The following is a 56862-nucleotide window of genomic DNA, read 5'->3' on the forward strand; positions in this document are numbered from 1 at the left end:
GCGCCGACGCCGGCGCCAAGCTGGTCGGCGGGAACCCCGGCCAGGGATTGTTCGCGGCGCTGGGACAGGTCGAAGGCGACGGCGTTCCGGGCCTGCCGGGCGGCCAGGGCGGACTTCAGGTCCTCCAGCTCGCGTGTTTCGTCGATGAGGGCCGCGGCGCTGGCCGGGGCGGGGATCCCGGCCAGGATCCGCGCAAGGTCCGCGACCGTTACGCTGTCCGTCGGAGCCACGTCGGGCCCTTGCTTGCCGTCCATAAAAACACGCTATCGCGCAGCTATGACAATTAAGGCGGCCGCAGCAAAGCCCAGGGCAGGGCCGCCGGGCCAGAAGGGTCATGAACCAGTCCTCCGCCCCGGCGCCGAAAGGAAGTCAGGCCCGTCGGCGGAACCCGGTGCTGAAAGCCAGAACCAGCCGACTTACCCCCGCAGGCATAGGATCTGCCGATGGACATTCAACCAATCGGCCCGGACGCGGCCATCGGCGAATACGACCGACCCGCGGAGTACCGGGTGCGCATTTGGACCCGGCCGGCGGTCGAAGGCTACTCGTGGATGGTCGACGACTGGGATGTCCGCGATGCTCCAAACGTCCTGTCAGCCATTGACTGGGCCGAAGCGGAGGCAGCCGGGCGCCCTATCGAAGTCTTCGTGAAGTGGTCTGAGCATGCCGTGCCACGCCACGGCGGCCTGGAGACCGTGCCGCGCATGACGCGCGTCTTTGGGACGCCGGGAGACGGCAACACCACCACGAAAACGATCGACTTCCACGCGGAATAGCCGCGCCCCAGCAGGTCCCGCTCCACCCCCAAAGTGGCACCGCATCCACTCCCGGGGGTAGCGTCGGACCATGACTCCAGGACGCCCCGTACCGCCGCCCCTCGCCAAACCGCTTCCCGACCTCAACGATGCCAGCGACGCCGGCACCGACCGTCCCACGCTCGCCGCCGCCTACGGCGCCACGGCCAGCGACAGCGGACTCGTTCCGCTGACCGTGGCCCGGCGCGCCCCCAAGGAGGACGACGTCGAGATCGCCATCGAGTTCTGCGGCCTCTGCCACTCGGACGTGCACGCCACCCGCGGCGAATGGGGAACCCAGACCTACCCCCTGATTCCGGGACACGAAATCGTCGGCCGGGTCACCCGGGTGGGCTCCGCCGTCGACGATTTCACCGTTGGTGAGCGCGTGGGCGTCGGTTGCATGGTCGATTCCTGCCGCGAATGCGACAGCTGCCTCGACGGCCTCGAACAGTACTGTGAAAACGGCATGACCGGAACCTACGGCGCCAAGGATGCCCGCAACGGCAACGCCATCACCCAGGGCGGCTACTCCACCGCGATCGTCGTGGACCGCAACTATGTCCTGCGGGTCCCGGAGGGCATGGATCCGGCCGCCGCGGCGCCCCTGCTCTGCGCCGGCATCACCACCTACTCCCCACTGAACCACTTCGAGGTGGAGGAGGGCGACGTCGTCGGCGTTGTCGGGCTCGGCGGCCTCGGCCACATGGCGGTCAAGATCGCCAAGGCCATGGGCGCGGAGGTGACGGTTTTCACGACGTCGGAGCAGAAGTTCACGGCGGCCCGCGAGCTGGGTGCCGACCACGTCGTCCTGTCCACGGACCTGGAGGCCATGGAGTCAGCGGACCGCAGCATCGACGTCATCATCGACACCGTCGCCGCGCCGCACGACCTCAACCCGTACTTCCGCACCCTTCGCGTGGACGGGGCGCTCTTCCAGCTGGGCCTGCCCTCGGAAGCTATGCCGCCGGTCAACCCCGGTGCGCTGATCCGGCGCCGGATCGCCTATGCCGGCTCGCTGATCGGTGGGATCGCCGAGACCCAGGAGATGCTGGATTTCTGCGCCGAGCACGGCGTGGTGTCCGACGTCGAGGTGGTCCGTGCGGACCAGCTGAACGAGGCCTATGACCGCATGGTGGCCGGCGACGTAAAGTACCGATTTGTTCTGGACACCAGCACCCTGGGGTCCCCGGCGGAAAAGGCTGACGTATGAGCACCCTGTTCACCAAGATCATCAACGGCGAGATCCCGGGCCGCTTCGTCTGGCGCGAGCCCGACGTTGTCGCATTCCTGACCGTGGGCCCGCTGGCCGACGGGCACACGCTCGTGGTTCCCACTGAAGAGGTGGACCGCTGGACGGACGCCTCACCGGAGGTGCTGGGCCGCGTCATGGAAGTTGCCCGCAAGATCGGTGCGGTCCAGGTGGACGTGTTCGACGCCGCCCGGGCGGGCCTGATCGTGGCCGGCTACGAAATCAACCACCTGCACGTGCACGTCTGGCCGTCCAACTCGATGGCGGACTTTGATTTCGGTTCGGTCGACCAGCACCCGGACCCGGCCCGGCTGGACGCCAACGCGGAGACGCTGCGCGAGGGCCTGCGGAAGGCCGGCCACGCGGAGCACGTCCCGGAGGCCTAACTTCCAGGAACTGGCGCCGGCGCAGCACTCCCCAGGGGCTCTACGCCGGCGCCAGCGCTTTGTTCAGCACTGTCCGGATCCGCTTTTCGGACACCGAATAGGCGGTGCCGAGTTCGACGGCGAAAAGGCTCACCCGCAGTTCCTCGATCATCCAGCGGACCTGGGTTAACTCCGTGCCGATCCGCCGGCCGGGCAGCAACGCGGAGACGGCGTCGTCGTAGTCGTCCTCGAGGGCCTGGATGACCGCCATGTGCTGCGCGTCGCGCTGGACGTTCCCGGGAAGCTTTTCGAGGCGCTTCTCGATGGCCGCGAGGTAGCGGGGCAGCTGGCTCAGCTGGGCGTAGCCCGTGCGTGCCACAAAACCGGGGAAGACAAGCTGCTCCAGCTGGGCCTTGACGTCGTTGAGGGCGCTGATCAGGGCCAGGCTGGTGGTTCCTTTGAGCTGCTTCTCGATGCGCCGTGTGCTGGCGAGGATCCGCTCGACGACGGCGGTCACCGTGAAGACCGTGTCGATCAGTTCCGCCCGGACCTGCTCATACAACGCCTTGAACGCCGCCTCATCCCACGGCAGCGCGGCCGGGGTGAGCTTGTCGATCGCGGCCAGGGCGCAATCCGCGATCAGGGCCGAAACGGAGCCGTGCGGGTTTTGGCTGAACGTCAGCTTCTCGGTGTTGTTCAGGTGCTCCAGGACATAGCGGTCCGGCGGCGGGACTTTCAGGGCGAGCAGCCGGATGATCCCGCCGCGCATGGCCTGTTCCTGCTCGCCGGAGGTCTGGAAGAGCCGCAGGGCCACGGAGGCGCCCTCGTCGACCAGTGCGGGGTAGCCGGTGACGGTGTGGCCCTTCACGGTGCCCTGGACCTGGCGCTGCACGGTGCCGAAGGTCCACTCCTTCAGGCCGGACAGCTCCCTGAAGCCGGCCGGAGCCGGGACGAGCTGCGTCTGTGCGGCAGGAGCCCCGGAGGATCTGCCGTTCGCCCCGCCGCCGGCGGTGCCTGCCGTTGTCGCCTTGGGCGCCGTCGTGGCCGGCGTGGCCCCGAGGGACTCGGCGATCGCGCGCCGGGTGGCCGGTGCCAGCTTTTCCTGGAGCACCGCGAGGTCTTTGCCCTCGTCGAGGACCTTGCCGCGGGAGTCGACCACGCGGAAGCTGACCCGCAGGTGCGCCGGGACGGCGTCCCAGTTCCACGACCCCGGCGGGATGACCTGGCCGCGGAGCCGGCGCAGTACGAGTTCGAGTGAGGGCTCCAGCTCATCCGCCGCGGGATCGAAATCGGCCTCTAGCGCCGCCACGGCCTGGCGGGCGACGTCCGGTGCGGGAACGAAGTTCTTCCGCACCTGCTTGGGCAGGGACTTGATCAGGGCCGTAACCAGTTCCACCCGCTGGCCGGGAATCAGCCAGCGGAACGCGGCGTCGTCCAGCTGGTTCAGGAACAATACGGGGACCTCGGCGGTGACGCCGTCGGACGGGTTCGGCGTGGAGCCGGGCGCCACCGGATGGAACTCGTAGCTCAGCGGCAGTTCGAAGCCCTTGTGCAGCCAGGTCTTCGGGTACGCCGAATCGTCGAGCGCGTCGGCGTCCTCGCTGATCAGCAGCGACTGGTCGAAGTCCAGCAGCGTGGGGTCCTGCTGGCGGGCTTCCTTCCACCACTTGTCGAAATGGCGTTCGGAAACCACGCCCTTACCGATCCGCGCGTCGTAGAACTCGAACAGGGTCTCGTCGTCGACCAGGATGTCGCGGCGCCGCATCCGTGCCTCGAGCTCTTCGACTTCCTGGAGCAGGGCACGGTTGCGGTGGAAGAACTTGTGGTGCGTCTGCCAGTCGCCCTCCACCAGGGCGTGGCGGATGAACAGCTCGCGGGAGAGCTCCGGATCCACCCGCCCGTAGTTGACCCGCCGGTTGGGGATGATCGGCACACCATAGAGGGTGACTTTCTCGTGCGCCATCACCGAGCCCATCTTCTTGGACCAGTGCGGTTCGCTGTAGCTGCGCTTCACCAGGTCCGGCGCCACCTGTTCGGCCCAGAGCGGATCGAACTTTGCGGCCACCCGCGCCCAGAGCCTGCTGGTTTCGACCAGCTCGGCGGCCATCACAAACGTGGGGGACTTCTTGAACAGCGCCGAGCCGGGGAAGATCGCAAAGCGGCTGCCGCGGGCGCCCGCGTACTCGCGCTTGCGTTCGTCGAGGATGCCGATGTGGCTCAGCAGCCCGGACAGCAGGCTGATGTGGATGCCCTCGTGGTTGCCCACCGGGTCGGTAAGCCGCTTGTTGTCCAGGCTGATGCCCAGCGGCCGGGCGAGCTGGCGCAGCTGGGCGAAAAGATCCTGCCATTCGCGGACGCGCAAATAGTTGATGAACTCGTTGCGGCACAGCCGGCGGAACGCGGTCGAAGAGAGTTCCTGCTGCTTCTCCTGGAGGTAGTTCCAGAGGTTCAGGAAGCCGGTGAAGTCCGAGTTTTCGTCCCGGAACCGCGCGTGCTTCTCCGCGGCAAGCTGCTGCTTGTCCGTTGGGCGCTCGCGCGGATCCTGGATGGTCAGCGCCGCGGCCAGGATCATGACCTCGCGGACGCAGCCGCGCTTGCCGGACTCGACGATCATCCGCCCCAGCCGTGGGTCCACCGGCAGCTGGGCAAGCTGCTGCCCGACGGCGGTGAGACCGCCGCCGCGGCCGCCGGCGGGCCGGCGACCGGCCCGGGTCCCGGCGTCGTCCGCTGCTTCCGGCTGCCGTGCGGCGCTCAGGGCGCCGAGCTCGCGGAGCAGGGTGACGCCGTCGTTGATGGCTCGGGAGTCCGGCGGCTCCACAAACGGGAAGTTCTCCACATCCTTCGGCCCGCGGGCCACACCCATGGCCGTCATCTGCAGGATGACGGCGGCAAGGTTGGTGCGCAGGATCTCCGGGTCGGTGAACAGCGGCCGGGATTCGAAGTCCTCCTCCGAGTACAGCCGGATGGCGATGCCGTCGGAGACACGGCCGCAGCGGCCGGAGCGCTGGTTGGCAGAGGCCTGCGAGACCCGCTCGATCGGCAGGCGCTGGACCTTGGTGCGGTGCGAGTAGCGCGAGATGCGTGCGGTGCCGGTGTCGATGACGTACTTGATGCCGGGCACTGTGAGCGAGGTTTCGGCAACGTTGGTGGCCAGCACGATCCGGCGCTTGCTGCCGGGGTGGAACACCTTGTGCTGCTCCTGCAGGCTCAACCGGGCGAAGAGGGGAAGGACCTCGGTGCCGGCCAGCCGCCGGTTCGCCTGGATGCGCGCGTTGAGCGCCTCGGCGGCGTCGCGGATTTCGCGTTCCCCGGAGAAGAAGATCAGGATGTCGCCCGGGGCCTCGAGGGCGAGTTCGTCGACGGCGTCGCACACCGCGTCCAGCGGGTCGCGGTCCTCTTCGAGCTCGTCGTCGGAGGAATTGTCCGCATCATCGCCAGCTGCGCCGGGGCCGCCGGCGGGCTGGGAGAGCGGCCGGTAGCGGATTTCCACCGGGAAGGTGCGGCCGGACACCTCGATGATGGGGGAGGGCTCCTCCTCGCTGCCGAAGTGCTTGGCGAAGCGCTCCGGATCGATGGTGGCCGAGGTGATGATGATCTTCAGGTCCGGGCGCTGGGGGAGGATCCGCTTGAGGTAGCCGAGGATGAAGTCGATGTTGAGGCTGCGTTCATGCGCCTCGTCGATGATGATCGCGTTGTACTTGCGCAGCAGTTTGTCGCGCTGGATCTCGGCCAGCAGGATGCCGTCGGTCATCAGCTTCACCTTGGTGGAGCGGCTGACCTCGCCGGTGAAACGGACCTGGAAGCCGACTTCCTGGCCGATCTCGACGCCGAGTTCCTCGGCGATGCGCTCCGCGACCGTGCGGGCGGCGAGCCGGCGCGGCTGGGTGTGGCCGATCAGGCCGTTTTCGCCCAGGCCAAGCTCGAGGCACATCTTGGGGATCTGGGTGGTCTTACCGGAACCGGTCTCGCCGGCGATGATGGTCACCTGGTTTGCGGCGATGGCGGCCATCAGGTCCTCGCGGCGCTCGGAGACCGGCAGCTCGGCGGGGTAGGAAATATGCAGTGTCATGGCTGAAAACAGTCTACTGGCCCAGCAGCCGGACATAGGTTTGCCCGGTCCCTGGGCGGGGCCGGGCAGCGGTTGGCGGGGGAGCGGGCTAGAAGAACCGCAGCGTGTAGCTGGTGCTGGGGAGGTCGTGGGCCATCCAGTACTCTTCCGAACGGACGGGCGGGTTGTGGCCCAGACCGTCTTTGCGGAGAGCCCGGAGGGTGGCTGCGACGGCGGCGAGGATCAGGACGATGAGGGCGATTCCGATGAGTTCCATACCTCCATGGTTCTCCGGTGGGGGATGCAAAAAAAGTGGCAGAAATGCCCAAAAGGCTATAATTTCTGCCACACTGGAGACATGATCAATTCAGTGGCGATGATCGTGGTTCCCAACTTCTCGGTCTTCGAGTTCGGCACCGCATTCGAGGTGTTCGGCGTCGACAGATCGGACCGCGGCACCGGCGTGCCGGCCTTCGACTTCCGGGTCTGCACTCCGGAGCCCGGCGACGTTCCCATGAAGTCAGGCCTGTCGATGCACGTGCCGCTCGGGCTGGAGGCCGCCGCGGACGCGGACCTGGTCATCATGACCCCGTTCGGCAAGGACTCCGATGTCCCCGAGTCCGTGCTGGAGGCGCTGCGGGCGGCGCACGCGCGGGGAGCCTGGGTCATGTCGATCTGCTCCGGCGCCTTCGCCCTGGCCCGGGCAGGGCTGCTGGACGGGCGCCGCTGCACCACGCACTGGCACTACTCGCAGGAGCTCGCCAGCCGTTACCCAGCCGCGCTGGTTGATGAAAACGTGCTCTATGTAGAGGACGGGCGGATCATCACGAGCGCCGGCACGGCCGCCGGCATCGATGCCAGCCTGCACCTGGTCCGGGTGGAGCTGGGCGCCAACGTGGCCGCGAGTATCGCCCGGGACATGGTGGTTCCGCCCCACCGCGACGGCGGCCAGGCCCAGTTCATCGACCGGCCCATGCCCAGGTGCGGCTCGCAGCCGATGGAGGAGTTGCTGCGGTGGATGGTCCGGAACCTGGACGAGGAGCACTCCGTCAACGAGCTGGCCGCCCGCGTGCACATGTCGCCGCGGACCTTTGCGCGGCGGTTCCGGGCCGAGACCGGTGCGACCCCCGCGGCTTGGCTGAATTCGCAGCGGGTGCTGCGGGCGCAGGAGCTGCTCGAGACCACGGATCTGAACATCGACGAGATCGCCCGGGAGGCCGGGTTCGGCCACTCGGTGCTGCTGCGGCACCACTTCGCCAAGGTGCTGGACACCAGCCCGCAGTCCTACCGGCGGACGTTCCGCGGGCACCTGGCGGCGGTCTAACCGGGCTGCCCGTCCGGGCGGTCCCGGGTCTCGGCACCGCCCGACGCCGGTTCCGGCTGAGCCAGCGACTCCGCGGCGGCGCGCATGCTGTCCACCAGGGTCCGCCAGGGTCCGACGAGGTCCCGCTCCGGCAGGGTGGCGCGGCGCTGGCCGGCCCGGATCCGGTAGACGAAGCGGTCCGGCTGGGGAATTCCGCCGGACTCGGCTGCTGCCGGGCCGGGCAGGTCGTCCCAGGGGCAGGCCTCGATCAAGGGCTGCCACTGGTCCCGGTCATCCGGCGTCACCGCCTGCACGCTCCAGACGCGCTCCATCCCGGCAACGCCACCGCTGCGCTGGACGGTTATCTTCACTGGCTTGACTCCACTGGGTGATCCTTAGGCAGGCGCTGGTTACAGCCTCACTTTGACAGTTTCCCATGCCCGCCGGACGGCGTCATGCTCCGCCGACTCGGCACCGTACAGCTCCTTCGCGGATGCCGCGGTGGCCTTCGCGAAAGCCCCGAAGGTCGCGGCCGCGGGCAGGGAGCCTCCGGTCAGGGTGTCGTACCAGATGCGTCCGGGAGTCTCCCACGCATTACCGCCCAGGGCCGTCGCGACCAGGTAGAAGGCCCGGTTGGGGATGCCCGAGTTCAGGTGCACTCCGCCGTTGTCCGCGCTGGTGTGGACATAGGAGTCCATCGAGTCCGGTTGCGGATCCTTGCCCAGCACATCGTCGTCGTAGGCGGTGCCCGGGGCCTTCATGGAGCGCAGCGCCGTTCCCTGCACCTGGTCGGTGAAGAGGCCTTCGCCGATCAGCCAGCTCGCCTCGGTTGCGGACTGCTGCTTCACGTACTGCTCCACGAGGGCGCCGAAGACGTCCGAGAGCGATTCGTTGAGGGCTCCCGCCTGGTTCCGGTAGGCGAGCCCGGCGGTGTACTGGGTGACGCCGTGCGCCAGCTCGTGGCCGATTACGCTCAGGGAGGCCGTGAAGCGGTTGAAGACCTGGCCGTCGCCGTCGCCGAAGACCATCTGCTTGCCGTCCCAGAACGCGTTGTCGTAGCGCTGGCCGAAGTGCACCGTGGCATCCAGCGGCAGGCCGTTGCCGTCAATCGAGTTGCGGCCGAATGCCTCGGCGTAGAGCCGGTGCGTGTGGCCCAGGCCGTCATATGCCTCGTCCGCCGCCGGGTCGCCGGTGACGGGTTCGCCTTCCTTGCGCACCAGAACACCGGGCAGGTTCTCCGAGGCTTTCGCGTCGTATACGGTCCGCTGCGGCGGCCCGGGCGTGAGCTGCCGCAGTCCCGGGGGTGCCGCGGGCACCGGCGCCGCGCGGGATGCCTGGAAGCTCTTGACGTGCTGCAGGGCTTCTTTGGCGGCACGGGCTGCGATCAGCAGCCGTGGTTCATGATGCTGCGCTGCCAGCCGGCGCAACATGTAGGGAGGGATGATGGAGCAGTACATGTGAGACCCCTTTGCTTCTGCCGATGCGAACAGCCTACGAGGGGCCACCGACATTTGGCAGGGCCGGACGCGGCGATCTTCCCCTCCGGGGTCCGCTGGATGGTCCGCGTCCGGCTGCCCGTTGGATACGGTAGGCCAATGGCGCAAACGGAGAAGAAAAAGAAACCCGGCTCGACCCTGCTGACGGTCATCATCGCCTTCGTGGCCAATATCCTTGTGGCTGCGGCGAAGTCGGTAGCCGCCGTACTCACCGGATCGGCCTCCATGACCGCCGAGGCGGCCCACTCCTGGGCGGATACCGGAAACCAGGTGTTCCTGTTCTTCGCGGAACGGCGCTCGGCCAGGCCGCGGGACAAGAGCCACCCCATGGGTTACGGACGGGAAGCCTACGTCTGGTCGATGTTTGCGGCGTTCGGGCTGTTCACTGCGGGTGCCGTGGTGTCCATCATGCACGGCATCCAGCAGATCATTGCGCCGGAGCCGGCAGCCGACTTCGCAGTGGCCTACGTGGTCCTGGCCGTCGCTTTCGTCTTCGAGGGAATCTCCTTCATCCAGGCGTTCCGGCAGACCCGGAAGGCGGCGCACGAACTGGAACGGCACACCCTCGAGCAGGTCCTGATCAGCTCCGATCCCACCCTGCGGGCCGTCTTCGCCGAGGACGCCGCAGCACTCGTCGGCCTGGTCGTGGCCTTTGCCGGCGTGTTCTTGCACCAGGTCACGGGCTCGCCGCTGCCGGACGCGATCGGTTCGATCATCGTCGGTGTGCTGCTGGCCGTCGTCGCCGTCGTGCTGATCGACCGCAACCGTCGTTTCCTGGTGGGCCAGGGCGTTACCCCGGACATCGAACAGTCCATGGCCCGCCGGGTGCTGGAGCACCGGGACATCGCCCGGCTCACGTACCTGCACCTGGAATTTGTCGGCCCGCGCCGGCTCTACCTGGTCGCGGCCGTGGACCTGCAGGGCGACCACCCGGAACACGAAGTGGCGGTGGCGCTGCGCCGGATAGAGCGCGAACTGGAGGACCACGAAACGGTGGAGGAAGCCGTGCTCACCTTGTCCACTCCGGACGAAGCCGCCCTGGACTTCGACGCCGGACAAAGCCGAGCCGGCGCCTGACCCGCGGCTAAAGCCGGACCAACTGCCCTTGTCCTGCGCGGGGCCGGCGGATACTGTGACCTCGACCGCCGGCAGCGCCGCCGGCGTTCCACCGCCGATCAGGAGGATGCCTTGAAGTTTGATCCGAACACCACCGCCCTTGTGCTCATCGAGTACCAGAACGACTTCACCTCCGACGGCGGCGGCCTGCATGACGCCGTCCGGCCGGTCATGGAAAGGACGGACATGCTCGCCAACACGGCCCGGGCTGTAGGGGCAGCCCGCTCGGCCGGCGTCACGGTCATGCATGCTCCCATCACGTTTGCCGAGGGCTATAACGAACTCGGCAAGCATCCGTACGGGATCCTCAAGGGGGTCGTGGACGGCGGCGTCTTCGTGAAGGGAACCTGGGGCGCGGCCATCATCGACGAGTTGGCGCCGGCAGAGGGCGACATCGTGATTGAAGGCAAGCGGGGCCTGGACACCTTTGCCAGCACCAACCTGGACTTCATCCTGCGCAGCAAGGGCATCACCACCATCGCCCTGGGCGGCTTCCTGACTAACTGCTGCGTCGAATCAACCATGCGCAGCGGCTACGAGAACGGGTACCAGGTCGTGACGCTGAGCGACTGCGTCGCTGCAACATCCGTTGAGGAACACGACAACGCGATCGCATACGACTACCCGATGTTCTCCACCCCGATGACGGCCGAGGAATTTTCCAGCGGGCTGTCCTGAGCTTTGCCGATGAACGCAAAAACCCCGCCGTTTCGCTGAAACGGCGGGGTTTTGTCTGTGCCCTCGATTGGAATCGAACCAACGACCTTCTGCTCCGGAGGCAGACGCTCTATCCCCTGAGCTACGAGGGCAATCAGGGATCCTGCCGTTACCGGCGGGACGTCCTAGAGCTTAGCAGGAAGGTGGGCTCCAATGGAAAATCGCCGGGCCGGGAAAGCCGGCAACCTGCCCGGGAACGCGGCAGGCCAAGATGACGGCCGCAAAATTCCGCGGGACCGCGGGCCACCGGTAGGCTGGAACTGTGACCCCAGAAGAACTCTCCCTCGCCATATCCGCCTGCCTGAAGGACGCCGTCACCGCCGGTGAAATCGCCCTTGCCGCCGCCGACATTCCGGACTCGGTGCGCGTGGAGCGGCCCAAGAACAGGGACCACGGCGACTGGGCCACCAACATCGCCCTTCAGCTGGCAAAGCCGGCCGGCACCAACCCGCGCCAGCTCGCCGGGCTGCTGAGCGCCCGGCTGGCGTCGATCGAGGGAGTCTCCGCCGTCGACATCGCCGGACCGGGGTTCCTGAACATCACCGTCGCCGCCGCCGCCGCCGGTGCCCTCGCCAAGGCCATTGTCGAGGCGGGCCCCGCGTACGGCACGAATACGGCGCTCGCGGGCCGCACGGTCAACATGGAGTTCGTCTCGGCCAACCCCACCGGCCCGCTGCACATCGGCCACACCCGCTGGGCCGCCCTGGGCGACTCGATCGCCCGCGTCCTGCGGGCCTCCGGAGCGGATGTCACCGCGGAGTACTACATCAACGACGCCGGCTCGCAGATGGACGTTTTCGCGCACTCGGTGCTGTCCCGGCTGCACGGGCGCGGCGTTCCGGAGGGCGGCTACCCGGGCGAGTACATCGCCGACCTCGGCCACGAGGTCCTGACGCAGCACCCGGACATCCGCGAACTCACCGACGTCGCCGCGCTGCCGGTGATCCGCGGCGCCGCCTACAAGGCGCAGCTGCACGACATCCAGCAGACCCTCGCGGAGTTCGGCGTCGAGTTCGACGTCTTCTTCTCCGAGCAGGAGCTGCACGACGCCGGCGCCATCGCGGACGCCGTCGCCCGCCTGCGGGAACAAGGCCACGTCTACGACGACGGCGGCGCGGTCTGGCTGCGCACTACGGACTTCGGCGACGACAAGGACCGGGTGATGATCCGCGCGAACGGCGAACCGACGTACTTCGCCGCCGACGCGGCGTACTACCTCTCCAAGAAGGACCGCGGCTTCACCGAGAAGATCTACCTGCTCGGCGCTGACCACCACGGCTACATCAACCGGCTCAAGGCGATCGCGGCCGCGGCCGGCGACGATCCCGAGGTCAACATCGAGGTGCTGATCGGCCAGCTCGTCTCCGTCAACGGCGCCAAGCTGTCCAAGCGGGCCGGCAACATCATCGAGCTCAAGGACCTGATCTCCTGGCTGGGCAAGGACGCCGTCCGATACTCCCTGGCGCGCTTCCCGGCCGATTCTCCGCTGACCCTGGACCCGGAACTGCTCAAGAAGCACAGCAACGAGAACCCGGTCTTCTACGTCCAGTACGCCCACGCCCGCTCCCGTGGCGCCGCGCGCAACGCCGTAGCCGCCGGTGTCGAGCGCCGGGTGGAGGGCGAAGACGCCTTCGACGCGTCCCTGCTGGACCATGCGACGGAAAACGAGCTGCTCTCGCACCTCGGCACCTACCCCTCGATCGTGGCCAAGGCGGCCGAGCTGCGCGAACCGCACCGCGTCGCCCGCCACCTCGAAGTCATCGCCGGGGCCTACCACCGCTGGTACGACGCCTGCCGTATCGCGCCGCTGGGCGAGGAAGCCATCACCGATTTGAACCGCACCCGGCTGTGGCTCAACGATGCCACCAGCCAGGTGCTCGCCAACGGACTGGAACTGCTGGGCGTCTCGGCGCCGGAACGGATGTGAACGCCATGACCGCGAACCAGAACAACAGCGTTTCAGCTTCCCCGCTGGCCCCGGACTGGCTGGCCGTCCCGGAGAACCTCAACGCCTTGCACAAGCCGATGTGGGCCGCCGGTGTTGAGCGCAACGAGGGTGGCGAACTGGCCATTGACGGCGTCACCGTAAGCGAACTCCAGCGGCAGTTCGGCACGCCGCTGTTCGTGATGAGCGAGACTGACTTCCGGGCCCGCGCCCGGGCTTTCCAGGATGCCTTCAACGAGGCCTTCGCGGACATCTGCGGGGGAGTGGACGTCTACTATGCCGGCAAGTCGTTCCTGTGCACCGCCGTCGTCCGCTGGGTCGAGGAGGAAGGGCTCCGGCTGGACACCGCCTCCGGCGGTGAGCTCGCCGTGGCGGCCCGCGCCGGCATCCCCGGCGCCGCCGTCGCGCTGCACGGCAACAACAAGTCCGACGGCGAGATCCACCGCGCCCTCGACATGAAGCTGGGCCGGATCGTCATCGACAGCCTCGCCGAACTGGAACGGGTCGCGGCGATCGCGGCGAACCGCGGCGAAACGGCGAAAGTCATGCTGCGGCTGACGCCGGGCGTGCACGCGCACACCCACGAATTCATCGCCACCGCGCATGAAGACCAGAAGTTCGGCCTCTCGATGGCCGGGGACTCGACCGACCAGGCCGGGCTGTCCGCCGCGGAGGAAGCAGTTGCGGCCGCCGCCGGGCACGACAGCATCGAACTGCTGGGCCTGCACTGCCACATCGGCTCGCAGATCTTCGAACCAGACGGCTTCGCCCTGGCCGCGGAAAAGCTGCTCGACTTCCTCGCCGCGATGCAGTCCAAGTATTCGATCGTGCTGCCGGAGCTGGACCTGGGCGGCGGCTACGGCATTGCCTACACCCCGGTGGACACGCCTCGTCCGCCGGCGGAAATCGCCCGGGCGATGGCCGCCGTCGTCCGCGCCAAGGTGGCCGAGCTCGGCATCGCCGCACCGCGGATCTCGATCGAGCCCGGACGGGCGATCGTGGGCACCAGCACCTTCACGCTCTACGAGGTGGGCACCCTGAAGACCGTCCGGGTGGATGCGCCGGAAAACGGCGCAGAAAACGTTACGTACCCGCGCCGCTATGTGTCGGTGGACGGCGGCATGAGCGACAACGCCCGCCCGGTGCTCTACGACGCGGATTATTCGGCGGTTCTGGCGTCCCGCAGCTCCGACGCGGCCCCGCAGCTGTCCCGAGTGGTGGGCAAACATTGCGAGAGCGGCGACATAGTTGTTAGAGATGTATATCTGCCCGAGGACGTGGCAGCCGGTGATCTGCTCGCTGTACCGGGGACCGGCGCCTACTGCTGGGCCCTGTCAAGCAACTACAACTATCTGGCCCGGCCGGGCGTTGTCGCGGTACGCGATGGATCAGTCCGGCTCATTGTCCGCGGCGAAACCGAACAAGATCTGCTGAACCGCGACATGGGAGTCTGAATGACGGAATTGCGAACCCTGAAAGTGGCCCTGCTGGGCTGTGGCAACGTCGGGGCCCAGGTTGCGCGGATTCTCATTGACGACGCCGACACGCTGGCGTCCCGCACCGGGGCCCGCCTCGAACTGAGCGGCATCGCCGTGCGCAACCTCGACGCCCGGCGCGACGTCGAACTGCCCCACCAGCTCTTCACCACCGACGCCGACGCGCTGGTCAAGGACGCCGACCTGGTAATCGAACTGATGGGCGGGATCGAGCCGGCACGGAGCCTGATCCTTACCGCGATCCGGCACGGCGCGTCCGTCGTGACCGGCAACAAGGCCCTGCTCGCCCAGGATGGCCCGACCCTCTACGAGGAGGCGGACAAGGCCGGCGTTCAGCTCTCCTACGAGGCCGCCGTCGCCGGGGCCATCCCGATCCTGCGCCCGATCCGGGACAGCCTCTCCGGCGACCGGATCACCCGGGTGCTGGGCATCGTCAACGGCACCACCAACTTCATTCTGGACCAGATGGACACCACGGGCGCGCAGTTCGCCGACGCCCTCGCCGAGGCCCAGCGGCTGGGGTACGCCGAAGCGGACCCCACCGCCGACGTCGAGGGCCTTGACGCCGCCTCGAAGGCCGCGATCCTCGCCTCGCTCTCCTTCCACACGCGGTTCGCGCTCGAGGACGTCTACTGCGAGGGCATCAGCTCCGTCACGGCCGCGGACATCGCCGCGGCCAAGGACGCCGGCTTCGTGATCAAGCTGCTGGCGATCGCAGAGAAGCTCACCGATCCCGAGGGCAAGGAGGGCGTGTCCGTCCGGGTCCACCCCACGCTGCTGCCGCGCGAGCACCCGCTGGCGGCCGTGCACGGCGCGTTCAACGCCGTCTTCATCGAGGCGGAGAACGCCGGCGAGCTGATGTTCTACGGCCAGGGCGCCGGCGGCACCCCGACGGCGTCGGCCGTGCTGGGAGACCTCGTCTCGGCGGCCCGCCGGATCGTCCTGGGCGGTCCGGGACGCACCGAAACCACCACCGGCCACGTCCCCTCGCTGCCGATCGACGCGGCCATCACCAGCTACTACATCGGCCTCGACGTGGCGGACCAGCCCGGTGTCCTGGCCCGGATCGCGCAGCTCTTCGCCGAACACGGCGTGTCCATCGAAATCATGCGTCAGACCATCCACCGCGACTCGGCCTCCAAATCGGAGTCGGCGGAGCTGCGGATCGTCACGCACCGTGCGAGCGAAGCCGCACTGGCAGCAACCGTCGAGGCCGTCAAGGGCCTGGATGTCATCAATTCCGTCACATCCGTACTGCGGGTAGAAGGGGTCTAAGTGGCTCACCAATGGCGCGGAGTCATCCGCGAATACGCCGAACGCCTGCCCGTCACCGAGGCCACCAAGGTCATCACCCTGGGTGAGGGCGGCACCCCGCTGGTGCACGCGCAGAAGCTCTCCGAGCTCACCGGCTGCACCGTCTACCTCAAGGTCGAGGGCATGAACCCGACCGGATCCTTCAAGGACCGCGGTATGACTATGGCCATGACGGCGGCGGTCGCCTCCGGTGCCAAGGCCGTAGTCTGCGCCTCCACCGGCAACACCTCCGCCTCGGCCGCGGCCTACGCGACGTCGGCCGGACTGCAGTGCGCCGTGCTGGTGCCCGAGGGCAAGATCTCGATGGGCAAGCTCAGCCAGGCGATCGCGCACGGCGCCACCCTGCTGCAGGTGGACGGCAACTTCGACGACTGCCTGGACATCGCCCGCAAGCTGGGGGAGTCCTACCCCGTGTTCCTGGTCAACTCGGTCAACCCGGCCCGGATCGAGGGCCAGAAAACCGGCGCCTTCGAGGTCGTCGACGCGCTCGGCGACGCCCCGGACATCCACGTGCTCCCGGTCGGCAACGCCGGCAACATCAGCGCCTACTGGAAGGGCTACAAGGAGTACGCAGCGCCCTACGACTCCGCCACCGCCGGCACCCTAACCGCAGTCGCCACGAAGACGCCGGTGATGTGGGGCTTCCAGGCCGCCGGTGCCGCCCCATTCGTCGCCGGCCACCCCATCACGGAGCCGGACACCATCGCCACCGCCATCCGGATCGGCAACCCCGCGTCCTGGGACACCGCCGTCGCCGCCCGGGACGAATCCGGCGGTGTGATCGAGGCCGTCACCGACGAGGAGATCCTCTCCGCGCACCGCTGGCTCTCCGCCCGCGAGGGCGTGTTCGTCGAACCCGGCTCCGCCGCCGGCGTCGCCGGCCTGATCAAGAAGCACGCCGCGGGCGAGGTTCCGGAGGGCAAGACCATCGTCATCACGGTCACCGGCCACGGCCTCAAGGACCCGCAGTGGGCCTTGCGCACCGAGGACGGCAGCGACGTGCAGCCGGTCAAGGTCGCCAACGACGTCGTCACGGTGGCCGCCGAACTGGGACTGGAAGAAAAATAGCCTTGGAAACCACCCTCACCGTCCCGGCCGAATCTCCCGCCGACATTCCGGCAGTTCCGGCCGGGCAAGTAGTCACCGTCCGGGTCCCGGCCACCAGCGCCAATCTCGGCCCGGGCTACGACAGCCTGGGCCTGGCCCTGTCGCTGCACGACACGCTGACGGTGGAGACCCTCGAGAGCGGCGAACTTGAATTCGAGCTCAGCGGCGAGGGCGCGGATACCCTGCCCCGCGATGCGAGCCATCTGGTGGCCAAGGCCCTCACGGAAGCGCTGCACCTGCTGGGCTTCCGCCACGAGGGGTTGCGGATCACCGCGGACAACGTCAACCCGCACGGCCGCGGCCTCGGATCCTCGGCCGCCGCCGTGGTTGCCGCCGCCAGCGCCGCGAACGCCCTCGTCCCGGCGGCCTCGCGGCGCAGCAAGGATTGGATCCTGCAATTCACCAGCCGACTGGAGGGCCATCCGGACAACGTCGCACCCGCCATTTTCGGCGGACTGGCGCTGTCTTGGCAGGACAGTGACCAGTACAGCAGCACCTGCGCGACGGTCGACGCCGGCATTGTCCCGGTCGTCGCAGTGCCGGACTTCGAGCTCTCCACCGAGGCCGCCCGGGCGTTGCTTCCGGCCTCCGTGGGGCACCACGCCGCCGCGATGAACTCGGGCCGCGCCGCCCTCCTGATCCACGCGCTGACGCAGAAGCCTGAATTCCTGCTGCCCGGCACCGAGGACTACCTGCACCAGAGCTACCGGGCGCAGGCCATGCGGCCCAGCGCGGAGCTGATCGCTGCGCTGCGGCGCGCCGGCCATGCCGCCGTCGTCTCCGGCGCGGGACCCACCGTGCTGGTCCTGGCCGCGGGGGAAGAGGAAGCGGCCGACGTCGTCGAGTTCATCGGAGCTTTCACCGCGGACAACACGCCGGAGGTCGCCTGGCGTGTGATGAAGCTGGCTGTAGACACTGAGGGTGCTAAAGTGGAAGTGCACCGGCGGTAATCACGCAAGCTTTTTATAAGACCGCGATGTTGGCCAAGTTGCCCTCTCTCATCTTTCACTGCGCAATATTTTCCGGTGCCACCTGCTTTCGGTCTGACGCAGGAAGCTGCAGAATTCCTCTGTACCCCTGAAGTGTCAGCCGGCCGTTCCTCAATTTCGGGGCGTGTCTTGGTGTAGCAGTAACCGGCCCTGCCGGCCGAAATCCAACCGGCAAGGCCGAAATCCCGGCTGCAGATCTGAACTGCAGCCCAGATCAAATCACCGCGTCCAGCTCCTAGCCTGGACGCCGTCGAGGGGGAAGGATCCTTCGTGACCGAAACCACTGAGCTGTCTTCAGCTGTGGAAACATCATCTTCTGCTGCCGCAACGGCAGCACCCGCCAAGAGCAGCGGCCTCGCCGGCCTGAAGCTCGCCCAGCTCCAGGCCCTGGCCAGCCAGCTGGGGATCTCCGGCGGCTCCCGGATGCGCAAGGGTGATCTGGTGACCGCCATTTCCGCCCACCGTGCCGGTACCCCGGTCAGCAAGGCACCCGAACGCGCCGCCGAAAAGGCGAGCGACAACGGCTCTGTTGCCCACGCCTCGGCCCCGGCCGTGGCTCCCGCAACTGACGGAGCCGAGGCTCCGGCCCAGGAAAACCCGCGGGCCCGGACCCGGGGCCGCAGCCGCCGCGCAGGCAGCGACGGCGTCATCACCACCCCTGCTGCTGAGGCACCCGCCGCCGCGGTAGAGGCGCAGTCCGCCGCTGCCCCGGCGCAGGCACCGTCCGCCCCGGCAGAGCAGGGCACTGAAGGCAACGACCGCACCCGCCAGCCGCGGACCCGCAACCGCCGCCGCGGCGAGGCAGCAGCCCAGGCCACCGGCCAGGGCGAAGCCCAGCCGGCAGCAGCCGTGGAAGCCCCGGCCGAGCAGGCCTCGGTCGAACAGCGCCAGGAACGCCAGGCCGAACAGGGCAGCGACGACGGCCAGCGCCGCGACAACACCCGCGGCCGTGGCAACCGTGAGGACAACACCCGCGACAACACGTCCGGCACCCGCGAAAACACCCGCGACAACACCCGCGACAACGACGATTCCGACGGCGGCAGCCGCCGCAACCGCCGTAACCGTCGTGACCGCAACGATCGCAACGACCGCTCCGGCGGCCAGGACAACCGCGACAACAACCCGCGCAACGACCGTTTCCGCGACCGCAACGAACGCCGCCGCGGCCGTTCCCAGGGACCCGACGTCGACGACGTCGAGGTCACCGAAGACGACGTCCTGCTGCCCGTCGCCGGCATCCTGGATGTGCTGGAGAACTACGCGTTCATCCGCACCTCCGGCTACTTGCCGGGTCCGAACGACGTCTACGTCTCGCTCGCCCAGGTCAAGAAGTACAACCTGCGCAAGGGCGACGCCGTCGTCGGCGCCATCCGCGCCCCGCGTGAAGGCGAAGACCGCAGCAACCAGCAGTCGGCCCGCCAGAAGTTCAACGCGCTGGTCCGCGTCACCTCGGTCAACGGCAAGACCCCCGAGGAACTCAAGGACCGCGTCGAATTCGCCAAGCTCGTCCCGCTGTACCCCTCCGAGCGCCTGCGCCTCGAGACGGACCCCAAGAAGATCGGCCCCCGCGTCATCGACCTGGTCGCCCCGATCGGCAAGGGCCAGCGTGGCCTGATCGTCTCGCCGCCGAAGGCCGGCAAGACGCTCATCCTGCAGTCCATCGCCAACGCCATCACCACCAACAATCCTGAGGTCCACCTCATGATGGTGCTCGTTGACGAACGCCCCGAAGAAGTCACCGACATGCAGCGCACGGTCAAGGGTGAGGTCATTGCCTCCACCTTCGACCGCCCCGCCGATGACCACACGACCGTGGCCGAACTTTCCATCGAGCGTGCCAAGCGCCTCGTGGAAATGGGCATGGACGTTGTGGTCCTGCTGGACTCGATGACCCGACTGGGCCGCGCCTACAACCTGGCCGCGCCCGCCTCTGGCCGCATCCTGTCCGGCGGTGTCGACTCCGCCGCGCTGTACCCGCCGAAGCGTTTCTTCGGTGCAGCCCGCAACATCGAAAACGGCGGCTCGCTCACCATCCTGGCCACCGCGCTCGTCGAGACCGGGTCCAAGATGGACGAGGTCATCTTCGAAGAGTTCAAGGGCACGGGCAACATGGAACTGCGCCTGTCCCGCCAGCTCGCGGACAAGCGCATCTTCCCGGCCGTGGACGTCAACGCGTCCGGTACCCGCCGCGAAGAGAACCTGCTGTCCCCCGAGGAAGTCAAGATCATGTGGAAGCTGCGCCGCGTCCTCTCCGGACTCGAAACGCAGCAGAGCCTTGAGCTGCTGACCAACAAGATCCGGGAGACCCAGAGCAACGTCGAGTTCCTCATGCAGGTGCAGAAGACGACGCTTGGTGCGAAGTCCGATAACGACAAGTAGCTGCATTAACCGCTAGATTCTGGCGGTCCCGCGCGCTAACGCCGCACGGATTTTCCGCCCCCGCCCCTCCGCCGGGTGGCGTTCGATCTACGATCGCACGCCACCCGGCTCCGGCAGGCCCGAAGCCACTCCCGGGGCGGAAAAATCCGTGCGGCTTCGTCGTTAAGTCGCCAGCCGCGGTCCAGTTTTGTTGTCGTAACTAGACTTGGTTCCAAGTCGAAAGAGGTTTTGAAATGTTTGAGTCCGTACAGGGGCTGTTGGATGAGCATGCTGCTATCCAGGCCCAGCTTGGGGATCCTGCTGTTTATGCTGACCAGAAGCTGGCCCGGAAGCTGGGGCGGCGGTCGGCGCAGTTGAACGGCATTGTGGAGGCCTACCACCGCTGGGAAAGCATCAGCGATGACCTGTCGGCCGCGAAGGAAATGGCCGGCGAGGATCCGGAGTTCGCCGCTGAGGTGCCCGAGCTTGAGGCTGCCCTGGAGACGGCCGCGGCCAAGCTGCGCCGCCTGCTCATCCCGCGCGACCCGGACGACGCCCGCAACGTGATCCTTGAGGTTAAGGGCGGCGAAGGCGGCGACGAGGCTGCCCTGTTCGCCGCGGACCTGCTGCGCATGTACAGCCGTTACGCGGAATCCCGTGGCTGGAAAACCGAGATTATCTCCGCCACCGAATCGGACCTGGGCGGCTACAAGGACGTCCAGATGGCAGTCAAGGGCAACTCCAACGATCCCGCCGAGGGCGTGTTCGCGCGGCTGAAGTTCGAAGGCGGCGTGCACCGGGTGCAGCGCGTGCCGGTGACCGAGTCCCAGGGGCGTATCCACACTTCGGCGGCCGGCGTCCTGGTGCTCCCCGAAGTGGACGAGCCCGAAGAGCTCGAAATCAACCAGAACGATCTCAAGATCGACGTCTACCGTTCCTCCGGCCCCGGCGGCCAGTCGGTCAACACCACCGACTCGGCCGTGCGCATCACGCACCTTCCCACCGGGATCGTGGTGGCGATGCAGAACGAGAAGTCCCAGCTGCAGAACCGTGAAGCCGGCATGCGCGTGCTGCGCGCCCGCATCCTGGCCCACCAGCAGGAGCAGATCGACGCCGAGAACTCGGCCCAGCGCAAGTCGCAGATCCGCACCATGGACCGCTCCGAGCGCATCCGGACCTACAACTACCCGGAAAACCGGATCGCCGACCACCGCACCGGCTACAAGGCGTACAACCTGGACCAGGTCATGAACGGCGACCTGGAGCCGGTGATCCAGTCCGCCATCGAGATGGACGAACAGGCCCGCCTCGACGCCATCGGCGACTAGTACGGATCGTCCGCCCCGATGACACCTGAGCCTGATGACTTCTGATGCTGCGCTGAGCCTCGCCGACGCCGTCCGCGAGGCCACGGCCGTGCTGGCCGCCGCCGGCGTGCCGAGCCCGAAGGTCGACGCCGAACTCCTTGCCGGCCACCTGCTTGGCGTCGGCCCGGGCCGGCTCCGCGCCATGGTCCTCGGTGAGACGCCGGCGCCGGCAGGCTACGCCGAGCTGGTGGCCGAGCGGGCACAGCGTATCCCGTTGCAGCACATCACCGGCGTGGCGCACTTCCGCTACCTCGAACTCGCTGTCGGGCCCGGCGTATTCATCCCGCGTCCGGAAACGGAATCCGTCGTTCAGCTGGTAATCGACTGGCTGGCGGCCCGGTCCGAAGACACGGAACGGCTGCACAGGCGGCCCAAGGTCGTCGACCTCGGAACCGGGTCGGGGGCGATTGCCGGCTCGATCGCGCATGAGGTTCCCGACGCCGAGGTCCACGCCGTGGAGTTCAGCGAGTTTGCGCACGCCTGGGCGGCCAAGAACCTGCTGCCGCTGGGCGTCCACCTGGTGCGCGGCGACCTGCGGGACGCGTTGCCCGAACACAACGGCAGCTTCGACGTCGTCGTGTCCAACCCGCCCTACATCCCGGCCGAAGCGGTACCCAACGAGCCCGAGGTGGCGCTGCATGACCCGCCCGAGGCGCTCTATGGCGGGGGAGCGGACGGCATGGAACTCCCGACGGCGGCGGCGGCCTCCGCGGCCCGGCTTCTCGTGCCAGGTGGCTACTTCGTCATGGAGCACGCCGAGGTCCAGGCCGGCTGGATCGCCGCGATGCTGGAGCGTTCCGGACACTGGTCCGGAGTGACGACGCACCTGGACCTCAACGGACGCGAACGCGCCACCAGCGCCGTCCGCAAACCCGAGGCCGTCAGTGATGAAAGGATAGGCCAGTGACGACTAGCTACGATTGCGCGGACGCGGAGCAACGCGCCGCAGGACTTGAACACGCCCAGCGGGCCATCCGGGAACACAAGTGCGTGGTCCTCCCCACCGACACCGTGTACGGCATCGGCGCCGACGCGTTCTCGCCGCAGGCCGTGACGCTGTTGCTCGCGGCCAAAGGCCGGAGCCGGCAAATGCCGCCGCCCGTACTGATCCCCAGGCTGAACGCCCTGGACGGCCTGGCCACCGATGTGCCGGCCGAGGCCCGCCGCCTGGCCGAGGCGTTCTGGCCCGGGGGGCTGACCCTGATCCTGCACGCACAGCCCTCGCTCGACTGGGACCTTGGCGAAACCAAGGGCACAGTGGCCCTCCGCCTCCCGGACGACGACGTCGCCCAGGACCTGCTTACCCTCACCGGACCGCTGGCGGTCTCCTCCGCCAACCGCACCGGCCAGGCCGCCGCACAGAGCGCCGCCGACGCCGAGGCGCAGCTCGCGGAGTCGGTGGAGGTCTACCTCGAAGGCGGGCACCGGCCGGTCGAAGGCAACGGGGCCGAGCCGTCCACGATCATTGACGCCACGGCCCTGCCGCTGCGCGTGGTCCGCCAGGGCGCCATCAGCCTTGAGCGCCTGCGTGAAGTGGTCCCGGACGTGCTCGGGGCCGGCGAACAGCCGGCCGCCGAAGCGGAGCCGGATGCCGAAGCGGGGCCGGCCGCCGTGCCGGCTGACGCCGCGACCGGGGAGGCACCCGGCCACACTGTCCCCACCGCCTCCGACGACCCTCCGAGGAACTGACATGCAGCCCAAAGTCGCCGTCGCGGCCGTAACCTTCGACCGGCACGAGGAACTTGCCCTCCTACTCAAAGGCCTTGCCGCGCAGACTGCGCCGATCCACTCGATCGCGCTCGTGGACTCCGGCACCGTTCCGGCCACCGAGGTCGTCGCCGCCGGGGGAGCGAACATCAACTACCTGCGCTCCGAGGCAAACCTCGGCGGAGCCGGCGGCTTTGCCTACGCGATCCTGGCCGCCATGGCCAGCGGCGCCGAGTGGATCTGGATGATGGATGACGACGGCCACCCCGAGGACGGCAACTGCCTCGCCGGGCTGCTGAAGACGGCCGAGGAACACCAGCTCGACATCGTCAGCCCGCTCGTCGCCGCCACCGCAGACCCGAACCGGCTGTCCTTCAACTTCCGGATCAACGGCCTGCTGACCAATGACCGCGCCAAACTGGCGCCAATGGGCTACCTGCCGGACATGGTGCACTTCTTCAACGGGGCCCTGATCCGCACCGAGGTCTTCTACAAGATCGGCATTCCGGACGTGAAGTTCTTCATCCGCGGCGACGAGGTCGACTTCCTCTCCCGGGTGAAGAAGGCCGGCTTGAAGTACGGCACGCTGGCCACCGTTGCCGTGCAGCACCCCGCCACCTGGACCGAGATGAAGCCCGTCTTCGGCGGGTTCATCACGCCCGTCATCCCGGAAGGCGAGTTCAAGCGCTACTGCTATTTCCGCAACCGGGGCTACCTGACCCGCAAGTACCGGAACCTGCGCTGGTTCGGAGCTGACATGGTCGGCTTCCCGTACTACTTCCTGAAGACCGGGGACCTGAAGGGCCTGGCGCACTGGTTCGGCGCCTATTCCACCGGGTTCCGCGGCAAGGGCTTCGGCTCTCCCGCGCAACTGATGTCCACTAACAGCTAGGCTGCCGTGGAGAACCTGTACGCCGTCGTCGTCACCTACAACCGTGCCGACTTTCTGCAGAACCTGCTCGATTCCTTCGCCCGCCTCAGCACCCCGCCGGCGCGGATCATCGTGGTGGACAACGCCAGCAGCGACCACACAGCCGAGGTCGTCTCCCGGGCCAGGGCCGCTGGCGGTCCGCCGATTGAGTACGAACGGCTGCCGGAAAACGTCGGCGGCGCGGGCGGCTTCTCCCGCGGCGTCGAGCTGGCGCTGGAAGCCGGTGCCGGGTGGCTCTGGCTGATGGACGACGACGTCGAGGTCCTCCCCGGAGCGGTGGAGGCGCTGGAGAAGTTCACCCCGGAGTATTCCTGCCTGATCGGCCGCCGCTACGACGCCAACGGCAAACCCTTCTTCTGGCAGCACCACTTCGTCGAGGCGCTCGGCGTCTTCCTCCCCGTCTCGCGCGACGTCTTCAAGCATTCCGAGGTCTTCCGCACCAACGTCGGAAACTTCGAAGGCATGCTGATCAAGGCCTCGGTGGCGCGGACCATCGGGCTGCCCGATCCACGCTTCTTCATCACCTGGGATGACCTGGTCTACGGCTGGCTCGCCGCGCAGCAGACACCGGTGGTCTACGTCAACGCCTTCGTCATCAAGAAGGTACGCGCGCAGCGCCAGGTGGACCTGGGCCTGCGCCACCTCAATGACTCCAGTGACCTCAGCCGACGCTACGTGATGCGCAACCGCGGGCACGTCGCGCAGTACCTCCGGGCCTACGGGAAGTTCAGCCGGCTCGGTTTTGGGGCCGGCACGGCACTGACCTTCCTGAAGGAAATTGCCCGCCTGGTGCTCGTCGAGCGGACCCTGAAGGGGACCGGCGCGCTCTGGCGAGGATGGCGCGAATCGCGCGCCATCCTCGCGGACCGCAGTTGGAAACCGATGTCGCCGCTTTTGCCGGCCGGGGCCGCTGACTCAGATAGCGGAGCCGAAAGAGATTAGTATCGTTTTAGGCTCCGCCGCTGTCCGACAGTTTTGCGGCGGGGTATTTTTTGAAACAGGCGCATGGCCGCCGTGGTAGTGGAAGTCGGTTGCAATCTCTGTTGAGTACGAAATCTGAAGCGCGCGGATCTGCCGCAGCACGGGAAGAGAAGCCCGCCCTCTGGATCTGGATCCAGCTGTTCCTCGACTCCATGTCCTGGATCGTGGCGGTCGTCCTGGCGCTGCTGCTGCGCTACGAGATGGGTATCCGGGCGGAACAGTTCCTGGGCGCCTTCTTCATCGCTGCCCTCGCCGTCATCGCGCAGATCGTCGCCGGCTACGCGCTGGCCCTCTACCGGGGCCGGTACCCCTTCGGCAGTTTCCAGGAGGCGCGGGCACTGGTCTTCGTCACCGTGATTGTGGCCGCCTCGATCACCGTGACGCTGCTGGTGCTGTACGGGGCCATCAACATCGGCCGCAGCGTAGGCCTGATCGCCTTCCCCTTCGCCTGCCTCTTCATGGGCGCGGCACGCTACGCCAAGCGGCTCTACGTCGAGGGCAAGACCCGGCCCGGCGACGAGGCGCAGAACACCCTGATCTACGGCGCGGGATTCCTGGGCAACTCGCTGCTGACCCGGATGCTGCAGGACCCGGATTCCCCGTACTTCCCGGTCGGCCTGATCGATGACGACCCGGCCAAGAAGCACCTGCGGCTCTCCGGAGTCCAGGTCCTTGGCAGGGGAGAGGACCTCCCGGCGATCATCCGCAGGACCCGCGCAAGGGTGCTGGTCCTGGCGTTCGCCAATGTCGAGGCCGCCGTCGTGCGCCGTATCTCGGACGCTGTGGCCGGCATGAATATCCGTGTGCTGGTGTTGCCTCCGCTGCGCGACATGCTCGGCGGCGGGGCGCCCGACGGGTTCTCGGACTTCCGCGACGTGGCGGTCGAAGACCTGATCGGCCGCCGGCCCGTCGACATCAAAGTCGACGAAATCGCCGGGTATATCAAGGGCAAGCGGGTGCTGGTGACCGGCGCGGGCGGCTCAATCGGTTCGGAACTCTGCCGCCAGATTGTCCAGTTCGCCCCCGCGGAACTCATCATGCTCGACCACGACGAGACCGGACTGCAGCAGACACAGATCTCCATCACCGGCCGGGGGCTGCTGGCCGGCCGCGACACGGTGCTGGCCAACATCCGCGACGGCGAAGCCCTGCAGGACATCTTCGAAGACCGCCGGCCCGAGGTCGTGTTCCACGCCGCCGCCCTGAAGCACGCACCGCTGCTGCAGCAGTACCCCGTCGAGGCCTGGAAGACGAACGTCTGCGGTACCCTGAACGTGCTGCGCGCCGCCCGGCACGCCGGTGTCTCACACTTTGTGAATATCTCCACCGACAAGGCAGCCAACCCCACCACCGCCCTGGGCCACTCCAAGCGCGTCGCGGAGAAGCTGACCGCCTGGATGGCCGGCCAGACCGGCAGCAAGTTCGTATCCGTCCGCTTCGGCAATGTGATGGGCAGCCGCGGCTCAATGCTCCCGCTCTTCACCGAGCAGATCCGCGTCGGGGGCCCGGTCACCGTCACCGATCCCGAGGTCACGCGGTTCTTCATGACGATTCCCGAAGCCTGCCAGCTGGTGATCCAGGCCGGTGCGATCGGCTCGGGCGGCGACGTGATGATCCTGGACATGGGCGAGCCCGTGAAGATCCTCGACGTCGCCCAGCGGATGATCGCCATGTCCGGCAAAAAGGTCGATATCATCTACACCGGCCTGCGGCCGGGAGAAAAGCTGCATGAAGAGCTCGTCGGCACCGGCGAACTGGACCAGCGTCCCCTGCACCCGAAGATTTCGCACACCAAGGCCACCGAGCAGGATCCGGCCAAGCTGGACCTGAACGTCTGGCTGGCCCGCTGCGAGGCCGAACAGGGCATTAACATCGCCGACATCCCGGACGACGAGGCCGATGAAGCGGGCTCGATCCGGGTCGCGTCATGATGCCGCTCGCCATCCTGGCCGGAATCACCCTGCTGGCCAGCCTGCTGCTTCCCTTCGCGGTGAAACCGTGGCTGGTCCGGATGGGCGTCGTCGACATTCCCTCCGCCCGCTCCTCCCACCATAAAGCGACCATCCGGGGGATGGGGATGGCTGCCGCCCTGGCCACCGCCGTCGGCTACCTCGCCGCGGTGCTCCTAAACCTCGTCACCGTGGACCGTTCGGTTTTCGCGGTGGTGCTGGGGATCATTGCGGCCAGTGCCGCCGTGGGCTGGATCGAGGATCTGCGCGGTCTGTCCATCGGGGCACGCGCCGCCGCCCAGCTGGGAATCGGTGCCGCCGGCTCCGCTGCGCTGATCGTCCTGACGTCGCAGTCGTTCTGGTGGCTGCCGCTGGCTGCCGTGGCAATCGCGGCCTACGTCAACATCGCGAACTTCATGGACGGGATCAACGGGATCTCCGGCCTGCACGGCGTCACCGCTGGCGGCGCCTACGCGCTGGCCGGCATGCTGGCCGGACAGCCCTGGCTAACCGCCGGGGGCACGGTGCTCGCGATGGCCTTCCTTGGCTTCCTGCCCTGGAACCTCGGCCGTGGTTCGGTGTTCCTGGGCGACGTCGGCAGCTATCTCCTCGGCGCCTCGATCGCGGCCCTCGCCGTGGCGGGCTTCCTGAGCGGCGTCTACGTCGAATACGTCCTCTCGCCGATCCTGGTCTATGCCGCGGACACCGGCTATACCCTGCTGCGCCGGATCAAGGCGGGGGAGCGCTGGTACGCGTCCCACCGCGAACACGTTTACCAGCGGCTCACCGACGTCGGCTTCTCCCACCTGCAGGCGGCAGCCGTGGTAACGGTCTGCACCATCGCCGTCATCGTCCTCGGTTTCGTCGCCGCCACGGCCCCGCTGCCCGTCGTCGCCCTCTGCGTGGCCGGCAGCCTGCTGGTGCTCGGACTGTATCTGGTCTCGCCGGACCTGATCCGTCGGTTCCGGCACCGTCCCAAGGTCACCCGCATCCCGGTGGCCTAGCCCTGTTCTATCTCGTGTAGAATTCAGGGGCGGCTTGTCGCCGCGTTCCTGCCCTTACCCCCTGCGACGATTGGGATCCCATGAGCTCCAACGCCGAGTCCGGACGCACGTCCGGCAGCGGCTCCGTTGGCGGCTCCGGTCCCACCAGGTCGCTGTGGCTGAAGCTGCTGGCCCTCAGTTCGGCGGCGGCGGGGGCGGCCCTGCTGCTGACCGCGGTCCTGGCCTTCGCCTTCAACGGCGGCTACGGTGCCTTGTCCAGCCTCTTCGGCGGCGCGCTGGTGATGGCGTTCTTCGCGATCAGCCTGGCGATCGGACATTTTGTCGGCCGCAACAACCCGTCCGGAGCCATCGGCATGTTCGTTGCCACCTACTTCGTGAAAGTGGTCGGCTTCGCCGTGGTGCTCTTTGTCCTCGGAGCGCCGGCCTGGCTGCACGAACGCTGGTTCCTGATCGGCGCCGTCGTCTGCGTGGTCGCCTGGCAGGCGGCGGAGATCATCGGGTTCGGCAAGGCACGGCTGCAAATCTACAACGACCCTGACCCGCAGGAAGGCGGCACCCATGCCCAGCCGCGATGATGCAGGCAACAACGAAGGTAAGAACCTTCCCAAAAACCAGGCCCGGACCCCCAAAACCACAGGTGGCGCCCCCGGTGTCTCGCAGGACGGCAACGACGGCGGATACAACGCCGGAATAGCCGTCTTTAGCTACATTGTTGGCGGAATCATCGTCTGGAGTTTGATAGGGTGGGGTCTGGATAATCTGTGGGGAACCCGCTGGATTGTGCTCGCAGGCGCCCTGCTTGGAGCTGCGGGAGGGTTCTATCTTTCTCATATGCACGGTCTCACCAGTCACCGGAATTCGGCTGGCGGAGACGGCGCTGCAGGTGGCCCGTCGAAGGACGCGGAACAGTAATGCCAAAAAATTTCACAGGGGGAATGGCTGACAGAAATGCGGCCGCTCCCCGCCCAACGCCCAATGATGGACACTGCAGAGAGGAAACGCGTTGATCGCGCTTGCGCTCCCGGCCCAAGATTCAGGAGAGTTCACTCCTCCTGGAATTGAACAATTGCACCTGCCGGCTATCCTGCCCTGGGGTCAAGCCGAAGGATTCTCCAAGCAGATGCTGCTGGTGATCCTCTCGGTCGTCATTATCGCCACATTCTTCGTGATTGCTGCGCGTAAGCAGCAGCTCGTTCCCGGCAAGCTGCAGTTCGCAGGCGAGGCAGCCTACGGCTTCGTCCGCAACGGCATCGCCAAGGACATCATCGGCGGCAAAGACTTCATGAAGTACGTCCCGCTGCTCTTCAGCCTCTTCTTCTTCATCCTCGTGAACAACATCTACGGCGCGATCCCCGTGATCCAGCTGCCGAGCTTCTCGCACGTCGGCGGCGCCTACGTGCTGGCAGCGATCGTGTACATCACCTGGATCGCCATCGGCGTCAAGAAGAACGGCCTGAAGTACTTCAAGCTGGCCACCGTGCCGAGCGGCGTACCCATCTACATCCTTCCGATCGTTATCCCGATCGAGATCATCTCCAACTTCCTGGTCCGGCCTGTCACGCACAGCCTCCGTCTGTTCGCCACCATGCTGGCCGGCCACCTGATTGTGATGATCGCCGGTTCCGGCATCGAGTTCCTCGTCATGCAGGAGAACGTCCTGCTGAAGGGCGCCTCCGTGCTTGTCCTGGCCGGCTCGATTGCGATGTACATGCTGGAGGCGCTGATCATGGCGCTGCAGGCGTACGTCTTCACGCTGCTGACCGCGATCTACATCGAAGGCGCACTGCACGCCGACAGCCACTAAGGCACCCACAAACTTCCCCTCGCGGGGATGAAGCAACCCAAACAACCTGCCACACGGGTGGCATCTTGAAAGGAAGAAAAATGGAAGGCTCCATCAACGGCTCCCTCAACCTCATCGGCTACGGCCTCTCCGCCATCGGCGGTGGTATCGGTGTGGGTCTCGTGTTCGCTGCTTACATCAACGGTGTGGCACGTCAGCCGGAAGCACAGCGCGTCCTGCAGCCGATCGCATTCCTCGGCCTTGCGCTGACTGAAGCCCTCGCCATCCTCGGCCTGGTCTTCGCATTCGTTCTCAAGTAAACCTTCAGAACCCAGCGAACATCCAGAACCGAGTAGATAAGGACGGGTGAAATATGAAGCAGCTGATCATCTCAGCCGCCACCGAGGGCGAAACCAACCCCCTCGTTCCCAATATCTGGGAAATGTTTGTCGTCCTCGTGGGCTTTGCTGTCCTCCTGTTCATCGTGACTAAGTACGTCGTCCCGATGTTCGAGAAGAATTTCGCAGAGCGCGCCGAGGCCATTGAAGGCGGCATCGCCAAGGCCGAAAAGGCGCAGGCAGAGGCTTCTGCAGCACTCGAAGAGTACAAGCAGCAGCTCACCGACGCCCGCACCGAGGCCAACCGCATCCGCGAGGAAGCCCGCGCCGAAGGCGCCCAGATCCTGGCGGATCTGAAGGAGAAGGCAGCTGCTGAGTCTGCCCGCATCACCGCCCAGGCACACGCGCAGATCGAGTCCGAGCGCCAGGCGGCCGTTGTGTCGCTCCGCGCCGAGGTCGGCACGCTGGCTACCACGCTGGCGGGCCGCATCGTCGGCGAGGCGCTCAGCGATGACGCGCGTTCGGCCCGTGTGGTTGACCGTTTCCTGGCAGATCTGGAGAACCAGAACGCAGGTGCAGCTAAGTAATGGCAGGTGTATCGAGCGAATCGCTGACCGCGGCACTCGTCGCGTTGGAAGCCAAGCTTCCCAACGCGTCGCTGCAGTTGGCTACGGAACTCTTCGGAATCCTGGGAACGGTGGACAGCTCGGCTGGCTTGCGCCGTGCCCTGACTGACCCGTCCCGCAGCGGTGACGAAAAGTCGGCGCTGGTCAAGCAGCTCTTCAGCGGCAAAGTCTCCGCTGATGCTGTGGAGATCGCAAGCGGGCTGGCCAGCTCACGCTGGGCGTCGGCTCGTGACATCGGCGATGCACTCGAGACTCTTGCCGCTTCGGTGGTAATTGCCGTTGCTGAAAACAAGTCGGCCGTCTCTGCCTCGGGCATTGGCGGACTGGAAGCGCTGGAGAACGATCTGTTCTCCTTCAACCAGGCCGTCGATTCCAGCCACGAGGTGCAGCGTGCTCTGTCCGAGCCGCAGGCGAGCCAGGCTGCCAAGGTTGCCCTCGCCGAAAAGCTCGTGCCCCGCGCCAGCGTGGAAGCGAAAGTCCTCATCGGACAGGCAGTTTCGCAGCCCCGCGGCCTCAAGGTCACCAAGCTCGTCAGCCGTTTTGCCGAGCTTGCGGCCAAGCGCCAGCAGCGCTGGATTGCTACCGTCAGCGTCACCCGTCCGCTGACGGAGACCCAGACCAGCCGTCTGCAGGCAGGGCTCAACGCCCTGTACGGCCGTGAGCTCAAGATCAACATGAACGTTGACCCGGCACTGATTGGTGGCCTGCGGATCCAGATCGGCGACGAAGTGGTTGACGCTTCGGTTCTCGCCCGTCTGGGCCAGCTCCAGCGTCAGATTGCTTAGTTAGCCGGACAAGCACAACTTACCGACAAGAAACCCCGGTCATCGTGAGCAACGATGATCACGAAAACAGGAGAGCAGGGACTGCAGATGGCCGAATTGACCATCAACGCCGACGACGTCCGTATTGCGTTGAACGAGTTCGCGGCGTCCTACGAACCCGGAAACGCAGAGCGCGTAGAGGTTGGCCGTGTAACGACCGCAGGTGACGGCATCGCCCGTGTTGAGGGCCTTCCCTCGGTCATGGCGAACGAGCTGCTTCGCTTCGAAGACGGCACGCTGGGCCTGGCCCAGAACCTCGACGTCCGCGAGATCGGTGTCATCGTCCTCGGTGACTTCACCGGCATCGAAGAGGGCCAGGAAGTCCACCGCACCGGACAGGTTTTGTCCGTTCCGGTTGGCGACGCCTTCCTCGGCCGCGTGGTTGACCCCCTGGGCCAGCCCATCGACGACCTTGGCGAGATCAAGGCCGAAACCACCCGTGCCCTGGAACTCCAGGCGCCCGGCGTGACCCAGCGCAAGTCGGTCCACGAGCCGATGCAGACCGGTCTGAAGGCTATCGACGCCATGATCCCGATCGGCCGCGGCCAGCGTCAGCTGATCATTGGCGACCGCCAGACCGGCAAGTCGGCCATCGCCATCGATACGATCATCAACCAGAAGGCCAACTGGGCTTCCGACGATGTCACCAAGCAGGTGCGCTGCATCTACGTGGCCATCGGCCAGAAGGCGTCCACGATCGCGGCTGTCCGCCAGACGCTCGAGGACAACGGCGCACTGGAGTACACGACCATCGTGGCTTCCCCCGCGTCCGACCCCGCCGGATTCAAGTACCTGGCACCGTACGCCGGCTCGGCCATCGGCCAGCACTGGATGTACGGTGGCAAGCACGTCCTCATCGTGTTCGACGACCTCTCCAAGCAGGCTGAGGCCTACCGTGCGGTGTCGCTGCTGCTGCGCCGCCCGCCGGGACGCGAAGCCTACCCGGGCGACGTCTTCTACTTGCACTCCCGTCTGCTTGAGCGTTGTGCCAAGCTTTCCGACGAGCTGGGCGCAGGTTCGATGACCGGGCTGCCGCTGATCGAGACGAAGGCGAACGACGTGTCCGCCTACATCCCGACCAACGTCATCTCCATCACCGACGGCCAGATCTTCCTGCAGTCGGACCTCTTCAACGCCAACCAGCGTCCCGCCGTCGACGTGGGTGTCTCCGTGTCCCGCGTGGGTGGCGCCGCACAGGTGAAGTCCATGAAGAAGGTCTCCGGTACCTTGAAGCTGGAACTCGCCCAGTACCGCGACATGCAGGCATTTGCGATGTTCGCGTCGGACCTCGACGCGGCTTCCCGCCAGCAGCTGACCCGCGGCGCCCGCCTGATGGAACTGCTCAAGCAGGGCCAGTACTCGCCGTTCCCGGTCGAGGACCAGGTTGTCTCCATCTGGGCCGGCACCAACGGCTACCTCGACGACGTTCCGGTTGAAGACATCAACCGCTTCGAGACCGAGTTCCTGGAGCACCTCAAGCACAAGTCCTCCATCCTGACGACGCTGGCCCAGACCAACGTCATGGACGATGACACGGCAGAGGCGCTGAAGACCGCGATCGTGGACTTCAAGAAGGGCTTCTTCGGCGAGGGCGACAGCCTCCTGGTCGGTGCAGGGCACGAGGAGTACGCCCCGATCGACGAGGACAAGGTCGACCAGGAAAAAATCGTCAAGCAGAAGCGCTAGTTTCGCTGGCAGGGACTGCCGGAACCCCAGCGGGTTCCGGCAGTCCCGGCCACCGGGATCTTAGGAAAGGATAAGTATGGGAGCCCAGATCCGGGTCTACCGCCAGAAGATCAGCTCGACGACGTCGATGCGCAAGATCTTCAAGGCGATGGAACTGATCGCTACCTCGCGCATCGGCAAGGCCCGCGCACGCGTAGCGGCTTCACTGCCTTACGCAAACGCGATCACGCGTGCCGTTTCTGCTGTCGCAAGCCAGAGCGAAATCGACCACCCGCTGGTTACCGAGCCGGAGCAGATCCGCCGCGCCGCCGTCCTGGTCATCACCTCCGACCGCGGCCTTGCAGGGTCCTACTCGGCAACCGTGCTCAAGCAGGCCGAAGGCCTCACCGAGTTGCTCCACGAGGAAGGCAAGGAAGTCAAGACGTACGTCATGGGCCGCAAGGCACAGGCATACTTCGACTTCCGTAACCGCCCCTACGAGCGGGTGTGGACCGGCAACACGGACGCACCGCAGTTCGAGACGGCGCGGGAAGTCGGCGAAGCATTGCTGGCAGACTTCGCTACGGCCTACGAAGAGGGCGGCGTCGACGAGATCCACGTCGTTTACACCCGCTTCAAGTCCATGGTGACGCAGGAGCCGACGGTTATCCGCCTGCTCCCGCTCGAGGTCGTCGAAGAGCAGGCCGCCTCCGAGTCGGAGCTCCTGCCGCTTTACGAATTCGAGCCGGAAGCTGAGCAGGTTCTCGATGCCCTGCTGCCGCGCTACATCGAGTCTCGTATCTTCGCCGCAATGTTGCAGGCAGCAGCTTCCGAGCTCGCAGCCCGCCAGCGGGCGATGAAATCCGCCGGCGACAACGCCACGGACCTCATCAAGAAGTACACGCGTCTGCGCAACACTGCCCGCCAGGCTGAGATTACGCAGGAGCTTTCCGAAATCGTGGCAGGCGCCGACGCGTTGAACGCGTCCTAGCCCGCCCGGTCCGGACCCAGCTTTACCTGCACCAAAGAACAAACTTAACCGCCCACGCCATCTACTGAGTGAAGTGAGAGAGATGACTGCCACTGCTACCGAACACGTAGCCGCAACGTCCGGTGCCACCGGCCGTATTGCACGTGTTATTGGCCCGGTTGTCGACGTCGAATTCCCGGCTGACGCAATCCCCTCGATTTACAACGCACTCACCACGGAGATTACTCTCAACGGTGAGACCAAGACCATCACCTTCGAAGTTGCGCTGCACCTCGGCGACAACCTCATCCGCGCCATCTCCCTGCAGGCAACCGACGGCCTGGTCCGCGGCACCAACGTGGTTGACACCGGTGCCCCGATCTCCGTCCCCGTCGGCGACGGCGTCAAGGGCCACATCTTCAACGTGCTGGGCCAGCCCCTGGACGTGACCGAGTCCGAGCTGCAGATCAGCGAACGCTGGCCGATCCACCGCAAGGCACCCGCCTTCGCGACCCTCGAGGGCTCCACCGAGATGCTGGAAACCGGCATCAAGGTGATCGACCTTCTCACCCCGTACATCAAGGGTGGCAAGATTGGCCTGTTCGGCGGTGCCGGCGTCGGCAAGACCGTGCTGATCCAGGAAATGATCACCCGTGTTGCCCGCAACTTCGGTGGCACCTCGGTGTTCGCCGGTGTTGGCGAGCGTACCCGTGAAGGCAACGACCTCTGGGTCGAAATGGAAGAGGCCGGCGTCCTCAAGGACACCGCGCTTGTCTTCGGCCAGATGGATGAGCCGCCGGGAACGCGTCTGCGCGTTGCCCTGTCCGCGCTGACCATGGCGGAGTACTTCCGCGATGTGCAGAACCAGGACGTGCTGCTCTTCATCGACAACATCTTCCGCTTCACCCAGGCAGGTTCCGAGGTTTCCACCCTCCTCGGCCGCATGCCTTCGGCCGTGGGCTACCAGCCCAACCTGGCTGACGAGATGGGCCTGCTCCAGGAGCGCATCACGTCCACCAAGGGCCACTCCATCACCTCGATGCAGGCCATCTACGTTCCCGCAGATGACTACACCGACCCGGCCCCGGCCACGACCTTCGCACACCTCGACGCGACCACGGAACTTTCCCGTGAAATCGCTTCCCGTGGTCTGTACCCGGCCGTTGACCCGCTGACGTCGACCTCGCGCATCCTGGATCCGCAGTACATCGGACACGACCACTACAACACGGCCGTCCGGGTCAAGCAGATCCTGCAGAAGAACAAGGAACTCCAGGACATCATCGCCATCCTCGGCGTCGATGAGCTCTCCGAAGAGGACAAGATCGTCGTGTCGCGTGCACGCCGTATCCAGCAGTTCCTCTCGCAGAACACCTACACGGCGAAGCAGTTCACCGGCGTCGAAGGCTCCACCGTGTCCATCAAGGACACCGTTGAAGGCTTCACGGCGATCTGCGACGGCGACCTCGACCACATCGCAGAGCAGGCGTTCTTCAACGTCGGCGGCCTGGACGACGTCGAGCGCCAGTGGGCCAAGATCCAGGAACAGACCAAGTAATATGGCTGAGCTTGAGGTTGAGATTGTCGCAGCGGACCACTTCGTGTGGTCCGGAGCGGCCAAGATGGTCAAGGCCCGCACCAGCGATGGTGAAATCGGAATCCTGCCCGGCCACTCGCCCCTGCTGGCGATTCTGGCCGAAGGTGAACTGGCGATTGAGCCGGTGTCCGGTGACCGCATTGCTGTAGTTGTCGACGGCGGGTTCTTCTCCGTCGACAACAACAGGGTCGTCATTGTTGCTGACAACGCCCAAATGGGCGACGCGGCTACTGCGGGGATCCGCTAGCCCGACCTTGATGAACGTTACTGGTTTTCCGTTCATCGTCCTGGCAACCGTGTTTGCGTTGCTGGTCTTTGCACTGTGCCTTTCCGGGGTGCGCCGCTTCAATCTGCGGCGCGCCCTGGGCACGGTGGACGCCTCTATCTGCATTGCTGGAAACAGCTGGCAGATGGGGGTTTGTCGTTATCAGGACAACGACCTGGAATGGTTCCGGCTTGCCTCGCTGAGCGTGCGGCCGAAACATACCTTCCGCCGCAGCTCCCTTGAGCTGCTGGGGCGCCGCGAGCCCACCGAAGTCGAACTCGTCAAGGTGCAGCCGGAAACCGTGATCGTCGAACTGCGCTACGAGGGCCGCGACGTGCTGCTCGCGATGAGATTCGATGCCTACACCGGCCTCTCCTCGTGGCTTGAGGCCGGTCCGGTCATCGGCGTCGGCACCTGGCGCTAGTCCAGGTGGGTTTCGCCGAGGGCATCCGGATCGACGACGGCCCGGTCCTATGGGCCGCGTGCGCCGCCGGGGTTGTTGGGATGCTGTACCTGATCCGGCCGCACAGCGGCTGGAAGCGCGCGCCCGGTCGCAAGGCTTGGGCCGTGCCGCCTGCTGCCCTCCTACTTTCCCTCGCGCTGGTGCTCGGCGTTCACTGGCTCCTCGTTTACCCCTTCGCTCTCTTTCCGGACGTGCTCCCGCCCGAGGTCCTCGCCTGGTCCGTCCCGGCCGTCACCGCGCTGCTGCTGGCGCTCCACCGTGGCTGGACCGTGTGGCGGTCCCGTCCACGTCCGGCCCGCCGCCGCAGGGTGGCCGTGACGGCAGCCGCGGCCGCCTTTGCCGGTGTGCTCGCGCTTTCGGCGATCCAGATCAACGCCTACTTCGGGCTGAACCACACCGTGAGCGACCTCACCGGGACCGCCGTCGCACGGATCCCGGCTCTGGAAGCCGGACTCCAGCGCCAGGCCGGGGAGCCCGCCACCGTCGGCCTGGCCGGGTGGACACCGCGGGCAACCCTTCCCGCGGGCGGCCTTGTCCGCAAGGCCTCTATCCCGGGCACCGTGTCCGGCTTCCGCAGCCGGGATGCCTACGTTTATCTGCCGCCCGCCTACCAGGCCTCACCGCGCCCGGCACTTCCTGTGCTGGTGCTCTTCTCCGGCCAGCCCGGAAGCCCTGCCGACTGGGTCACCGGCGGCGCCCTGCGGAGCCGGATGGACCTCTTCGCGTCAGCCCACCACGGAGTGGCCCCCGTGGTCATCGTGGTCGATCCCAACGGCACCCCCAACGGCAACGTCCTCTGCATGGACAGCCAAATCGCGCAGGCGGACACCTTCCTTGCCGAGGATGTGCCCGGCTGGATCCGCGCGACGTTCGATGTGGACCCGGATCCGCGGAAGTGGGCGGCCGGAGGGTTCTCCTTCGGCGCCACCTGCGCCGTCCAAATGGCGACCCGGCACCCTGACGTTTACAGCGCGGCACTGGCGTTTTCGAGCGAGCAGGAGCCCGCCCTCGCCAAGGAGCGGCATAAGACCATCGAGGCGTCGTTCGGCGGCGACACCGCGGCCTTCGAACGGCAGACGCCGCTGCACCTCATGCAGCAGCGCCGCTTTGACGGCAACGCCCTCTACTTCGGAGCCGGCGAGCGGGATCCCGAGTTCATCGAGTACATGGGCGTGCTGGCTGGTGCCGCCCGCTCGGCCGGGTTCTCCGTCGACGGGCAGGTGATTCCACGCACGGGCCATTCCTGGACGGTCGCTGCCAAGGGACTGTCCGCCGGCCTCGACTTCCTGGCCCCGCGATGGGGGATCAAGAAGTGAGGAACGCCATTCGCCGGATCGGGCGTTACCTGCAGGGGATTCCCTTCTCGCTGGCCTTTCTGGCGGCGTTCCTGGGAGTCGGCGCAGCTACCGGCAGTTTCCTGACCGGCCCGCCGGAAGCACTGCTTGAGGTGGCCTCGGTAAGTGCCCCCGGGTTGCAGGGCGGACTGTGGTGGACCATGTTCAGCTCGCTGTTCTTCGCGACCAACCCCCTGGCCTACCTCGCGGCATCGCTGATGGTTCTGGGGCTGCTGGGCCTCGCCGAACGGCAGCTCGGAACCCTGCGCACAGCCGTCTTCTTCTTTGCCGGGCAGTTCGCCGCGGTGACGCTGTTCCTGCTCGTCACCCAGCTCGCTCTCTTTGCGGGCGACGGCTGGCTCGGCCCGATGGCCGGGGACCGGCTGATCGGCCCGTACGCGGCTATCCTTGCCGTCGCGCTCGCGGCCGGCGCCCTCCTGCCGGCGCTGTGGCAGCGGCGGCTGCGGACCGCCGTCGTCTCCGGGTCCCTGTTGCTCGTGCTGTATGTGGGGCACGCGGAAACGGTGGTGGGCCTGTCCGGCGCCCTGTCCGGACTCATGGCCGGCTGGTGGATCCAGGGAGACAAGGGGACGCTCCACCGCCACCGCTCTACCGGCCGGGAGACCCGCAACCTCCTGGCGCTGACGGTGGCGATCTTCGCCGTGGGCCCCATCATCACGGCCGCGGTGCGAAGCCCCACCGGGCCGCTGGCCCTGCTGCGGGACGTGGTGCTGAATCCGCTGCCCACGCTGAACCAGCTGGAGCAGAACTGCGGAGGCGGCGTCGACATCACCTGCCTCAGCGCCGGGCGGGAGGGGTACGCCGGACCCCTCGGCCTGGCCCTGGCCGTGGTGCCGGTGGTGCTGCTGCTGATTTGCGCCGACGGCATGCGGCACGGGCGCCGGCTCGCACTGCGGATCGCGATCCTGGTGCAGCTGGGTGTTACCGCCCTGGCAGCCGTTTACCTGGCCCTGTTTGCCCGGATTCCGCACTATCCCGGCCGGCCGCACACGGCCATAATGGGTTCCGGCTTTGTCCACGTCCTGCCACTCGTGGCAGTGCCGCTGGGCCTGGTGCTGCTGCTGTTCGCCAACCGGCGCCTGTTCCGGGTGGAAACCACGCGGCGGGCCCGCCGCATCCTCGCGCTGACGGTGGCGGGGACCTTCCTGGTGCTCGCCGGGGGCTATGGCGCCGCATGGTTTGCCTCGGGCGGGTTGGAGCGCGACGGCGGCTGGCTGGGACTCGCCGCGGAGCTCGCCCGGCAGTACCTGCCGCTGCCCATTCCCGGCATCTACAACCGCGTGTTCCAGAACCGCAACGCGGCCGAGGCTTTCCTGTTCGCCTCCTCCGGCATCATCTTCTGGGTCGTGGCGCTGGCCGGGGTCTGGCTGGTGCTGCTGCGCCGCCACCACGGCACGGATGCGGGGGCCGAGGACCGGGAAAGGGCCCGCGGCCTCATCCGGCAAGGCGGCGACTCACTGTCCTGGATGGCGCTCTGGGCACCCAACACGTACTGGTTTGCACCCGAGGGCCGCGGGGGAGTGGCCTACCAGCAGCACGGCAACGTCGCGCTGACGGTGGCGGGACCTTTCGGCCCGGCATCGCACCGCGAGGAAACTGCCGCGCTGTTCCTGTCCTACTGCACCGAGCACGCGCTGATCCCGTGCTTCTATTCCTGCACGGACGAGCTGTGGCCCCTGCTTCAGGGCCGCGGCTTCCGCAGGGTTGCGGTGGCGCTGGAGACCCGACTGGCGGTCCGCGAACTGGAGTTCAAAGGCAAGGAATGGCAAAACGTCCGGACGGCGCTGAACCGGGCGGCCAAGACCGGCGTCCGTGCGGTCTGGGGCCGTTATCGGGAATTCTCCCCTTCGCTGCGGGCCCAGTTGAGCGAGGTCTCAGAAGAGTGGGCGGCCGGCAAGTCGGTCCCGGAGATGGGATTCACGCTGGGCAGCCTCGACGAGCTCGAAGACGAAGAAGTGCTGTGCTGCGTTGCCGTGGACGCCGAGGACCGCGTGCACGGGGTCACCAGCTGGCTGCCGGTTTACGACGGCGGACGGGTGGTGAGCTGGACGCTGGACGTCATGCGCCGCCGCGGTGACGCCTTCCCCGGCGTGATGGAGTTCCTGATCGCCTCTGCCGTGCTGGAGCTGCGGGACTCGGTGGAAGTGATCTCGCTCTCCGGCTCGCCGCTCGCCAGGGAGGAGGCGCGGGGAGATGGCGACGGAGGGCCGCGCGACAGCGAGGGGCTCGCCGGAATTCTGGACGTGGTGGGCCGTGCGCTGGAACCGGCTTACGGATTCCGTTCCCTGGCCACGTTCAAATCGCGGTTCAAACCGGATTACCGCACGCTCTACCTGTACTACCAGGATCCGTTGCAGCTGCCGGCGATGGGGCGCGCTTTGAGCCGCGCTTACCTTCCCGACCTTTCAGTCCGCCAGAGTGCGCGTCTGCTCCGCACGCTGGTGCGCTAATTCGGAGCCGGTGCCATTATCCGCCTGCCGTTTAGGGGAATCCCCGCAAACAATGCTGCCGCCGGAGGGGTCAAACGCAAAGAAATGATCCCCGGCAATAATGCCGGGGATCATTCGTGCAGCGGTACTGCCGGAAGCAGTATTGCCGGAGAGATTAGACCAGCGTGACGCCGGTAGCCTGGGGGCCCTTGGCGCCCTGGCCGATCTCGAACTGAACGCGCTGGTTCTCGTCGAGGGTCTTGAATCCGCCGGTCTGGATCTCGGAGTAGTGAACGAAGACATCGCCATCGGAGTCATCCGGGGTGATGAAGCCGAAGCCCTTTTCAGCGTTAAACCACTTGACGGTTCCCTGTGCCATTTAATTCTCCTCATTGTGGATCTTGAAGAAGTCCGGCGCACTTTGCACCGGGCTTGGTCACTCTGCGAGAAGAACCTTGGCTTCCGCCCGGATTGACCGGGCCTTGGCGGCAGGAGCTTCACGCTCGCAACATGTCTTGCGAGCATGAAAAACACCTACACAAAGACTGGTACAAGAATTTCATGCCGCCTGCGTCAGGTCAACGGGCCCGGCGCATAATTCCAGAAATTTTATGTAAAGAGTTCATGAACGAGATCCCGGCCGCAGAAAGCGTTCGGAACCGCCGCTGCGCCGAAAGACACATTAGGAAAGCGGTGCCAGCCATTCCCCGCAGCGCATTACGCGGTAAAGGCCGAGTCCGGAATTGACGACGACGGCGTCGGCCCGAAGCCCGCCGCGCAGGGAGCCCAGTTCGGCGCCGAGCCCGAGGACCGCGGCGGGGACCGCCGTGGCCGAGCGGACGGCGTCGGGCAGCGGCACACCGGCGGCGACGGTGCGGCGGACGACGTCGAGCAGCGTGGCGGTGCCGCCGGCGAGGGCGCCGCCGGGGTCGAGGCGGGCGACGCCGGCCGAGACGGTGACGGCGGAGCGGCCCAGGCTGTAAGCGCCGTCGGGCAGGCCGGCGGCGGCCATCGAATCGGTCACCAGCGCGATGTTGGCGGCGCCGGCCAGTTGGAACACCGTGGCGACCATGGCCGGGTCCAGGTGCGTGCCGTCGGCGATCAGTTCGAGCACGGCCTCGCCGGATGCGGCGCTGCGCAGGCACGCGGAGACAGGGCCCGGTGCCCGGTGATGCAGGGGCGGCATGCCGTTGAACAGGTGGGTCACCGTGGGCCGCGTGCCGCGCACGGACGACGAGGTGCGCAGTGCCGCCGCGGCCGAGCGGAGCGACGCCGCGGCGGTGGCGTCGTCGCAGTCGGTATGGCCCAGCGAGGGGACCACGCCGTGCCCGGCCAGCATCGGGACGAGTCCGTCCGCTCCGGAAAGCTCGGGGGCGAAGCTCATCGTGGCGAGGGTGCCGCGTGCGGCGGCTACCAGCTCGGCGAGGAGTCCCGGATCGGGATCGCGCAGGAAGTCCGGGTCCTGCGCACCGCACCGTGCCGCGGCGAGGAAGGGGCCCTCCAGATGGATTCCGGCCAGCAGGCCCTCCTCGCTCAGTCCGGCGAGCAGGGCGATTCCGTGCAGCAGCGACTCCCGGGAGGCGGTCACGAGGCTGGCGAGCAGGGTGGTGGTCCCGGAACGGTGCAGGAAGTCGATGGCACGCCGCGCCGGGGCCTCCGCGCCGCCGGGGAAGTCGCCGCCGTACGCGCCGTGGCAGTGCAGGTCCACCAGTCCCGGAAGGATGAGGGCGCCGGGCGGCAGCTCCGGGGCCGGCGCGTCACCGAACCCGGCGGTCCCGGGGCTGAATCCGGCGGCGGGGCCGGCGTACGCGATCCGCCCGCCCGCCACGGCCAGGACGGCGTCGTGCTGCACGGCACCATCGCTGACCAGCGTGCCGTAGAGCAGGTGGCGGCCGGCCGGGGTGAGGTTCATGCTCAGAGTCTAGGGCGGGTCAGCCGGGAGGGCCCTAGAAGAGGCGGGACTCGCTGTCGTCGACGCCGCGCATGGCGTCGTAGTCCAGGGTGACGCAGTCGATGCCGCGGTCGTTCGCCAGCACCTTGGCCTGCGGCTTGATCTGCTGGGCGGCAAAGATACCGCGCACCGGCGCCAGCAGCGGATCGCGGTTCAGCAGCTCAAGGTAGCGGGTGAGCTGCTCGACCCCGTCGATGTCGCCGCGGCGCTTGAGTTCGATCGCCACCGTGGCGCCGTTGGCGTCGCGGGCCAGGATATCCACCGGGCCGATCGCGGTGAAGTATTCGCGGCGGATCAGTGAGAAGCCGGCGCCGAGGGTCTCGATCTGCTCCGCGAGCAGCCGCTGCAGGTCCGCCTCGACCCCGTCCTTGATCAGTCCGGGGTCCTGGCCCAGCTCATGGAAGGTGTCATGCAGCTGTTCGTGGATGTTGATGATGAGCCGGTCATCGGTCTTCGCGGACTGCACGGTCCACTGCTCGATGACGCCGACTTCGACGTCGACCTCGTCCGGCGTGGAGACGCGCAGGCTGGCCGGAGGACTCATCCAGTTCAGCGGCTTGTAGGATCCGCCGTCCGAGTGGACCAGGACCGAACCGTCGGCTTTGACCAACAGGAGCCGGGTGGCGAGCGGAAGATGGGCTTTGAGCCGGCCGACATAATCAACGGAGCAACGGGCTATGACTAAACGCACCCGGTCAACACTACCGCCTGATGCGGTGCTCCCGGGAGCCGTGGCGGCCTCCTGGTGGCGGGGGAGCGGCCGGGCTGGGGCAGAATGGAGTCATGCCCCGTTCCAACCGACCCCGCCGAGCCGCTTCGGGCCACACCCCCGGAGGGAAGGGCGCAGGGAAGGGCGGAGGGAAGAGCGCAGGAAAGGGCGCAGGGAAGGGCGCCGGCAAGCACGCCGCCGGACCCGCGCCGGAACTGGACCTGGAGCGCGCCCGGACCGGGATCGCAAGGCGGGAGAGCGCCCCCGACGGCGAATGGATAGTCCGCTCGATCTCCGCCAGTCGGGCCGGAAAGACCTACATCTGCCCCGGATGCTTCACCGCCGTGCCGCCGGGCACCGCGCACCTCGTCGTCTGGTCCGAGGACCACATCTTTGGCGCGGCCGCCGGCCTGGCCGAGCGCCGGCACTGGCACTCGAACTGCTGGACCTCGCGCAGCTACCGGTACCGCTGAGCAGCTTCGCAGGGGGCCAACTGAAACGGCCAACCGTGCCCGGTTTCGCTAAGCTGGAGGGCATGACTTTCGACCCGGCGTCCTATGTGTTCAGCCAGCCCACCGCCCCCACCGCAATCCGTGCCTCGACCGTGCTGCCGGCGCACCGCGAAAACGTGGAACTTCGCACCGAGGACGGACACCGGCTGGTTGGCGAACTGGCGCTTCCCGAGTCGGGGGAGATCAAGGCAACCCTCATCACGCTGCACCCGCTGCCGACCCACGGCGGCTTCATGGACTCGCACGTCTACCGGAAGGCTTCCTACCGCCTCCCGGCCCTCGCCGGCATTGCGGTGCTGCGGTTCAACACCCGCGGGACCTCTTCACCGCGCGGAACCAGCCAGGGTTCCTTTGAGGAAGGCATCGGCGAACGGCTCGACGTGGAGGCGGCGGTGCGCTTCGCCGTCGAGCGCGGGCTGCCAAACCGCTGGCTGGTCGGCTGGTCCTTTGGCACCGAACTCGCACTGATGTACGGCGCCACCGAACCTGTGGCCTCCGAAATCGAGGGCGCCATCCTGCTCTCGCCCCCGCTGCACCGCGCCACGGACGTCCATCTCAAGGAGTGGGCCGCCTCCGGCAAGCCACTGAAGGTCCTGGTTCCGGAGCACGACGACTACCTGCAGCCGGTGGCCGCCGCCGAGCGTTTCAGCCTGGTGCCGCACGCCGACGTCGTGGGCGTCGACGGCGCGAAGCACCTGTGGGTGGGGGAGAAGTACGCCGGCCGGGTGCTCAACGAGATCGTGGCCGAGGTGCTCCCGGGCGGCAGCAGTGCCCTGCCCGAGGAGTGGGCAGGGCCGGTGGCCACCGCCCACGCCTGAGCCGGTAAACGCTAGTGCTTGTCCTGGCGGACGATGAAGATTTCCTTAACCAGCAGCATGATCGCCGCGGCCGTGGGGATGGCGATCAGGGCGCCAAGCACGCCTAGGACGCTGCCGCCGGCGATCACCGAGATCACGGCGACCGCGCCGGGGACTGCGACTGCCTTCTGCATGATGCGCGGCGAGATGAAGTACGCCTCGAACTGCAGGTAGGCGAAGTAGCAGATCGCGAAGACGACGGCCGTCTGCCAGCCCGCGGTGAGGGCGATCAGGGTGACCAGGACGCCGGCGATCATGCCGCCGACCAGCGGGATGAAGGCAAGCAGGGCCACAACGAACGCGAGAAGCAGGGCGAACGGCACCCCCACAATCGACATCACGATGAAGGCGAAGGTGGCGTTCAGCAGCGCCACGCAGACCTGGCCGATCACGTAGTTGCCGACCGATCCGGTGATCTCCTCGGACAGCGCCTCGACGCGCGCGCGGCGGGACCGCGGGGCGAGCCGGTAGCCCCACTTCTTCATGGCCGGCATGGCCGAGAGGAAGTAGAGGCTGAGGACCAGGACGATCAGGGCGCCGAACAGGCCGTTCGCCACGGTGGAGCCGAACCCGACGACGCCGCCGAAGATGCCGCTCATGGCCTCCGGGTTGTTGACGAACTTCTCGAGTTCCTGGCTGATCCGGTCGCGCACGCCGAACTGGCTGTCCACCGTGCGGAAGAAGTCGGAGTCGATGAAGTCCTGGATCCAGTGCGGCGCTTCCTGGACGACCTGCGTCACCTGCTGGACGATGGTGGGGATCAACGTGGCGAAGAAACCGGTGACGGCCAGCGCCAGCACGGCGACGGAGACCAGGATTCCGGCCGGCCGAGGCACCTTTTTGCTTTCCAGCCAGCGCACCACGGGATCCAGGCCGAGCGCAATGAACAGTGCGGTGACGATCCAGAGCAGCAGCTGGGTGGTGTTGGAGCCGATCCAGTAAACCAGCAGGGCCGCGCCCACGCCGACCGTCCCCATGAAGCCGACGTACAGCGGGTGCTGGGACGACATCCGCGGACCGGGAGCGCCGAACTTTGCGGTGCTCTCGCTGTCCGGGGCGGGTGCGGCTTCCTCGTCGTGTTCGGGCGGCATCTCGAAACGCAGGCGCGGCTGGGCACCGGGCAGCGGCTGCCGCAGGCGGCGCGCCATCGAAATCAGGAAGCCCGCCGCGGCCGCGCGCGGCGTCGAGGGCTGCGGGGCCGGCTCGTGCGGGCCGTGTGGCTGGCTGGCGGATTCCTGGCTTGCGGGGTGTCCTGCGGGGGACACATCCGTGGGTTCAGTCACTGCGTTGAAGGCCCTTTTTCTCGGAAAATTCCCTGCAAAACCGCGGTTGCGGGCCGGGTGTGATGATCACCGCAAACACTATCAGCAGCCTTGCGAACTGGCGGGCCAGCAGCGCCTCATGAGGCCGCTGAGGGGCTTGACAAAGACCCCGATCTGACTCTCAGGTAACAAAACGGTTACTCTTAAAGCTACGTGTCCGCTGATGATAGGTAATATTTTGCGTTTCAAGACTGCAGTCGCACTTGTGCTGCTCGGCCTCCTGACACTGCTGGCCGGAATCGGCCAGAAGACGGTTTGGGCTCCGGCCGAGACCGTCACCGCCACCGCACCCACGGGCGGCACCGCCGCCCCGTTGACCGTCTTCGACGAGAAACTGCGAACCCTGCACGGCGGCACGGTGAAGATCCACGTCAAGGGGGAGGGCAACTTCATCCTCGCCGCCGGCCGGCCGGACGACGTCGATGCGTGGGTTGGGAAGACCGCCCACAACACCGTTTCCGGTGTCTCGGACGACGGCAAGTCGCTGAAGCTTGACCACGCCGACGGCGACGCCAAGGCGCCGTCCCCGGCAGGCTCCGACCTGTGGGTCACGACGGAGAACGCCAATGGCGAGCTGGACTACTCCTGGACGGCGCCGGCGGACGGGGACTGGGCGCTGCTGCTCGCCTCGGACGGCTCCAAGCCCGCCCCCTCGTCGATTTCGATGACGTTCCCGAACGACACGTCCACTCCCTGGGCCGTTCCGTTCATGGTCCTGGGCGGCCTGCTGATCCTGGCCGGCGCTGCCTTGCTGCTGATCAAGCCGGCGCGGGACAACAAGGGCAACGCCGGCGACGGCGGTGCAGCCGGCGGCTCCGGCGGGGGCACTCCGAAGGGCAGCTTGTTTGCACAGCGCGCGCGGGCCAAGGCCAAGGCAAAGGTCGCTGCCACGGACGCCGGCGGTGCCACGGGCGCCGCCCCGGCCCGCGACAGCAGTGTTGAACGCGTTGTTGCCCCGTCAGCCTTCCGCCGCCGCTCCGGCGTTGCGGTAGCGTTGCTGACCGCCGCCGCGGTAGCGGGCACGGGCGTCGCGGCGCAGGCCAGCCAGGCTCCCTCGCCCTCGCCGAGCAGTTCCTCGCCCTCGGCTGCAGGCCAGGATGCCGATGCTCCGGTCCTGCTGGACGCGCAGTTCCGGCGCATCCTTGAGCAGGTCGCCAGCGCCGTCGACGCCGGCGACGCGGCCAAGGACGCCGCCAAGCTCACGCCCCGGGTAGGGGCGACCGAGCTTGAGGTGCGCAAGCAGAACTACAAGATCCGTTCCAAGGTGGGGAGCTACGAGCCCCGGATGCCGGTGCGCGCCACGAAGCTCCTCACCACAGTGGTCAGCAACAAGCGCGACTGGCCGAGGTCCGTCATGGCGGTGACGCAGGGCGACGGCAACGTGGTCCCGCAGCTGCTGACCCTCGTGCAGGCCTCCCCGCGGGAGAACTACAAGCTGGTCGGGGCTACCCCGCTGCAGCCGGGCACCACCTTCCCGGGTATCAACCGCGGGGGCACCGAAACCCTGGCGGCCTCGGACAAGTCCGGGCTGCTGTACAGCGGCCAGGAGGCGCTGTCCGGGCTGGCCGACCGGCTGACCAAGGCTGACTCCAGCTTCAAGGACAAGCTCACCGAGGGGCAGTCCTCGCCGTACATTGCCGACACCCTGGCGTACCAGAAGGACGTGGTGAAGTCGGGCACGAACGGCAAGTTCAGCTTCAGCCACAAGGTTGTTCCTGAGGACACCGTGGTGTTCCGCACTGCCGACGGCGGCGCCCTGGTCCTGGGCCGTCTGGACTTCGCCTTCGACGGGACGCCGAAGAACTCCGGCGACAAGCTGACGATCGGTAACGACGCCGCGGCCCTGGCCGGAGGCAAGGAGACGAGCACGGGTATGGTCCTGAGCTTCGCCGAAGCCGTGGCCGTCTACGTCCCGCCGACCGGCTCCAAGGATCCGATGAAACTGGTTGCCGCCACCCGCGGCCTGGTCGGGGCAAAAATCAAGTAGCCTCCAGCCGGACACTGTCCGTCCGGCACCCCGGCCGGAGCCACACCGCAACGACCGGGCCGCAATCGCGGCCCGGTCGTTGCTGCGTGGGGCGTAGTGGATAGAGTGGAGCTATGACTTCGCCAGCTTCCCGCCCGGTCCCTCCAGCTGCAGCCAACCCGCTCAATCTGCGGGGCGCCGTCGACCTCTCCTCGCTGAAGCAGCGCCCCGCGCCGCCGGCGGGCGCCGGGGCGGGCCGGCCGCCGGCCCCGGGGGCTGCCGGCACGGCCCCCGGTGAACCCGGGGGCGGTTCCGCCGGTGCGCCGCTGCGCGTGGACGTCACCGAGGCCAACTTCCAGGAGCTCGTGGACCTTTCCGCCCAGGTTCCGGTGGTGATTGCGCTGTGGGCCAACTACTCGCCCGGGTCCGCGCAGCTCGTGGATGTGCTGGAGCAGATCGTCGAAAGCTACGAGGGCCGGCTGGTCCTCGGCGCCGCCGACATTGAAGCCTTCCCGCAGCTCGCGCAGGCGTTCCAGGTGCAGGCTGTTCCGACCGCCGTCGCGCTGGTCAAGGGCCAGCCCGTGCCGCTGTTCCAGGGCGGCGCCGAGGAGCAGCAGGTGCGCAGCCTCTTTGACGAACTCCTCAAGGTTGCGGGGGCCAACGGCGTGACCGGCCGGATCGGAGCCGGCGGACCCGGGGCCGCCGAGCCCGAGGCTCCGCCGCTGCCGCCGCTGCACCAGAAGGCGTTCGACGCCATCGAGGCCGGCGACTACGCCGGCGCTGCCGCGGCTTACCGGCAGGCGCTGACCGAGATGCCCGCCGACGCCGAGGCCAAGGCCGGCCTGGCGCAGGTCGAGCTCATGGGCCGCCTGCAGGCACTGTCCGCCGCGGAAACGGACGCACTCCGCGGCCGTGCCGCCCAGGAGCCGGACAGCCTGGAGGCCCAGCTCGCCGTCGCCGACCTGGACATTGCCGGCGGCCACGTCGAGGACGGCCTGGGCCGGATCGTGACGTTCATCGGCCGGAACTTCGGCCCTGAACGGGAAACCGCCCGGGTGCGCCTGCTGGAGCTTTTCGACGTGGTGGGAACTTCCGATGACCGCGTCGCCAAGGCCCGGCAGAACCTCGCGCGGGTGCTGTTCTAGTGGGCTCCGCGCTGTTTACCCCGCTGGAGCTGCGCTCGCTGCGGCTGGAGCACCGCGGCTGGGTCTCGCCGATGTGCCAGTACAGCTGCGAACCCGACACCGGCGAAGGCGTGCCCAACGACTGGCACCTGATGCACCTCGGCTCCTTCGCCACCGGCGGAGCCGCCCTCATCCTGACCGAGGCGGCCGCCGTTAACGCGGCCGGGCGGATCAGCCCCCGGGACGCCGGGCTCTACAACGACGCCCAGGCCGAGGCATGGGAGCGGATCGTCTCCTTCGTGCACCGCCACGGGTCCGCGAACGCCAAGATCGGGACCCAGCTGGCGCACGCCGGGCGCAAGGCCTCCTCCTACTGGCCGTTCTCCGGCAAATCCGGCACCGTGCCCGCCTCCGAAGGTGGCTGGAACACCCTGGGCCCGGGCACCGGCGCCTTCGACGGCTACGCCCCGCCGTCGGCCATGACAGAGCAAGAGATCGACGGCGTGATCGCCGACTTCACCGCCGCCGCCGTCCGGGCTGTCGGCGCCGGCTTCGACACGATCGAGATCCACGGCGCCCACGGCTACCTGCTGCACCAGTTCCAGAGCCCGCTGGTCAACGACCGGACCGACAGCTGGGGCGGGGACGAGACCGGGCGCAATCGGTTGACCCTGGCAGTGATCGACGCCGTCCGGGACGTCATCCCGGACTCGATGCCGCTTCTGCTGCGGATCTCCGCCTCCGACTGGGCCGACGGCGGCGTCGACGCCGAAGCCTCGGTGCGGTTGGCCCGCGCAGCCGGCGAACACGGGGTGGACCTCGTGGACGTCTCCAGCGGTGGGGCCGTGGCGCACCAGTCGATCCCGGTCGGCCCCGGCTACCAGACCGGATTCAGCGCCCGGATCCGGCGCGAAGCCGGTGTCCGGACCGGGACTGTGGGGCTGCTGACCTCGGCAGGACAGGCCGAGCACGCCGTCGCCACGGGGCAGGCCGATGGCGTGTTCATCGCCCGTGCCGCGCTGCGGGACCCGCACTGGTGGCTGCGTGCCGCCTTCGAACTGGGCCACGAGCTGGCTTGGCCGCCGCAGTACGAACGCGCCATCCCGCGGCACACGTTTTAGGCGGCCGCGGCGGTTAGTCTAACGTCATGACTTTCGAACAACCGCACGTCCCGGCGCTGGCCCTGCGCGGGCTGGCCAAACGCTTCGGCACCAAGATCGCCGTCGACGGCATCAGCCTCGACGTCCCGGCCGGCTCCTTCTACGGCATCGTCGGCCCCAACGGCGCCGGCAAGACCACAACGCTGTCGATGGCCACCGGGCTGCTGCGGCCGGATTTCGGCACCGCCCTGGTCCACGGGGTGGATGTCTGGCAGCACCCGCTGGAGGCCAAGAAGCTGATGGGGGTGCTGCCGGACGGGGTCCGGCTCTTCGACCGGCTGACCGGCGAGCAGCTGGTGACCTACGCGGGCCTGTTGCGCGGCATGGACCGGGAGGTGGTGGCGTCGCGGGTGGCGGAGCTGCTCGCCGCACTGGACCTCAGCCAGGACGCCGGCACGCTGGTGGTGGACTACTCCGCCGGCATGACCAAGAAGATCGCCCTCGCCTCGGCGCTGATCCACGCGCCCCGGCTGCTGGTGCTGGACGAGCCGTTCGAATCGGTGGACCCGGTCTCCGCCGCCAACATCCGTGACATTCTGGACCGCTACGTCGCGTCCGGGGGCACGGTGATCGTTTCCAGCCACGTCATGGACCTCGTGCAGCGGATGTGCGACCACGTCGCCGTCGTGGCCGCCGGACGGGTGCTGGCCGCCGGCAGCGTGGACGAGGTGCGCGCGGGCGAGTCGCTTGAGGACCGCTTTGTCCAGCTGGTGGGCGGCCGCAGCCATACGGAAGGGCTGGAATGGTTGCGCACCTTCTGAGGCTCAAGCTCACCCTGCTGCGCAACAGCCTCCGGCGCAGCCCCTGGCAGTTGGTGGGCCTGGGCATCGGGGCGCTGTACGCCCTGGGCATTGTGGGGCTCGGCGTCGCCGGGCTGTTGCTCCTGCGCCAGGCCGACGTCGCGACGGCGCAGACGGTGGTGGTGCTGGGCGGCGCCGCCGCGGTCCTGGGCTGGGCGGTCATTCCGATTGTGGCGTCCGCCGCGGACATGACGCTGGACCCGGCCAGGTTCACGACCTTTGCCGTGCCGATGCCGCAACTGCTGGCAGGACTGGCGCTGGCCGGGCTGATCGGCATTCCGGGGGCGGCGACGACGCTCGTGGCGCTGGCCACCGTGGGCACCTGGTCCCGTGGCTTCCTGGCCGCGGCCGGTGCCCTGGCCGGCGCGGTCCTCGGCGTGCTCACGTGCGTCGTGCTCTCCAAGGTGGTCACTGCCGGCACGGTGAGCCTGGCCAGTTCCCGGCGCTTCAAGGACGTCAGCGCGGTGGCGTTCCTGATCCCGCTGGTGTTGATGGGGCCAATTGTGGCCGGCGTCGCCCGCGGAATCGCCGGCAACGCCGGGTTTGTGACTGAGCTGGCGCGGGTCCTCGAATGGACGCCCGCCGGGGCAGCCTGGGCCCTCGGTGGAGAGCTTGCCGCCGGCCACTTTGGTCCGGCCGCGCTCAAGCTGCTCATCGCCGCCGCCACCCTGGCGGCCCTTGCCTTGTGCTGGAAGTTCCTGCTGCAGCGCGCGCTCGTCACACCGCCCTACGCCGGGACCGCCAAAAAGAAAGCATCAGGGCTGGGGCTGTTCGCCCTGGTTCCGGCCACCCCCACGGGGGCCATTGTTGCGCGCTCGCTGAGCTACTGGCTGCGCGATCCACGCTACGCCGGCGCCCTGGTGGTGGTGCCGCTGCTGCCGGTGCTGCTTTTCTTCCAGGCCAGCCAGACAGGGTTCTACGGGATCCTGCTGTTCGTCGGTCCGCTGACCGCCTTCCTGCTCGCCTGGTCCATCGCCTCGGACGTCTCCTACGACAGCACGGCCTTTGCCCTGCACGTCTCGGCCGGCGTGCGCGGCCTGCACGACAGGCTCGGAAGGGCCGTGGCGTGCCTGGTCTTCGCTTTGCCCGTCGTGTTGGCCTTCAGCGTCCTGCCGATGTTCTTCACCGGCGACTGGTCGCTGTTGCCCGGCATCCTGGGCCTGGCCCTGGGGGTGCTGTTCACCGGGCTGGGTCTGTCCTCCGTGGTCTCGGCGCGCTACACCGTGCCCGTGCCGCTGCCCGGCGACAGCCCGTTCAAGAAGCCGCCGGGCAACGTGGCACAGACCCTTGCCGTGCAGTTCGGCGGCATGGCGGTGCTGCTGCTGCTGGTGAGCCCGGAGCTGGCGCTGGTGGCGCTGCAGCTCGCGGGCGGCAGCGCCGTGCCGGGCTGGATCTGCCTGCTCCTCGGCCCGGTGCTGGGCTTCGCGCTGTTCATCGCCGGGGTGCGGCTGGGCGGCAAATGGTTTGATTCGCGCACCCCGGAACTGCTGGCGCAGCTGGCCGTCAACCGCTGACCGGGTCTGACGGCCCGGGCCCATGCGGGCCGGAGTGGGATAGCCTGCCGTCATGGAAGTCGTGATCCTTGCCGGCAGCAGGCCGATTGCCGCGCTCGCCGCCGACGCGATCGAGGCCCTGCTGCGGCGCAAGCCCGACGCCGTCCTGGGCCTGGCCACCGGATCGTCGCCGCTGCCGGTGTACGAGGAGCTCGCACAGCGGCATGAGCGCGGCGGCCTCGACTTCAGCCGTGCCCGGGCCTTCATCCTGGACGAGTACGTCGGGCTCCCGGCGGGGCACCCCGAGTCCTACCGCGAAGTCATCCGGCGCGAATTCGCCGGCCGCGTGAACATCAGCCCGGACAACGTCCGCGGACCCGAGGGGGAGGCCGGCGACATTCCCGCGGCCTGCCGGACGTACGAGGACGCGATCCGGGCCGCCGGGGGAGTCGACCTCCAGCTCCTCGGGGTAGGCACGGACGGCCACATCGGCTTTAACGAACCGGGGTCCTCGCTCGCGTCCCGGACCCGGATCAAAACCCTGGTCGAGCAGACGCGGCGGGACAACGCCCGCTTTTTCGGGAGCCTGGCTGAGGTGCCGCACCACGTCCTCACCCAGGGCCTCGGGACCATCCTGGACGCCCGGCATGTGATCCTCCTCGCCACCGGCGCGCAGAAGGCACAGGCCGTCCGCGACTTCGCCGAGGGACCGGTGGCCGCCATCTGCCCGGCGTCGGTCCTGCAGTTGCATCCCCACGTCACCGTCCTCCTGGACGAGGCGGCGGCCTCCTCGCTCCGACTCGCCGATTACTACCGGCACAGCTTCGACGGCAAGCCGCGCTGGCAGGGCCTGTAACGACGGCAATCCGTCCCACGCCGGAATCCGCCGTCGAGATTCCGTCCGCACCAGCGGCTAAGATGGATGTCATGACCAGCATGACGGATCCCATGACGAGTCCTTTGGAAAACGACCCGATGCGTGAGCTCTCCGGAGCCGGGACGTCGACGGCTACGATTGAGCGCGAGGAACTGCGCCAGGAAGTGGAGCCGGGCGACCGGGAGCGCTTCTCGCACTACGTGCGCAAGGAAAAGATCATGGAATCCGCGCTGTCGGGCGAACCCGTCATTGCCCTTTGCGGCAAGGTGTGGACGCCGGGCCGGGATCCGAAGAAGTTCCCGGTCTGCCCGGAGTGCAAAGAGGTCTACGAGGGCCTCCGCCCGGGCGGCGACGGCGGAGACTCCGGGAAATAGGACCATCGAATTAGGCCACCCGCAGCGGGCTGGGTCCGTTGGGGCTGCCGGCGCCGTGCCGGCGCTGCCGCCCCGCGCTGCGGGATCCGCCGCGTTCCTGCTGTCCGGTTCATCCGAAAAAGATTGGTGTTTTTGTGCTTAATTGGGTTTCTCCGGAACCGGCTGACGTGCGCGGAGGGGAGGACTCCTAAGTGACAGAGACACTCTTTGGCGGACCCGTGCTGCCGCCCGCGTATCCCGAGCGGGCCGCGTGGGGTACCGCCCCGAAGCTGCGCGCCTGGCAGCAGGAAGCGCTGGACAGCTACTTCGGCAGCCACCCCAAGGACTTCCTGGCGGTCGCCACCCCCGGAGCCGGCAAGACCACGTTCGCTTTGCGCGTGGCCTCGATGCTGATCGAGGCCGGCGTGGTGAACCGGGTGACGATTGTGGCCCCGACAGACCACCTCAAGCGCCAGTGGGCCGACGCTGCCGCGAAGGTCGGCATCGCGATCGACCCGAACTTCAAGAACGCTGACGGCCAGCACGGCCGCGGCTTCATCGGCGTCGCGGTCACCTACGCCCAGGTGGCCAGCAAGCCGATGCTGCACCGGGCCAAGACCGAGGCGGCGCGCACGCTGGTGATCCTCGACGAAATCCACCACGGCGGCGAAGCGCTGTCCTGGGGTGACGGCCTGCGCGAGGCCTTCGATCCCGCGGCCCGGCGCCTGTCCCTGACGGGTACCCCGTTCCGTTCGGACACCTCGCCGATCCCGTTTGTCGAGTACGCCGAGGACCGCGACGGCATCCGCCGCTCCAAGGCCGACTACACCTACGGCTACGGCAAGGCCCTCCGCGACCATGTGGTCCGCCCGGTGATGTTCATGGCCTACTCCGGCCAGATGCGCTGGCGGACCAGCGCCGGGGACGAGATGGCCGCCTCCCTGGGCGAAGCCGCGGTCACCAAGGACATCACGTCCCAGGCCTGGCGGACGGCATTGAACCCGGCCGGCGAATGGATCCCGGCCGTGCTGGCCGGGGCGGACAAGCGCCTCAGCGAGGTGCGGCGCACCGTGCCCGACGCCGGCGGCCTGGTGATTGCCACCGACCACGACGACGCGCGGGCCTACGCCGGCCAGTTGAAGAAAATCACCGGCGAATCACCCACCGTCATCCTCTCCGACGACGCGAAGGCCTCCAGCAAGATCGAGGAGTTCTCCGCCGGCGACAAGCGTTGGATGGTTGCGGTCCGTATGGTCTCCGAAGGCGTGGACGTCCCGCGGCTTTCCGTCGGCGTCTACGCGACCTCTACGTCGACCCCATTGTTCTTCGCCCAGGCCGTGGGCCGCTTCGTGCGTGCCCGCAAGCGCGGCGAGACGGCCTCGGTGTTCCTGCCCTCCGTGCCGCAGCTGATGGCGCTGGCGAACTCCATGGAAGCCGAGCGCGACCACGCCCTGGACCGGCCGGAGAAGGAAGACGCCGACGGGCTGTTCAATCCCGAGGACTCGCTGATGGACGAGGCGAACCGCGAGGAGAAAGCCTCCGACACCCTGATGAAGGGCAAGTTCGAGGCGCTCGACTCGCAGGCCTCCTTCGACCGCGTGCTGTTCGACGGCGGCGAGTTCGGGACCGGCGGCGAGGTGGGCTCGGAGGACGAGCTGGACTTCCTCGGGATTCCCGGCCTGCTCGACGCCGAACAGGTCGGCACCCTGCTGCGCCAGCGCCAGCACGAACAGCTCAACCGCAAGAACAAGCGGGCCCCCCAAGCCGCCGCCGAGGCCGTGCCGGCCGTGCCGGACCACCGAATGCTGATGGACCTGCGCACCGAGCTGGCCAAGAACGTCGCGGCCTGGTCCGCCCGGACCGGAACCCCGCACGGCGTCATCCACACCAAGCTCCGGACCGTGTGCGGCGGCCCGGCCGTCGCCCAGGCCAACGAAGAGCAGCTGCAGACGCGGCTGCGGAAGCTTCAGGACTGGTTCATCGGCCGGAAGTAGCCGCCGGAAGCTGCGGCCGCGCCGGCCCGCAGGGCAAAACACGCCACAAAAAAGGGACCGGGGTAACCGGTCCCTTTTAATGCCGCTGCCCCTGCCTTACTGGGCGGCGCCGCAGGTCTGGGAGAATTTCTGGCCGGCCGCGGTGTACTCGGCCTTCAGCTCCTCAAGCTTGGCCGAGTCGGTGTCCTTCTTCGCGGCCTCATCCAGGTAGTCCAGGATCGACTGCAGCGGGGCCTGCAACTCCTCGGAGGCCTTCGCCTCGATGGGCCGGATCTGGTTGGCCAGCCGCGTCATGCCGAACTTGTCCGAGCTGGACGTCGGCGACGAGGTGATGGTCTTGATGCGGGCGCAGGTTTCCTCACTGGTCATCTGCGGGGTGGCAGTGCAGGCGGCTGCACCGAGCAGGGTACCGGCAGCGATCAGGACGGTCAGGGTCTTCTTCATGGTGTACTCCGGGAATTTACGGGTCCGACGTTACTGGCAAGGATTTCGAGTCTACTGTGCGGCTCGAGGCGGCGACGAGCTCAGGCGATGTCGACGCCGCCGAACTCCATCTCGGCGAAGGCGTCGTCGAGATCCTCGGCGATCCCCACCGTGAGCCCGCGCGGCACGGTGACGGAATAGCCGGCCTGGACGGCGTCCAGGGCGGTGGCCTTCACACAGTGGTCGGTGGCGATGCCCACGACCACCACTTCCTCGACGTCGTGGCTCTGCAGCCAGTCGTCCAGGCCGATGGCATCCTCGCCAGCGGCGAGATCACTGCCGGCTGCGGCACCGGCGTCGACGGTGCCGCCCATCGGCAGCGAACCGGGCGCACGGTCGCCGGTGGGGACGGCGTCGTCCGGGGCCAGCAGCCCCTCGAAGCCCGAGTAGGCCGCGGTGAACTGTCCCTTGCGGAAGTAGGCCTGGATGTATTCGGTGTCCAGGTCCGGGTGCAGCTCCGCGCCGCGGGTGCCCGCGACACAGTGCGGCGGCCAGCTGTCGACAAAGTCGGGCTGCTCCGAGAAGTGCGCGCCCGGCTCGATGTGCCAGTCCTGGGTGGCCACGACGTGGTCGAACTGCCCGTGGTGGGCGTCGACGTATTCGCTGATCTCGGCCGCCAGGGCCGCTCCGCCCTCGACCGGGAGCGCCCCGCCCTCGCAGAAATCGTTCTGCACGTCAACGATGATCAAGGCACGTGACATTCA

Annotated in this window: 53 protein-coding genes, 1 tRNA gene and 1 pseudogene (1 of these 55 only partly in view); 42 read left to right on the plus strand and 13 right to left on the minus strand. The window is 67.6% G+C overall.

Annotated elements, in window-relative coordinates; genetic code table 11:
• Positions 1-254: pseudogene (locus AC1DB8_RS13355) on the minus strand (HNH endonuclease); the annotation flags it as partial.
• Between the two features lie 189 nt (positions 255-443).
• On the opposite strand from AC1DB8_RS13355, the gene AC1DB8_RS13360 reads away from it, so the two are divergent.
• The 3 genes from AC1DB8_RS13360 (at position 444) to AC1DB8_RS13370 (ending at position 2432) form a co-directional block, all read left to right on the plus strand.
• A complete protein-coding gene (locus AC1DB8_RS13360) occupies positions 444-776 on the plus strand; it encodes a hypothetical protein (protein ID WP_476893296.1) in 333 nt (110 codons plus the stop codon).
• Positions 777-846: 70 nt separating this feature from the next.
• On the plus strand, positions 847-2007 hold the full coding sequence (locus AC1DB8_RS13365) for an NAD(P)-dependent alcohol dehydrogenase (protein WP_476893297.1): 1161 nt from the start codon (positions 847-849) through the stop codon (positions 2005-2007).
• The gene (locus AC1DB8_RS13370; RefSeq protein WP_441417334.1) at positions 2004-2432 is read left to right on the plus strand and encodes an HIT family protein; all 429 of its coding nucleotides are present in this window, start codon (positions 2004-2006) and stop codon (positions 2430-2432) included. Before AC1DB8_RS13365 ends, AC1DB8_RS13370 begins: the two co-directional genes overlap by 4 nt.
• Positions 2433-2472: 40 nt before the next feature.
• Here the strand turns inward: AC1DB8_RS13370 and hrpA are convergent, their stop codons facing one another.
• Both hrpA and AC1DB8_RS13380 read right to left on the minus strand, forming a co-directional pair.
• Positions 2473-6480, minus strand: coding sequence for an ATP-dependent RNA helicase HrpA (gene hrpA, locus AC1DB8_RS13375; RefSeq protein WP_476893298.1), 4008 nt, complete (start codon positions 6478-6480; stop codon positions 2473-2475).
• An 88-nt stretch (positions 6481-6568) separates the two neighbouring features.
• On the minus strand, positions 6569-6736 hold the full coding sequence (locus tag AC1DB8_RS13380) for a hypothetical protein (RefSeq protein ID WP_175322851.1): 168 nt from the start codon (positions 6734-6736) through the stop codon (positions 6569-6571).
• An 81-nt stretch (positions 6737-6817) separates the two neighbouring features.
• Here AC1DB8_RS13380 and AC1DB8_RS13385 point away from each other — a divergent pair, with 81 nt between their 5' ends.
• The gene (locus AC1DB8_RS13385) at positions 6818-7783 is read left to right on the plus strand and encodes a GlxA family transcriptional regulator (protein WP_441417336.1); all 966 of its coding nucleotides are present in this window, start codon (positions 6818-6820) and stop codon (positions 7781-7783) included.
• Here AC1DB8_RS13385 and AC1DB8_RS13390 read toward each other — a convergent pair.
• Both AC1DB8_RS13390 and AC1DB8_RS13395 read right to left on the minus strand, forming a co-directional pair.
• Positions 7780-8133: a protealysin inhibitor emfourin gene (locus AC1DB8_RS13390; RefSeq protein WP_441417337.1), complete on the minus strand. Its 354-nt coding sequence runs from the start codon at positions 8131-8133 to the stop codon at positions 7780-7782. The genes AC1DB8_RS13385 and AC1DB8_RS13390 overlap by 4 nt on opposite strands.
• A 39-nt stretch (positions 8134-8172) precedes the next feature.
• Positions 8173-9219: a M4 family metallopeptidase gene (locus tag AC1DB8_RS13395; protein WP_441417338.1), complete on the minus strand. Its 1047-nt coding sequence runs from the start codon at positions 9217-9219 to the stop codon at positions 8173-8175.
• A gap of 138 nt (positions 9220-9357) precedes the next feature.
• Between AC1DB8_RS13395 and AC1DB8_RS13400 the strand changes: the two genes are divergently transcribed.
• Together AC1DB8_RS13400 and AC1DB8_RS13405 are read left to right on the plus strand one after the other, a co-directional pair.
• Positions 9358-10335, plus strand: a complete 978-nt coding sequence (locus tag AC1DB8_RS13400; RefSeq protein ID WP_441417339.1) for a cation diffusion facilitator family transporter — start codon at positions 9358-9360, stop codon at positions 10333-10335.
• A gap of 111 nt (positions 10336-10446) precedes the next feature.
• Positions 10447-11052: a cysteine hydrolase family protein gene (locus tag AC1DB8_RS13405; RefSeq protein WP_476893299.1), complete on the plus strand. Its 606-nt coding sequence runs from the start codon at positions 10447-10449 to the stop codon at positions 11050-11052.
• Positions 11053-11110: 58 nt separating this feature from the next.
• On the opposite strand, the gene AC1DB8_RS13410 is transcribed toward AC1DB8_RS13405, so the two are convergent.
• Positions 11111-11183, minus strand: a tRNA-Arg gene (locus AC1DB8_RS13410).
• Positions 11184-11353: 170 nt separating this feature from the next.
• On the opposite strand from AC1DB8_RS13410, the gene argS reads away from it, so the two are divergent.
• The 26 genes from argS to AC1DB8_RS13540 all read left to right on the plus strand — a co-directional run bounded on the left by argS (position 11354) and on the right by AC1DB8_RS13540 (position 40578).
• A complete protein-coding gene (argS, locus tag AC1DB8_RS13415) occupies positions 11354-13018 on the plus strand; it encodes an arginine--tRNA ligase (protein WP_476893300.1) in 1665 nt (554 codons plus the stop codon).
• 5 nt (positions 13019-13023) lie between these two features.
• Positions 13024-14490: a diaminopimelate decarboxylase gene (lysA, locus tag AC1DB8_RS13420; RefSeq protein ID WP_476893301.1), complete on the plus strand. Its 1467-nt coding sequence runs from the start codon at positions 13024-13026 to the stop codon at positions 14488-14490.
• A complete protein-coding gene (locus tag AC1DB8_RS13425; protein WP_476893302.1) occupies positions 14491-15807 on the plus strand; it encodes a homoserine dehydrogenase in 1317 nt (438 codons plus the stop codon).
• Positions 15808-16914 (plus strand): threonine synthase, encoded by a 1107-nt coding sequence (gene thrC / locus AC1DB8_RS13430; protein WP_441417344.1) that lies wholly within the window; start codon positions 15808-15810, stop codon positions 16912-16914.
• Positions 16915-16916: 2 nt separating this feature from the next.
• Entirely contained in the window at positions 16917-17903 is a 987-nt protein-coding gene (thrB, locus tag AC1DB8_RS13435; protein ID WP_476893303.1) for a homoserine kinase, read from the plus strand.
• A 309-nt stretch (positions 17904-18212) separates the two neighbouring features.
• A complete protein-coding gene (rho, locus tag AC1DB8_RS13440) occupies positions 18213-20324 on the plus strand; it encodes a transcription termination factor Rho (protein ID WP_476893304.1) in 2112 nt (703 codons plus the stop codon).
• Between the two features lie 233 nt (positions 20325-20557).
• On the plus strand, positions 20558-21631 hold the full coding sequence (gene prfA / locus AC1DB8_RS13445) for a peptide chain release factor 1 (protein WP_441417347.1): 1074 nt from the start codon (positions 20558-20560) through the stop codon (positions 21629-21631).
• Between the two features lie 34 nt (positions 21632-21665).
• Positions 21666-22577 (plus strand): peptide chain release factor N(5)-glutamine methyltransferase, encoded by a 912-nt coding sequence (gene prmC / locus AC1DB8_RS13450; protein WP_476893305.1) that lies wholly within the window; start codon positions 21666-21668, stop codon positions 22575-22577.
• Positions 22574-23359 (plus strand): L-threonylcarbamoyladenylate synthase, encoded by a 786-nt coding sequence (locus AC1DB8_RS13455; RefSeq protein ID WP_476893306.1) that lies wholly within the window; start codon positions 22574-22576, stop codon positions 23357-23359. Before prmC ends, AC1DB8_RS13455 begins: the two co-directional genes overlap by 4 nt.
• 1 nt (position 23360) lies before the next feature.
• Positions 23361-24269, plus strand: coding sequence for a glycosyltransferase (locus tag AC1DB8_RS13460; RefSeq protein WP_441417350.1), 909 nt, complete (start codon positions 23361-23363; stop codon positions 24267-24269).
• A 6-nt stretch (positions 24270-24275) separates the two neighbouring features.
• Complete coding sequence (locus tag AC1DB8_RS13465) at positions 24276-25250, plus strand: glycosyltransferase (protein ID WP_476893307.1); 975 nt, start codon at positions 24276-24278, stop codon at positions 25248-25250.
• Positions 25251-25351: 101 nt separating this feature from the next.
• The gene (locus AC1DB8_RS13470) at positions 25352-27220 is read left to right on the plus strand and encodes a polysaccharide biosynthesis protein (RefSeq protein ID WP_441417352.1); all 1869 of its coding nucleotides are present in this window, start codon (positions 25352-25354) and stop codon (positions 27218-27220) included.
• A complete protein-coding gene (locus AC1DB8_RS13475; protein ID WP_441417353.1) occupies positions 27217-28242 on the plus strand; it encodes an MraY family glycosyltransferase in 1026 nt (341 codons plus the stop codon). Before AC1DB8_RS13470 ends, AC1DB8_RS13475 begins: the two co-directional genes overlap by 4 nt.
• An 80-nt stretch (positions 28243-28322) precedes the next feature.
• Positions 28323-28817, plus strand: a complete 495-nt coding sequence (locus AC1DB8_RS13480) for a Cg1360 family ATP-synthase-associated protein (RefSeq protein ID WP_441417354.1) — start codon at positions 28323-28325, stop codon at positions 28815-28817.
• Complete coding sequence (locus AC1DB8_RS13485; protein WP_441417355.1) at positions 28801-29154, plus strand: hypothetical protein; 354 nt, start codon at positions 28801-28803, stop codon at positions 29152-29154. Before AC1DB8_RS13480 ends, AC1DB8_RS13485 begins: the two co-directional genes overlap by 17 nt.
• Before the next feature lie 91 nt (positions 29155-29245).
• Positions 29246-30046: a F0F1 ATP synthase subunit A gene (atpB, locus tag AC1DB8_RS13490; protein WP_175322872.1), complete on the plus strand. Its 801-nt coding sequence runs from the start codon at positions 29246-29248 to the stop codon at positions 30044-30046.
• An 80-nt stretch (positions 30047-30126) separates the two neighbouring features.
• Entirely contained in the window at positions 30127-30345 is a 219-nt protein-coding gene (gene atpE, locus AC1DB8_RS13495) for an ATP synthase F0 subunit C (protein WP_003804776.1), read from the plus strand.
• Positions 30346-30398: 53 nt separating this feature from the next.
• Positions 30399-30950, plus strand: a complete 552-nt coding sequence (locus AC1DB8_RS13500) for a F0F1 ATP synthase subunit B (RefSeq protein ID WP_175322873.1) — start codon at positions 30399-30401, stop codon at positions 30948-30950.
• Positions 30950-31774, plus strand: coding sequence for a F0F1 ATP synthase subunit delta (locus AC1DB8_RS13505; protein WP_441417356.1), 825 nt, complete (start codon positions 30950-30952; stop codon positions 31772-31774). Before AC1DB8_RS13500 ends, AC1DB8_RS13505 begins: the two co-directional genes overlap by 1 nt.
• A gap of 87 nt (positions 31775-31861) precedes the next feature.
• Complete coding sequence (gene atpA, locus AC1DB8_RS13510; protein WP_476893372.1) at positions 31862-33499, plus strand: F0F1 ATP synthase subunit alpha; 1638 nt, start codon at positions 31862-31864, stop codon at positions 33497-33499.
• Positions 33500-33575: 76 nt separating this feature from the next.
• Positions 33576-34469 carry a F0F1 ATP synthase subunit gamma gene (locus AC1DB8_RS13515; protein WP_441417358.1) on the plus strand — a complete coding sequence of 298 codons (894 nt, stop codon included), beginning with the start codon at positions 33576-33578 and terminating at the stop codon, positions 34467-34469.
• A gap of 82 nt (positions 34470-34551) precedes the next feature.
• A complete protein-coding gene (gene atpD / locus AC1DB8_RS13520) occupies positions 34552-36006 on the plus strand; it encodes a F0F1 ATP synthase subunit beta (protein ID WP_138768903.1) in 1455 nt (484 codons plus the stop codon).
• 1 nt (position 36007) lies between these two features.
• A complete protein-coding gene (locus tag AC1DB8_RS13525; protein WP_104172348.1) occupies positions 36008-36292 on the plus strand; it encodes a F0F1 ATP synthase subunit epsilon in 285 nt (94 codons plus the stop codon).
• Positions 36293-36302: 10 nt separating this feature from the next.
• The gene (locus AC1DB8_RS13530; RefSeq protein ID WP_441417359.1) at positions 36303-36734 is read left to right on the plus strand and encodes a DUF2550 domain-containing protein; all 432 of its coding nucleotides are present in this window, start codon (positions 36303-36305) and stop codon (positions 36732-36734) included.
• Between the two features lie 5 nt (positions 36735-36739).
• Positions 36740-38089: an alpha/beta hydrolase gene (locus AC1DB8_RS13535; RefSeq protein ID WP_476893308.1), complete on the plus strand. Its 1350-nt coding sequence runs from the start codon at positions 36740-36742 to the stop codon at positions 38087-38089.
• Positions 38071-40578: a bifunctional lysylphosphatidylglycerol flippase/synthetase MprF gene (locus AC1DB8_RS13540; protein WP_476893309.1), complete on the plus strand. Its 2508-nt coding sequence runs from the start codon at positions 38071-38073 to the stop codon at positions 40576-40578. Before AC1DB8_RS13535 ends, AC1DB8_RS13540 begins: the two co-directional genes overlap by 19 nt.
• A 154-nt stretch (positions 40579-40732) precedes the next feature.
• Here the strand turns inward: AC1DB8_RS13540 and AC1DB8_RS13545 are convergent, their stop codons facing one another.
• From AC1DB8_RS13545 to nucS, 3 genes are all read right to left on the minus strand, one after another.
• Complete coding sequence (locus tag AC1DB8_RS13545) at positions 40733-40936, minus strand: cold-shock protein (protein ID WP_011692441.1); 204 nt, start codon at positions 40934-40936, stop codon at positions 40733-40735.
• 303 nt (positions 40937-41239) lie between these two features.
• Complete coding sequence (locus tag AC1DB8_RS13550; RefSeq protein WP_476893310.1) at positions 41240-42469, minus strand: N-acetylglucosamine-6-phosphate deacetylase; 1230 nt, start codon at positions 42467-42469, stop codon at positions 41240-41242.
• 34 nt (positions 42470-42503) lie between these two features.
• The gene (nucS, locus tag AC1DB8_RS13555) at positions 42504-43199 is read right to left on the minus strand and encodes an endonuclease NucS (RefSeq protein WP_476893311.1); all 696 of its coding nucleotides are present in this window, start codon (positions 43197-43199) and stop codon (positions 42504-42506) included.
• Between the two features lie 92 nt (positions 43200-43291).
• On the opposite strand from nucS, the gene AC1DB8_RS13560 reads away from it, so the two are divergent.
• Positions 43292-43690: an ATP/GTP-binding protein gene (locus tag AC1DB8_RS13560; protein WP_476893312.1), complete on the plus strand. Its 399-nt coding sequence runs from the start codon at positions 43292-43294 to the stop codon at positions 43688-43690.
• Between the two features lie 62 nt (positions 43691-43752).
• The gene (locus AC1DB8_RS13565) at positions 43753-44547 is read left to right on the plus strand and encodes an alpha/beta hydrolase (RefSeq protein WP_476893313.1); all 795 of its coding nucleotides are present in this window, start codon (positions 43753-43755) and stop codon (positions 44545-44547) included.
• An 11-nt stretch (positions 44548-44558) separates the two neighbouring features.
• Here AC1DB8_RS13565 and AC1DB8_RS13570 read toward each other — a convergent pair whose 3' ends face one another.
• A complete protein-coding gene (locus AC1DB8_RS13570; RefSeq protein ID WP_441417859.1) occupies positions 44559-45734 on the minus strand; it encodes an AI-2E family transporter in 1176 nt (391 codons plus the stop codon).
• Between the two features lie 337 nt (positions 45735-46071).
• Between AC1DB8_RS13570 and AC1DB8_RS13575 the strand changes: the two genes are divergently transcribed.
• From AC1DB8_RS13575 to AC1DB8_RS13610, 8 genes are all read left to right on the plus strand, one after another.
• Positions 46072-47895, plus strand: coding sequence for a DUF8094 domain-containing protein (locus AC1DB8_RS13575; RefSeq protein WP_476893314.1), 1824 nt, complete (start codon positions 46072-46074; stop codon positions 47893-47895).
• Positions 47896-48008: 113 nt separating this feature from the next.
• Complete coding sequence (locus AC1DB8_RS13580; RefSeq protein WP_476893315.1) at positions 48009-49019, plus strand: co-chaperone YbbN; 1011 nt, start codon at positions 48009-48011, stop codon at positions 49017-49019.
• Positions 49019-50119 carry an NADH:flavin oxidoreductase/NADH oxidase gene (locus AC1DB8_RS13585; RefSeq protein ID WP_476893316.1) on the plus strand — a complete coding sequence of 367 codons (1101 nt, stop codon included), beginning with the start codon at positions 49019-49021 and terminating at the stop codon, positions 50117-50119. The genes AC1DB8_RS13580 and AC1DB8_RS13585 overlap by 1 nt, the downstream gene beginning before the upstream one ends.
• Positions 50120-50145: 26 nt before the next feature.
• Positions 50146-50919 carry an ABC transporter ATP-binding protein gene (locus AC1DB8_RS13590; protein ID WP_441417368.1) on the plus strand — a complete coding sequence of 258 codons (774 nt, stop codon included), beginning with the start codon at positions 50146-50148 and terminating at the stop codon, positions 50917-50919.
• A complete protein-coding gene (locus AC1DB8_RS13595; protein WP_476893317.1) occupies positions 50901-52472 on the plus strand; it encodes a transporter in 1572 nt (523 codons plus the stop codon). Before AC1DB8_RS13590 ends, AC1DB8_RS13595 begins: the two co-directional genes overlap by 19 nt.
• Before the next feature lie 52 nt (positions 52473-52524).
• The gene (gene nagB, locus AC1DB8_RS13600; RefSeq protein WP_476893318.1) at positions 52525-53307 is read left to right on the plus strand and encodes a glucosamine-6-phosphate deaminase; all 783 of its coding nucleotides are present in this window, start codon (positions 52525-52527) and stop codon (positions 53305-53307) included.
• 71 nt (positions 53308-53378) lie between these two features.
• Complete coding sequence (locus AC1DB8_RS13605) at positions 53379-53702, plus strand: DUF3039 domain-containing protein (RefSeq protein WP_476893319.1); 324 nt, start codon at positions 53379-53381, stop codon at positions 53700-53702.
• A gap of 191 nt (positions 53703-53893) precedes the next feature.
• Positions 53894-55675, plus strand: coding sequence for a DEAD/DEAH box helicase (locus tag AC1DB8_RS13610; protein WP_476893320.1), 1782 nt, complete (start codon positions 53894-53896; stop codon positions 55673-55675).
• Between the two features lie 96 nt (positions 55676-55771).
• Here AC1DB8_RS13610 and AC1DB8_RS13615 read toward each other — a convergent pair whose 3' ends face one another.
• The 3 genes from AC1DB8_RS13615 to AC1DB8_RS13625 form a co-directional block, all read right to left on the minus strand.
• Positions 55772-56119, minus strand: a complete 348-nt coding sequence (locus tag AC1DB8_RS13615; RefSeq protein WP_441417373.1) for a hypothetical protein — start codon at positions 56117-56119, stop codon at positions 55772-55774.
• 80 nt (positions 56120-56199) lie between these two features.
• Positions 56200-56859 (minus strand): isochorismatase family protein, encoded by a 660-nt coding sequence (locus AC1DB8_RS13620; protein ID WP_476893321.1) that lies wholly within the window; start codon positions 56857-56859, stop codon positions 56200-56202.
• Positions 56860-56862 carry the final stretch of a nicotinate phosphoribosyltransferase gene (locus tag AC1DB8_RS13625; RefSeq protein WP_441417375.1) on the minus strand. Its footprint extends 1326 nt past the window's final position, so the window shows 3 of its 1329 coding nt (coding positions 1327-1329); its start codon lies beyond the right edge, outside the window; its stop codon occupies positions 56860-56862.

Source organism: Arthrobacter sp. 10N410 (assembly GCF_056394945.1).

What these genes read in the sequence shown, in the direction of transcription:
- AC1DB8_RS13360 (WP_476893296.1), top strand. Translation starts at nt 444, where the DNA reads ATGGACATTCAACCAATCGGCCCGGACGCGGCCATCGGCGAATACGAC.
- AC1DB8_RS13365 (WP_476893297.1), top strand. Translation starts at nt 847, where the DNA reads ATGACTCCAGGACGCCCCGTACCGCCGCCCCTCGCCAAACCGCTTCCC.
- AC1DB8_RS13370 (WP_441417334.1), top strand. Translation starts at nt 2,004, where the DNA reads ATGAGCACCCTGTTCACCAAGATCATCAACGGCGAGATCCCGGGCCGC.
- hrpA (WP_476893298.1), bottom strand. Translation starts at nt 6,480, where the DNA reads ATGACACTGCATATTTCCTACCCCGCCGAGCTGCCGGTCTCCGAGCGC.
- AC1DB8_RS13380 (WP_175322851.1), bottom strand. Translation starts at nt 6,736, where the DNA reads ATGGAACTCATCGGAATCGCCCTCATCGTCCTGATCCTCGCCGCCGTC.
- AC1DB8_RS13385 (WP_441417336.1), top strand. Translation starts at nt 6,818, where the DNA reads ATGATCAATTCAGTGGCGATGATCGTGGTTCCCAACTTCTCGGTCTTC.
- AC1DB8_RS13395 (WP_441417338.1), bottom strand. Translation starts at nt 9,219, where the DNA reads ATGTACTGCTCCATCATCCCTCCCTACATGTTGCGCCGGCTGGCAGCG.
- AC1DB8_RS13400 (WP_441417339.1), top strand. Translation starts at nt 9,358, where the DNA reads ATGGCGCAAACGGAGAAGAAAAAGAAACCCGGCTCGACCCTGCTGACG.
- lysA (WP_476893301.1), top strand. Translation starts at nt 13,024, where the DNA reads ATGACCGCGAACCAGAACAACAGCGTTTCAGCTTCCCCGCTGGCCCCG.
- AC1DB8_RS13425 (WP_476893302.1), top strand. Translation starts at nt 14,491, where the DNA reads ATGACGGAATTGCGAACCCTGAAAGTGGCCCTGCTGGGCTGTGGCAAC.
- prfA (WP_441417347.1), top strand. Translation starts at nt 20,558, where the DNA reads ATGTTTGAGTCCGTACAGGGGCTGTTGGATGAGCATGCTGCTATCCAG.
- prmC (WP_476893305.1), top strand. Translation starts at nt 21,666, where the DNA reads ATGACTTCTGATGCTGCGCTGAGCCTCGCCGACGCCGTCCGCGAGGCC.
- AC1DB8_RS13460 (WP_441417350.1), top strand. Translation starts at nt 23,361, where the DNA reads ATGCAGCCCAAAGTCGCCGTCGCGGCCGTAACCTTCGACCGGCACGAG.
- AC1DB8_RS13475 (WP_441417353.1), top strand. Translation starts at nt 27,217, where the DNA reads ATGATGCCGCTCGCCATCCTGGCCGGAATCACCCTGCTGGCCAGCCTG.
- AC1DB8_RS13480 (WP_441417354.1), top strand. Translation starts at nt 28,323, where the DNA reads ATGAGCTCCAACGCCGAGTCCGGACGCACGTCCGGCAGCGGCTCCGTT.
- AC1DB8_RS13485 (WP_441417355.1), top strand. Translation starts at nt 28,801, where the DNA reads ATGCCCAGCCGCGATGATGCAGGCAACAACGAAGGTAAGAACCTTCCC.
- atpE (WP_003804776.1), top strand. Translation starts at nt 30,127, where the DNA reads ATGGAAGGCTCCATCAACGGCTCCCTCAACCTCATCGGCTACGGCCTC.
- AC1DB8_RS13500 (WP_175322873.1), top strand. Translation starts at nt 30,399, where the DNA reads ATGAAGCAGCTGATCATCTCAGCCGCCACCGAGGGCGAAACCAACCCC.
- AC1DB8_RS13505 (WP_441417356.1), top strand. Translation starts at nt 30,950, where the DNA reads ATGGCAGGTGTATCGAGCGAATCGCTGACCGCGGCACTCGTCGCGTTG.
- atpA (WP_476893372.1), top strand. Translation starts at nt 31,862, where the DNA reads ATGGCCGAATTGACCATCAACGCCGACGACGTCCGTATTGCGTTGAAC.
- AC1DB8_RS13515 (WP_441417358.1), top strand. Translation starts at nt 33,576, where the DNA reads ATGGGAGCCCAGATCCGGGTCTACCGCCAGAAGATCAGCTCGACGACG.
- atpD (WP_138768903.1), top strand. Translation starts at nt 34,552, where the DNA reads ATGACTGCCACTGCTACCGAACACGTAGCCGCAACGTCCGGTGCCACC.
- AC1DB8_RS13525 (WP_104172348.1), top strand. Translation starts at nt 36,008, where the DNA reads ATGGCTGAGCTTGAGGTTGAGATTGTCGCAGCGGACCACTTCGTGTGG.
- AC1DB8_RS13530 (WP_441417359.1), top strand. Translation starts at nt 36,303, where the DNA reads ATGAACGTTACTGGTTTTCCGTTCATCGTCCTGGCAACCGTGTTTGCG.
- AC1DB8_RS13540 (WP_476893309.1), top strand. Translation starts at nt 38,071, where the DNA reads ATGGGGGATCAAGAAGTGAGGAACGCCATTCGCCGGATCGGGCGTTAC.
- AC1DB8_RS13545 (WP_011692441.1), bottom strand. Translation starts at nt 40,936, where the DNA reads ATGGCACAGGGAACCGTCAAGTGGTTTAACGCTGAAAAGGGCTTCGGC.
- AC1DB8_RS13550 (WP_476893310.1), bottom strand. Translation starts at nt 42,469, where the DNA reads ATGAACCTCACCCCGGCCGGCCGCCACCTGCTCTACGGCACGCTGGTC.
- AC1DB8_RS13560 (WP_476893312.1), top strand. Translation starts at nt 43,292, where the DNA reads ATGCCCCGTTCCAACCGACCCCGCCGAGCCGCTTCGGGCCACACCCCC.
- AC1DB8_RS13565 (WP_476893313.1), top strand. Translation starts at nt 43,753, where the DNA reads ATGACTTTCGACCCGGCGTCCTATGTGTTCAGCCAGCCCACCGCCCCC.
- AC1DB8_RS13570 (WP_441417859.1), bottom strand. Translation starts at nt 45,734, where the DNA reads ATGGCGCGCCGCCTGCGGCAGCCGCTGCCCGGTGCCCAGCCGCGCCTG.
- AC1DB8_RS13575 (WP_476893314.1), top strand. Translation starts at nt 46,072, where the DNA reads ATGATAGGTAATATTTTGCGTTTCAAGACTGCAGTCGCACTTGTGCTG.
- AC1DB8_RS13580 (WP_476893315.1), top strand. Translation starts at nt 48,009, where the DNA reads ATGACTTCGCCAGCTTCCCGCCCGGTCCCTCCAGCTGCAGCCAACCCG.
- AC1DB8_RS13590 (WP_441417368.1), top strand. Translation starts at nt 50,146, where the DNA reads ATGACTTTCGAACAACCGCACGTCCCGGCGCTGGCCCTGCGCGGGCTG.
- AC1DB8_RS13595 (WP_476893317.1), top strand. Translation starts at nt 50,901, where the DNA reads ATGGTTGCGCACCTTCTGAGGCTCAAGCTCACCCTGCTGCGCAACAGC.
- nagB (WP_476893318.1), top strand. Translation starts at nt 52,525, where the DNA reads ATGGAAGTCGTGATCCTTGCCGGCAGCAGGCCGATTGCCGCGCTCGCC.
- AC1DB8_RS13605 (WP_476893319.1), top strand. Translation starts at nt 53,379, where the DNA reads ATGACCAGCATGACGGATCCCATGACGAGTCCTTTGGAAAACGACCCG.
- AC1DB8_RS13615 (WP_441417373.1), bottom strand. Translation starts at nt 56,119, where the DNA reads ATGAAGAAGACCCTGACCGTCCTGATCGCTGCCGGTACCCTGCTCGGT.
- AC1DB8_RS13620 (WP_476893321.1), bottom strand. Translation starts at nt 56,859, where the DNA reads ATGTCACGTGCCTTGATCATCGTTGACGTGCAGAACGATTTCTGCGAG.